45 protein-coding genes, 2 tRNA genes, 3 pseudogenes and 1 other annotated feature (2 of these 51 only partly in view) are annotated in these 57671 nt (G+C 43.0%); of the genes and pseudogenes, 16 read left to right on the plus strand and 34 right to left on the minus strand.

Annotation, left to right across the window (positions count from 1 at the left end):
• Together FOR85_RS01125 and FOR85_RS01130 are read right to left on the minus strand one after the other, a co-directional pair.
• Positions 1 to 1510, minus strand: partial view of a potassium/proton antiporter gene (locus FOR85_RS01125; RefSeq protein WP_144296337.1) — the 5' portion only. Its footprint begins 281 nt before the window's first position; only the first 1510 of its 1791 coding nucleotides appear in the window; it begins with the start codon at positions 1508 to 1510; the stop codon falls past the left edge of the window.
• A gap of 477 nt (positions 1511 to 1987) precedes the next feature.
• A complete protein-coding gene (locus tag FOR85_RS01130; RefSeq protein WP_144296338.1) occupies positions 1988 to 3652 on the minus strand; it encodes an alpha-keto acid decarboxylase family protein in 1665 nt (554 codons plus the stop codon).
• A 260-nt stretch (positions 3653 to 3912) separates the two neighbouring features.
• On the opposite strand from FOR85_RS01130, the gene FOR85_RS01135 reads away from it, so the two are divergent.
• Positions 3913 to 3987 (plus strand) — tRNA-Gly (locus FOR85_RS01135).
• Between the two features lie 428 nt (positions 3988 to 4415).
• Here FOR85_RS01135 and FOR85_RS01140 read toward each other — a convergent pair.
• The gene (locus FOR85_RS01140; RefSeq protein WP_045454365.1) at positions 4416 to 4643 is read right to left on the minus strand and encodes a helix-turn-helix transcriptional regulator; all 228 of its coding nucleotides are present in this window, start codon (positions 4641 to 4643) and stop codon (positions 4416 to 4418) included.
• Between the two features lie 196 nt (positions 4644 to 4839).
• On the opposite strand from FOR85_RS01140, the gene FOR85_RS01145 reads away from it, so the two are divergent.
• The 3 genes from FOR85_RS01145 to FOR85_RS01155 are packed head-to-tail and all read left to right on the plus strand — an operon-like array spanning position 4840 to position 6606.
• The gene (locus tag FOR85_RS01145; RefSeq protein ID WP_045454368.1) at positions 4840 to 5055 is read left to right on the plus strand and encodes a hypothetical protein; all 216 of its coding nucleotides are present in this window, start codon (positions 4840 to 4842) and stop codon (positions 5053 to 5055) included.
• Between the two features lie 16 nt (positions 5056 to 5071).
• Complete coding sequence (locus tag FOR85_RS01150; RefSeq protein WP_144296339.1) at positions 5072 to 6316, plus strand: site-specific integrase; 1245 nt, start codon at positions 5072 to 5074, stop codon at positions 6314 to 6316.
• Positions 6313 to 6606, plus strand: a complete 294-nt coding sequence (locus FOR85_RS01155; protein ID WP_144296340.1) for a hypothetical protein — start codon at positions 6313 to 6315, stop codon at positions 6604 to 6606. Before FOR85_RS01150 ends, FOR85_RS01155 begins: the two co-directional genes overlap by 4 nt.
• A 370-nt stretch (positions 6607 to 6976) precedes the next feature.
• On the opposite strand, the gene FOR85_RS01165 is transcribed toward FOR85_RS01155, so the two are convergent.
• From FOR85_RS01165 to FOR85_RS01175, 3 genes and pseudogenes are all read right to left on the minus strand, one after another.
• Positions 6977 to 7858, minus strand: coding sequence for an IS982 family transposase (locus FOR85_RS01165; RefSeq protein WP_144296341.1), 882 nt, complete (start codon positions 7856 to 7858; stop codon positions 6977 to 6979).
• A gap of 240 nt (positions 7859 to 8098) precedes the next feature.
• A pseudogene (locus FOR85_RS01170) lies at positions 8099 to 8847 on the minus strand (IS5 family transposase).
• 177 nt (positions 8848 to 9024) lie between these two features.
• Positions 9025 to 9336 carry a transposase gene (locus FOR85_RS01175; protein WP_190295460.1) on the minus strand — a complete coding sequence of 104 codons (312 nt, stop codon included), beginning with the start codon at positions 9334 to 9336 and terminating at the stop codon, positions 9025 to 9027.
• Positions 9337 to 9590: 254 nt separating this feature from the next.
• Here FOR85_RS01175 and FOR85_RS01180 point away from each other — a divergent pair, with 254 nt between their 5' ends.
• The gene (locus FOR85_RS01180; RefSeq protein WP_144296343.1) at positions 9591 to 10583 is read left to right on the plus strand and encodes an IS110 family transposase; all 993 of its coding nucleotides are present in this window, start codon (positions 9591 to 9593) and stop codon (positions 10581 to 10583) included.
• Positions 10584 to 10825: 242 nt separating this feature from the next.
• Here FOR85_RS01180 and FOR85_RS01185 read toward each other — a convergent pair whose 3' ends face one another.
• From FOR85_RS01185 to FOR85_RS01205, 5 genes and pseudogenes are all read right to left on the minus strand, one after another.
• Positions 10826 to 11860 (minus strand): hypothetical protein, encoded by a 1035-nt coding sequence (locus FOR85_RS01185; RefSeq protein ID WP_144296344.1) that lies wholly within the window; start codon positions 11858 to 11860, stop codon positions 10826 to 10828.
• Positions 11861 to 11923: 63 nt separating this feature from the next.
• A pseudogene (locus tag FOR85_RS01190) lies at positions 11924 to 13029 on the minus strand (IS3 family transposase); the annotation flags it as partial.
• Positions 12752 to 12868, minus strand: a sequence feature (AL1L pseudoknot). It overlaps the preceding pseudogene by 117 nt.
• Before the next feature lie 39 nt (positions 13030 to 13068).
• A protein-coding gene (locus FOR85_RS01200) for an IS3 family transposase (RefSeq protein ID WP_190295461.1) occupies positions 13069 to 14156 on the minus strand; the annotation gives its coding sequence in 2 pieces (ribosomal slippage) (positions 13069 to 13904 and positions 13904 to 14156; 1089 coding nt in all).
• Between the two features lie 61 nt (positions 14157 to 14217).
• A pseudogene (locus tag FOR85_RS12590) lies at positions 14218 to 14346 on the minus strand (IS3 family transposase); the annotation flags it as partial.
• Between the two features lie 125 nt (positions 14347 to 14471).
• The gene (locus FOR85_RS01205; protein ID WP_144296347.1) at positions 14472 to 15083 is read right to left on the minus strand and encodes a hypothetical protein; all 612 of its coding nucleotides are present in this window, start codon (positions 15081 to 15083) and stop codon (positions 14472 to 14474) included.
• Between the two features lie 229 nt (positions 15084 to 15312).
• Here FOR85_RS01205 and FOR85_RS01210 point away from each other — a divergent pair.
• The 4 genes from FOR85_RS01210 (at position 15313) to FOR85_RS01225 (ending at position 22164) form a co-directional block, all read left to right on the plus strand.
• Positions 15313 to 16478, plus strand: a protein-coding gene (locus FOR85_RS01210) for an IS3 family transposase (protein WP_144296348.1) whose coding sequence is annotated in 2 segments (ribosomal slippage) — positions 15313 to 15571 and positions 15571 to 16478 — 1167 coding nt in all. Because the reading frame shifts where the segments join, the coding sequence is not laid out codon by codon here.
• Positions 16479 to 16567: 89 nt separating this feature from the next.
• Entirely contained in the window at positions 16568 to 18667 is a 2100-nt protein-coding gene (locus tag FOR85_RS01215; protein WP_144296349.1) for a RecQ family ATP-dependent DNA helicase, read from the plus strand.
• A complete protein-coding gene (locus FOR85_RS01220; RefSeq protein ID WP_144296350.1) occupies positions 18664 to 20016 on the plus strand; it encodes a DNA-processing protein DprA in 1353 nt (450 codons plus the stop codon). Before FOR85_RS01215 ends, FOR85_RS01220 begins: the two co-directional genes overlap by 4 nt.
• Before the next feature lie 561 nt (positions 20017 to 20577).
• The gene (locus FOR85_RS01225; protein WP_144296351.1) at positions 20578 to 22164 is read left to right on the plus strand and encodes an SIR2 family protein; all 1587 of its coding nucleotides are present in this window, start codon (positions 20578 to 20580) and stop codon (positions 22162 to 22164) included.
• A gap of 275 nt (positions 22165 to 22439) precedes the next feature.
• On the opposite strand, the gene FOR85_RS01230 is transcribed toward FOR85_RS01225, so the two are convergent.
• The gene (locus tag FOR85_RS01230; RefSeq protein WP_102077541.1) at positions 22440 to 22742 is read right to left on the minus strand and encodes a monooxygenase; all 303 of its coding nucleotides are present in this window, start codon (positions 22740 to 22742) and stop codon (positions 22440 to 22442) included.
• 142 nt (positions 22743 to 22884) lie between these two features.
• Here FOR85_RS01230 and FOR85_RS01235 point away from each other — a divergent pair, with 142 nt between their 5' ends.
• A complete protein-coding gene (locus FOR85_RS01235) occupies positions 22885 to 23820 on the plus strand; it encodes a DUF1853 family protein (protein ID WP_144296352.1) in 936 nt (311 codons plus the stop codon).
• A 53-nt stretch (positions 23821 to 23873) separates the two neighbouring features.
• On the opposite strand, the gene FOR85_RS01240 is transcribed toward FOR85_RS01235, so the two are convergent.
• From FOR85_RS01240 to FOR85_RS01275, 8 genes are all read right to left on the minus strand, one after another.
• On the minus strand, positions 23874 to 24404 hold the full coding sequence (locus FOR85_RS01240) for a DUF2726 domain-containing protein (RefSeq protein WP_144296353.1): 531 nt from the start codon (positions 24402 to 24404) through the stop codon (positions 23874 to 23876).
• Positions 24405 to 24728: 324 nt separating this feature from the next.
• A complete protein-coding gene (locus FOR85_RS01245) occupies positions 24729 to 25916 on the minus strand; it encodes an SPOR domain-containing protein (RefSeq protein WP_144296354.1) in 1188 nt (395 codons plus the stop codon).
• Positions 25917 to 26321: 405 nt separating this feature from the next.
• The gene (gene folC / locus FOR85_RS01250) at positions 26322 to 27689 is read right to left on the minus strand and encodes a bifunctional tetrahydrofolate synthase/dihydrofolate synthase (RefSeq protein ID WP_144296355.1); all 1368 of its coding nucleotides are present in this window, start codon (positions 27687 to 27689) and stop codon (positions 26322 to 26324) included.
• A gap of 384 nt (positions 27690 to 28073) precedes the next feature.
• The gene (accD, locus tag FOR85_RS01255; RefSeq protein WP_190295463.1) at positions 28074 to 29036 is read right to left on the minus strand and encodes an acetyl-CoA carboxylase, carboxyltransferase subunit beta; all 963 of its coding nucleotides are present in this window, start codon (positions 29034 to 29036) and stop codon (positions 28074 to 28076) included.
• A gap of 287 nt (positions 29037 to 29323) precedes the next feature.
• A complete protein-coding gene (gene trpA / locus FOR85_RS01260; RefSeq protein WP_144296356.1) occupies positions 29324 to 30148 on the minus strand; it encodes a tryptophan synthase subunit alpha in 825 nt (274 codons plus the stop codon).
• A gap of 18 nt (positions 30149 to 30166) precedes the next feature.
• A complete protein-coding gene (locus tag FOR85_RS01265) occupies positions 30167 to 30661 on the minus strand; it encodes an HNH endonuclease (RefSeq protein ID WP_144296357.1) in 495 nt (164 codons plus the stop codon).
• 129 nt (positions 30662 to 30790) lie between these two features.
• Positions 30791 to 32065 (minus strand): tryptophan synthase subunit beta, encoded by a 1275-nt coding sequence (trpB, locus tag FOR85_RS01270; protein WP_223808451.1) that lies wholly within the window; start codon positions 32063 to 32065, stop codon positions 30791 to 30793.
• A gap of 99 nt (positions 32066 to 32164) precedes the next feature.
• Complete coding sequence (locus FOR85_RS01275) at positions 32165 to 32848, minus strand: phosphoribosylanthranilate isomerase (protein WP_190295464.1); 684 nt, start codon at positions 32846 to 32848, stop codon at positions 32165 to 32167.
• Positions 32849 to 33073: 225 nt separating this feature from the next.
• On the opposite strand from FOR85_RS01275, the gene FOR85_RS01280 reads away from it, so the two are divergent.
• Positions 33074 to 34738 (plus strand): deoxyribodipyrimidine photo-lyase, encoded by a 1665-nt coding sequence (locus tag FOR85_RS01280; protein WP_144296359.1) that lies wholly within the window; start codon positions 33074 to 33076, stop codon positions 34736 to 34738.
• Between the two features lie 18 nt (positions 34739 to 34756).
• Here FOR85_RS01280 and FOR85_RS01285 read toward each other — a convergent pair whose 3' ends face one another.
• Positions 34757 to 35005, minus strand: a complete 249-nt coding sequence (locus FOR85_RS01285) for a hypothetical protein (protein WP_144296360.1) — start codon at positions 35003 to 35005, stop codon at positions 34757 to 34759.
• Between the two features lie 163 nt (positions 35006 to 35168).
• Complete coding sequence (locus FOR85_RS01290; RefSeq protein ID WP_144296361.1) at positions 35169 to 35909, minus strand: DUF4230 domain-containing protein; 741 nt, start codon at positions 35907 to 35909, stop codon at positions 35169 to 35171.
• Between the two features lie 661 nt (positions 35910 to 36570).
• On the opposite strand from FOR85_RS01290, the gene FOR85_RS01295 reads away from it, so the two are divergent.
• Positions 36571 to 38289: a proline--tRNA ligase gene (locus tag FOR85_RS01295; protein WP_144296362.1), complete on the plus strand. Its 1719-nt coding sequence runs from the start codon at positions 36571 to 36573 to the stop codon at positions 38287 to 38289.
• A 101-nt stretch (positions 38290 to 38390) separates the two neighbouring features.
• On the opposite strand, the gene queF is transcribed toward FOR85_RS01295, so the two are convergent.
• The 4 genes from queF to FOR85_RS01315 form a co-directional block, all read right to left on the minus strand.
• On the minus strand, positions 38391 to 39290 hold the full coding sequence (gene queF, locus FOR85_RS01300; protein WP_144296363.1) for an NADPH-dependent 7-cyano-7-deazaguanine reductase QueF: 900 nt from the start codon (positions 39288 to 39290) through the stop codon (positions 38391 to 38393).
• A gap of 206 nt (positions 39291 to 39496) precedes the next feature.
• Positions 39497 to 40270, minus strand: coding sequence for an ABC transporter permease (locus FOR85_RS01305; protein WP_068408525.1), 774 nt, complete (start codon positions 40268 to 40270; stop codon positions 39497 to 39499).
• Between the two features lie 132 nt (positions 40271 to 40402).
• A complete protein-coding gene (locus tag FOR85_RS01310; protein WP_068408527.1) occupies positions 40403 to 41350 on the minus strand; it encodes an ABC transporter ATP-binding protein in 948 nt (315 codons plus the stop codon).
• 387 nt (positions 41351 to 41737) lie between these two features.
• On the minus strand, positions 41738 to 42403 hold the full coding sequence (locus FOR85_RS01315; protein ID WP_223808452.1) for a cytochrome c5 family protein: 666 nt from the start codon (positions 42401 to 42403) through the stop codon (positions 41738 to 41740).
• Positions 42404 to 42789: 386 nt separating this feature from the next.
• On the opposite strand from FOR85_RS01315, the gene FOR85_RS01320 reads away from it, so the two are divergent.
• Positions 42790 to 42866, plus strand: a tRNA-Arg gene (locus FOR85_RS01320).
• A gap of 162 nt (positions 42867 to 43028) precedes the next feature.
• On the opposite strand, the gene FOR85_RS01325 is transcribed toward FOR85_RS01320, so the two are convergent.
• Positions 43029 to 43394 carry a hypothetical protein gene (locus FOR85_RS01325; protein WP_144296365.1) on the minus strand — a complete coding sequence of 122 codons (366 nt, stop codon included), beginning with the start codon at positions 43392 to 43394 and terminating at the stop codon, positions 43029 to 43031.
• A 35-nt stretch (positions 43395 to 43429) separates the two neighbouring features.
• Between FOR85_RS01325 and FOR85_RS01330 the strand changes: the two genes are divergently transcribed.
• Positions 43430 to 44230: an NAD-dependent deacylase gene (locus FOR85_RS01330; protein ID WP_144296366.1), complete on the plus strand. Its 801-nt coding sequence runs from the start codon at positions 43430 to 43432 to the stop codon at positions 44228 to 44230.
• A gap of 93 nt (positions 44231 to 44323) precedes the next feature.
• On the opposite strand, the gene FOR85_RS01335 is transcribed toward FOR85_RS01330, so the two are convergent.
• The 4 genes from FOR85_RS01335 to FOR85_RS01350 form a co-directional block, all read right to left on the minus strand.
• A complete protein-coding gene (locus FOR85_RS01335; RefSeq protein ID WP_144296367.1) occupies positions 44324 to 45322 on the minus strand; it encodes an adenosine deaminase in 999 nt (332 codons plus the stop codon).
• 127 nt (positions 45323 to 45449) lie between these two features.
• The gene (locus FOR85_RS01340; protein WP_144296368.1) at positions 45450 to 45974 is read right to left on the minus strand and encodes a TPM domain-containing protein; all 525 of its coding nucleotides are present in this window, start codon (positions 45972 to 45974) and stop codon (positions 45450 to 45452) included.
• Positions 45975 to 46060: 86 nt separating this feature from the next.
• Positions 46061 to 47239, minus strand: a complete 1179-nt coding sequence (locus FOR85_RS01345; RefSeq protein WP_144296369.1) for a YgcG family protein — start codon at positions 47237 to 47239, stop codon at positions 46061 to 46063.
• Positions 47240 to 47448: 209 nt separating this feature from the next.
• On the minus strand, positions 47449 to 48081 hold the full coding sequence (locus FOR85_RS01350; RefSeq protein WP_144296370.1) for a LemA family protein: 633 nt from the start codon (positions 48079 to 48081) through the stop codon (positions 47449 to 47451).
• A 973-nt stretch (positions 48082 to 49054) separates the two neighbouring features.
• On the opposite strand from FOR85_RS01350, the gene FOR85_RS01355 reads away from it, so the two are divergent.
• Positions 49055 to 50605 (plus strand): sodium:alanine symporter family protein, encoded by a 1551-nt coding sequence (locus tag FOR85_RS01355; RefSeq protein WP_144296371.1) that lies wholly within the window; start codon positions 49055 to 49057, stop codon positions 50603 to 50605.
• A gap of 217 nt (positions 50606 to 50822) precedes the next feature.
• Here FOR85_RS01355 and FOR85_RS01360 read toward each other — a convergent pair whose 3' ends face one another.
• Both FOR85_RS01360 and FOR85_RS01365 read right to left on the minus strand, forming a co-directional pair.
• Positions 50823 to 51446 carry a fasciclin domain-containing protein gene (locus tag FOR85_RS01360; protein WP_144296372.1) on the minus strand — a complete coding sequence of 208 codons (624 nt, stop codon included), beginning with the start codon at positions 51444 to 51446 and terminating at the stop codon, positions 50823 to 50825.
• Between the two features lie 396 nt (positions 51447 to 51842).
• Positions 51843 to 52397 carry a fasciclin domain-containing protein gene (locus FOR85_RS01365; protein WP_144296373.1) on the minus strand — a complete coding sequence of 185 codons (555 nt, stop codon included), beginning with the start codon at positions 52395 to 52397 and terminating at the stop codon, positions 51843 to 51845.
• 953 nt (positions 52398 to 53350) lie between these two features.
• On the opposite strand from FOR85_RS01365, the gene metH reads away from it, so the two are divergent.
• Positions 53351 to 56992, plus strand: a complete 3642-nt coding sequence (gene metH / locus FOR85_RS01370) for a methionine synthase (RefSeq protein WP_373681932.1) — start codon at positions 53351 to 53353, stop codon at positions 56990 to 56992.
• Between the two features lie 379 nt (positions 56993 to 57371).
• Here metH and FOR85_RS01375 read toward each other — a convergent pair whose 3' ends face one another.
• On the minus strand, positions 57372 to 57671 hold the final stretch of the coding sequence (locus FOR85_RS01375) for a hypothetical protein (RefSeq protein WP_144296375.1). The gene runs 495 nt beyond the window's last position; only the last 300 of its 795 coding nucleotides appear in the window; its start codon lies off the right edge, out of view — the gene reads right to left on this strand; its stop codon occupies positions 57372 to 57374.

Here is a 57671-nt window from a genome sequence, read left to right on the forward strand (position 1 = left end):
GGAGCCAATCGCCATAAAAATCATCGATAGCTTTGCGGTCTAAGGTGGTGTCATTAAAAATCCGCGCAATTTGGCTGGCATGATTGCCGCGCATCGCATACCACACGCTATCACCAAATTTTAGCTTAGTGTCTTCGTCGACAATGACAATCTGCTGACCGCGTACCAAGGCAAACACACTAATTTCATCAGGGTTAACGTGGTTAGAAATGCTTTTTGGATGACGTCCAATCGCAAACGCCCCAGACTTTACTTGAAACTGATATAAAGTAATACTTGCCTTGTCCGATACCCAAACCTCATGCTTCTCTTCGGGGTCTTTGTTATTGGGAATGCGTACTTTAAATAAATCCGCCATAAAGGGAATGGTTGTGCCTTGCAAAATCAAGGATAAAACCACCACGCCAAAGGCAATATCAAACAGCATAAAGGCGCCGTCAATACCCGCCATTACGGGCAAAATAGCAAGGGTAATCGGTACGGCACCGCGCAAGCCAACCCAAGAAATAAAACCGATTTCTCGGTCTTTAAACTTAAAGGGTTTTACGCTGCTGTAAACGGCGATAGGACGAGCAATTAAAATCATAAAGGCGGCAATCGCAACCGAGTAATACCAAACATTAATGACGTTTGATGGCGTCACCAACAGACCCAGGACCACAAATAAGACTGCTTGCGATAGCCACGCAAAGCTGTCCATCACGCGCATGACATGCTCGGTTGAGCGCACTTTATGGTTGCCTATCAGCACGCCAGCCAGATAAACTGCCAAAAACCCACTACCACCGATTAAATTGGTCGCCGCAAATACTGCCAAGCCCGCCGACAATATCAAAATGGCATACATGCCTTCTGCCAAATGTATCTTCGGTAATAGCCTTGCCAATAAATAACCAAATAATAAACCCATACCGAGGCCGAAGCTCAGCTGCTGTAATAGCAAGCCTATAAAGCCCAGTACCGTTTGTCCCTCAGGGTCGACATTTAGCGCAATCAATCCGGTGACCAATAAAATGGCTAGTGGATCGTTGGCACCAGATTCGAGCTCCAACGTCGCTTGTACACGGTCGTTAAGCTTCACACCGCCATTTCGCAGCAATGAAAATACCGCTGCCGCATCGGTCGAACCGACAATAGCTGCCATCAATAGCCCAAAACGCCAATCGACATCGAGTAGCCACGTGACAAAGACGCCCAGTATCATGACCGTTGCCAGCACTCCCCACGTGGCAAGAGTAATAGCAGGTCTTAGCCCCACTCGAAAAGATTTAAAGGAGGTGCGCAGTCCACCATCTAACAAAATACAAGCCAGCGCCGCCTGCCCGACAAAGTTAGCAAGACCATATTGAGAGAACTCAATACCCAAGATACCTTCTTCACCGGCGAGCATGCCCACGACTAAAAACAACAATAATAGCGGCACGCCCAAACGCGCCGACAAGGTACTTGCCATGATACTGGCAAAAATTAAAACTGCTCCTACGAAATACAGGATATTTAAGGTATCCATCTTTTTTAAGCCCTATTTTTAATCATTATTATGTAAGTGTGTCCTTTAGCTTTTCTAGCGTACTTGTTGCAAAAGCTTCAAATTGAAATGCTCTAAATTAAACAGTCTTATTGTAGTTTTCTTAACTGTCTAACTTTAAAAACCCAATCTATAAAAGCCTACTCTATTGTATAACATAGAATCCTAACGGTAGTTTGTGTTAAGCGTCGTACGCATGCAATTCCTATAGAAAATATTCACTATTGGCTCTTTATTTGTTCAATCATAAAGGCTTTTAGCGTCGCTATAAACCTTAGTCTAAGAATATTAGAAAGCAAATTAATAACCTGCCTTTTCATCATCAAAAAAGCCCTACTTAGCATAATGCCAAATAGGACTTTTCTGTTTTATAAGTGCTCAGTGTTTTTATAAATGCTTAATCATTATTAATGGTAAATGATAAATACTCATGCAAATTATAAAATTATATTACTTAGGCTATTTTGGTTTAAGGGCGGCACTGATATCAGCCAATAATGGCGGGATATCGTGCTTATCTGTCATCACTTCTAACATCACCAGTTTATCTTTGGTGGCCGCTGCTTTCTGGAGCGCTGCTTTTAGTTCGCCAGCGGTTTCTGCTTTAAGGATTAAGCTGTTTTCTTCTGTCGCGCCAAAGGCTTTTGGCATCATTTGCCAGTCGCACTTAGGAATGTCATTATAGCGCTGATTTTCACCATGAATCGCTCGCTCAACGGTATAGCCATCGTTATTAATCAGGACAATAACCGGATTGATGCGCTCTTTAATCATTACCGCGATTTCTTGAATGGTTAATAAAGCCGAGCCATCACCAATCAATAAGATACTACGCTTATGCGGTGAGGCAATAGCGCCACCCAAACTCGCTGGCAAGGTATAGCCGATTGAGCCCCACATTGGTTGCCCATAAGACGTCACCCCTTCTGGCAGCCGCACATCACTGATACCAAAATACGCCGTGCCTTGGTCAGAAAACACGAGGTTTTTATCATCAAGCGCATCGGCGATGATATGCCACAAGTCATCTTGGCAAATCGGCTCGTCATCCTTGCCGTTTTGCTCATGCGGCTGCATCTCTTTGCAAAACTGCTTCGGTACGATATTGACGCCTGAGGTCATGACTTCATGCAGGGTTTGCAGCGCATCTTTGAGCGCAATCGGTGCAAAGTTTTGACCGCTGATAGATGCCCGCTCATAATGCAAATCAACCACAACTTTTTCATCAATATTTTGGCTAAAACCTGCGGTGGTTGTGTCAGTATATTGCACGCCGATTTTAATTAAGCATTCGCAATTTTCTACCGCATCTTTAACCACAGGACGTGATGCCACGCCTGCATAAGTACCTGCCCAACGCTCACTGTTTTCATCAAGCAAGGTTTTGCCCCATGATAACGTCGTATAAGGAATGTCGGTATCAGCAATTAAAGCCTTTAGCTGATTTTGTAATCCCAAACGATGCACCATCAAATCTGCCATCAGTGTGGTGGTTTTATTAGGTAAAAACTCTATGAGTGCTTGCTTAAAGTCTGCCAATGCCGCTTGGCTGGTGATATCTTCTTGGCTATCATCAAGCTTGGTCGTTGGCGGATAAATCGGCATCTTCGCCACATCTGGTGATAACAACAAATAACCGGGACGATGCTTTTTCAGAATAACTCGAATCACACGATCAATCTCAGAGGCAGCGTTATCAGGCGTGATTTGCGCTCGCGCGACGGTGACAGGTTCCACCATTTTAATAAAATGATTAAACACCCCATCACCTAAAGTATGGTGAATCCGGCGTTTCGAATCTTGCAGGGCGGTACTTGGCGCACCGACCACGTGCAGCACGGGTGCGTACTCGGCAAAAGAGCCAGCGGTAGCATTAATCGTCGACAGCTCACCCACGCCAAAAGTCGTCACCATAGCAGCAAAACCGCGCTCACGTGCGTAGCCATCAGCAGCATAGCCAGCATTTAGCTCATTGGTATTGCCGACCCAGCGCAATTTATCAGACGCAATAATATTATCTAAAAACGTTAAATTAAAATCACCGGGCACGCCAAAGATTTCAGTCGCACCCGCTTCAGCGATACGATCGAACAAATAATCCGCGATGGTATATTGTTGACTCATTTTTTATCCTTAATGCTTAAGATTATAAGTATTGATAACTATCAATAAAGATGGGGTTTCTTATAAAATGCACACCAGCTTATTTCTTCCATACAAAGCTTTTGGAATACATATTATAATAAAATGTTATAACATGAAATTATGAATGGATGACATGCCTGTTTTGCTAACTTTTACTTTTTTTCGTGTTAGGTGTTGACAGGTAAATAAAACTGCGTATAATACGCCTTCATCAACTGACGATAGTTAATTGATAATTAGCGGGAATAGCTCAGTGGTAGAGCATAACCTTGCCAAGGTTGGGGTCGAGAGTTCGAATCTCTTTTCCCGCTCCAAATACTTAAAAAGCCTCACTTAACAGTGAGGCTTTTTTTTGTCCATTTTTCGGGGGTTGTAGTGTTTTTCAGTATGAGTGACTCAGTCTAATTGCTAAGTTTAACTAACATATTAAAAGCTCAAAAATCAGCACCGTGACCAAAACGTGACCATTTCGTGTCCACGCTATAAACACTGATTTTGTAATCGACCCCAACTTATTACTCTTACCTTTATAAAAAACGATGCTAAGAAATATTTTATTAGCATCGTTTTTGCTTTTCCACTGCTTTTATAAATTGAGCTCATAGCGTGACCAAAACGTGACCAAATCATGGAAAAGTAAATATAAAAAATAACCCCAACCTTAATTCTATGCTTTGAAGTGCCTTGTATATATGGCTTTGCCACTTATTTCTCTGCATATATATTTTCTGTTTGATAGTTTTCAAGATTCTTCATCATCATCTTTAACATTTGGCTTGTAAATAAATAAGTCACCCACCTGCACATCTAAAAACTCACATAACTGGTCAATAGTATTGAAATCAATTCTTGAGGACTCTTCATTATATAGTTTATGAAGCGTTGATTTGCTCATGCCTGTTGCTCTTACAACATCTGCTACGCGCAGTTTTTTCTCTGCCAGAATTACAGGGAGTTTAGACACAATCATAAATATTACCTCTTTTCGGGTAAAAATGCTTTACATTGAGGTAAAAAGATAATATAGTACACAAATCGGTTATTAATTACCTTTAAGCGGGTAAATAATTACTGATTACTTCAAGGTGCATTCTTACAGATTGATAAAATAATTTTTATTCTATCACTTAATGCGATGACTTAATAACTGAAAAGAGGTAAATATCATGAGCAATACTTATTTAACAACTGATGAGCTAGCCGAACGTATCAAGTACGACCCACGTACTATCCGCAATCAAATGAAAGACACTGTTTTGATTGAGAATATTCATTACATACGCCCTTTTGGTGGTCGTAAGATTTTATATGTCTGGGAGCGTATCGAAGAGGATATGTGTAAGCCAGTTATGAGCGCCATCAACGGTATGGCACTTCAGTAATAAAAGGAGAATTACTATGGCTACTATGCGAGGACGGTTTGGCAAGCTGGTCGTAGACTTCCGCTACTTAGGTAAGCGCTGTCGAGAGAAAACCAGTTTAGAAGACAATCCAGCTAATCGTAAAAAATTAGCGCAAGTCTTGAAAAAAATGGAAGCTGAAATAACCCTAGGTATCTTTGATTACGCTACTTACTTCCCAAAGAGTGAACGAGCGCAGGAAATGAATGCACTGGCTGATAGAGCGGAAGCTTGTATCAGTCGTAACCCTACCTTTAAGCAGTTTTCAGAGATTTGGTATGAGGAGAAAAAGATTGAATGGCGGCCGAGTTATCGGCAAAAGACGCAGATTATTTTAAATAAGTACTTGTTGCCTGAGTTTGGTGGTAAAGCAGTGCATGCCATAAAAAAACCAGACTTGCTGACCTTCCGTAGCTCTCTCGCCAAAGTTCGTTACGGTAAAGATGGTCAGTCAAGTCTGTCAGTAGCACGGATCAACCAGATCATGATACTTCTTCGTATGATACTAGAAGAAGCATCAGATCGCCATGAGTTTGAGATGCCTTATAAAAATATTAAGAATCTCAAGCAAGCTCGTCCGGATGTAAATCCGTTTACATTGAGTGAGGTATGGCTGATTTTAAAACATGTCCGTGCGGATTATAAGCCCTACTACACCATTCGCTTTTTTACCGGGATGCGTACCAGTGAGATTGATGGGCTTAAGTGGGACTGCATTAACTTTGATCGGCGTGAGATCAGTATTCGCGCAGCATTAGTAAACGGTGAGATGGGTCCGACTAAGACGTTGGGTTCACAACGTGATATTGCGATGTCGCAGTTGGTCTATGACGCCCTACTAGAGCAGAAGGCACGCACCTTTGGTAAGTCAGAGTTTGTTTTTTGCAATTCACAGGGCAATCCGATGGAGTACCGTAATGTGAACCGGCGGGTATGGAAACCCACGCTTGCCCTACTCGGTCTTAAACATCGGCGTGCTTATCAAACTCGACACACGGCAGCGACGCTTTGGCTGGCTGCTGGTGAAAATCCTGAGTGGATAGCCCGGCAGATGGGTCACAGTAGTACAGAGATGCTGTTTCGGGTGTATAGCCGCTATGTGCCTGATATCACCCGTCAGGATGGCTCAGCGATGGATAACTTGCTCTTAGCGAGTAAGGAGAAGTTAACCAGCGCATCGAATAGCTCTGAAGCTGATGTACTGATTGCTAATGCACAAACAGACAAGGAGACGTCACAATGACAATTATCAATTATGAAGAGCTGTTTGCTAAGTTTAAACCTGATGGCGCGATCAGTGAAGATGCGAATGAGATTGCTAATGCATTGATGCGTGAGTTGTACGTTCCATCTGGCCATAACCTAGCACGCTTCTTAGGAGTGAAGCGCTGCTTTGATAATGATATGGCGATGCGGGTATGGGTACAGAAGCGCTTGGATGCGAATCTTGACTATGTGATTGAAGATATACGTTGTCAGCTTCAGAGCGAGCTTTATGAGCTATTACCGCACTCCGACTATGTCGGCTACTAAGGAGGATGTGATGAGTGTAAAGCTTCAGCCGAATATGACGCAGAATGCACGAGATCTAAGAATCTGTGAAGATTACTGGTCATATAATAACGAAAGTGATTATATCGCACATGTAGAAACCGTCTGTGAAAAGTATGACATTAGCGCACAGGTACTGTTCGAAACAATCAGTGAGTGTTTTGCTTATTTAGATGATGTGCGATGCGAATACTGTGGTTATGTGTGCCCTTTACAGATACCAGCAGACATTCCGTATATGCGAGCAAAAGAGCGTTGGTGCTGTGAGGTATGTGAGCATGCTATATGGCGGGAACATAATCATAGATAACCCCAGTTCGGGATAAGCCACATTGTAACTCATTGATACTATTTACAATGTAGCTACCTGCCCTTGCTGAGGCATGTTTTTGATGGTGGGTTTATAGGGAAACCAGCAATAAGCAATCAAACCTGACAGCAAGTTTGTGATAAACCCCGTGACACTACGATGGCGTGAGTGTTCGATTTGGCACAAGTTTTTAAGCTCTCCAAACACCGTTTCAACCAAAGAGCGATGATTGAGTAGTGCCTCATCCATAGGCTCAAGTAATTGGGGTTTCATATTACGCCGAAGTTTGGTTATCAACGTGGTATCACTGTGTTTTGTGAGCCACTCGTTTAGGGCTTTACTGATATAGCCTCTATCCCCAAACACCTTGCCAAACACAGGCGTTGCCATATCCTTAACAGGCACTCTGTCATCCGTATTGCCCGCAGTGACTTTAACAGATACAAGCTCGCCCTTATGATTGATAATGGCGTGCAGCTTAAAGCCATAGAACCAGCCCATGCTGCTTTTGCCTCGGGTTGCAAGTCCTTCAAAGACTTTATGACGGTAGATACGCTTGTTATGACAAACTGCTATCTTGGTTGAATCAATATAGCTGATACCCGTACAGTCGCCCATCATGCTTTGCAAGTAGCTGCACAGTGGCATGATACTGCGCGGCACAAGCTCTATAAATCGCGAGTAGCTCGGCAGATTTGGAAACGCCCGTTTCATCATGCCAAGCATGTGATGGTAGTAAAATGCCTTAAACTGTCGATACCGTAATTGATGAAACAGTACCAAGATGGTCATCATCTCTGCTACACTTATCTGGCATGCTCTTAGCCGTTGACGGCCCGTTGCGATTAAATGAGCGTCAAACTCAGGTTTGAATTGCTGATAAAAGTCGTCAATATGGCAGTATAGTTCGGTTAGGTTGTCCATGTAAGAAGTCCTTGTTGTGAAGTTTGTCTTGGTAAACTCACTTTAGCAACTTTGGACTTCTTTTTTATCTTTTTTTTGAGCCCTTATCCCGAACTGGGGTTAGATAAGTCGTTCAAGATATTAAAGCCAGACAACTTAGGTTGTCTGGCTTTTTATTCATGCTTCTCTCTTAAATGTAGTAAAGGTCTTAATGAGCCTCAGCATATATCATTCTTAAACGAAAAGAATTAGGGCGTGTCATCAATTAAGCCAAACGACACAAGAAACTAAGTGAATGGCACTAAGGAAATGACTGGCTAACTTATCATAGCGAGTGGCAATCGCACGATACTGCTTAATCTTGGCAAAGAAGTTCTCTATTAGGTGCCTCGCTTTATAAAGCTCTTTATCGAAGTCTCTTGGCTGCAGCCGATGACACTTAGATGGTATAACTGCATTACCTTGCACTGCTTTAATCGGTTCAATAACGCGGGCATCAGCATCGTAAGCTTTATCGGCAAGCCACGTTTGGCTAATACTGACATCAAGCAATTCATCTGAGCCACACAGGTCATGAGCTGCCCCACCTGTTAGATAAAAGCCAGTAGGATTGCCTAGCGCATCTGTTCGAGTATGTATTTTAGTCGTCAGTCCACCTTTGCTGCGTCCAATGGCTTGATCCCTTTTTTTCCAGCACTGTGCTGGTGGGCTTTAACAATCGTGGCATCTAGCATGGCATATTCGTCATCGGATTGTTCAGAGAGTTGATTAAAAACCTGCTCCCATACGCCTTTTTTTGACCAGCGACTAAAACGAGTATGAATCACTCTGAAGTCGCCAAAGCGTTCAGGTAGGTCACGCCAAGGTATGCCGGTCTTGTAACGGTACAGAACCGCTTCTACGAACAAGCGGTTATCCTTTGCAGTAACACCAACGTCACTTGGTTTACCAGGTAGAATGTCTTTAATTCTCTCCCATTGGTCATCACGTAGGGCATGTCGTCTTGTCATAGTCATTGAGCTCAAATTCCTAAATACGATCTAAGTATAGCTTATTCTGAAATATCTATGCTAATTGATGACACGCCCTAGATTTAGTACTGTTGTAATAGCTGCTTCTAACAACCCCAAACAGTTCACATAGTTTGTGTTTGCTAATATGCTTATGATGCTCTGCAAGCTTGATTATTAGCGATAGACGCTGAGATTGTCTTGGGCTAGCAGAGCAGATGCCTTTTTTAATATATCTCGCTCCATCTTAAGCTGCTTGATCTGTTTTTCAAGCTCTTGTATACGCCGTAATTCAGGCGTTAGGGCTTTGCCTTCTGATGGCATGACACCTTGCTGTTCTTTACGGTATTTATATACCCAATTCTCTAAGGTGGTTTTGCCGATACCTAATGAGTTGGCTACTTCTGGTATCTTCCTGCCTTGATCTTCAACCAGTTTAATGGCTTCTAGCTTAAATTCTTGGCTGTAGCGTCCGCGTTTGTTGGTCATACTAGTTTCCTTCTTTGGGTTAGTATAGCCTTGTATCTTGAATAACCGCTTAATACTGCCAACGAAAGTTGATAAAATAAAGTAATTATTCATGAGCATTGAGAGTATGAGTATAACCTTAGTGCCTAGACACTGTGTAAGAGATTATGCCCAATGCTCATCCCATCATCTTCATATTCTGAATGGTATCCAAGTGCCTCGCCATCTACCAAGGTGTCATGAGTGACACTGCATAGACAAGGGAAGACAATAAGATGACACACTATATCGGCATAGACGTCAGTAAAAACAAGCTAGATATCGCCTGGCTCAAAGCCACTGATAATCTCAAATTTAAAACCAAAGTCTTTAAAAATGATTACGGTGACTACGCTGCTCTTATCAACTGGCTCATTGCTAACATCACTGACGACTTAAGTAATATTCACATCACGGTCGAGGCCACAGGAGTCTATCACGAGAACATCGCCTACTACCTATTTGATAAAGGTCTTAACGTCAGTATTATCAATCCTGCTTATATCAAAAGCTATGCTGCTAGTTTAGGAAGTCGCAACAAGACGGATAAAAAAGACAGTATGTTATTAGCCCGCTACACCTATAGTGCTAAGCCTAAATTATGGACACCGCCGCCAGCAGAGGCGCGTCACCTCAAGTCATTATTGTCGCGCTTAGACGCACTACAAGAAGACTTACAACGTGAGCTGAATCGATTGGAAAAAGCGCAGGCCACAGACACCGCTCCTATCGTTAAAGCTTCTATTGAGCATATGATAGCCTCTTTGCAAGCCGCTATTGTTAAGCTCAATGGTGATATTGATGACCATATCGATCATCATCACAATTTAAAGCAAGATCAGACTCTACTACAAACTATTAAAGGCGTCGGCCCTGTTGTCTCAAAGCAGATGGTGTCGCTGATGCATAATAAGCAGTTTAGTCAAGCGTCACAAATGGCCGCCTTTTTAGGCTTAGTTCCCAAACATAGTGAATCAGGGCTATTTAAAGGCAAGTCTCGCTTAGCAAAGAATGGCTCAAGTGATATCAGAGCCAAACTGTATATGCCAGCGCTAGTCGCCATTAAGCATAATCCTGATATTAAGGCGCAGTATGAGCGACTGCTTGCTAATGGTAAGTGCAAAATGCAGGCTGTCTGTGCAGCGATGCGCAAGCTTGTGCATATCTGTTTCGGTGTGATTAAACATCAGCAGTCTTACCAAGCAAAAGTTGAGCTAATTAGTGCTTGATTTGGCTTTTTTAAGATGGTATCTCTTATCTACTGTCCTATTTCATTATGCCCTGTTATCCAATAGAATTTACACAGAATCTGGGATGGAGCCCAAACTATTGCTATCATTAACCTACAGCTAAAGATTCAAGTCCTCACTAGGGAGCCGAACCAATAAAAGCACCTGATTGGTTCACCATAGGTATACGTTGCTTAAACAGTATTTATTTATCTTCTAAAAATACTTAAAATGTATATCACCTAATTCCAACTATTATCTGGGTGAGGCAAAGTGTCAACTCGACCTTCCCAATATTTTGCTTGCTCTGCATATTTTAAATCAATGGTCTTTAGCCCCTTATACAATTCTTTCAATTCATTTGTAGCAATATAACTTCCTTGCTCGGCAAGATGTGTGAGTTCCTCAAGTTTTGGGTCAAATAGTTGGTGAATCACTTCTAAAGTGTGGTTATCAAGGGTCTCATCCATTCGATTGATGTAACTTTTTACTAATATAGCCTTCGTGTCTAAGTGCTCTGCTTTGGATAGCAAATAAGCAGCCACGGCTTCAACGCTACTCTCAGTCTCATGCTGTAAATTAATAGGATTGTTATCACTGATATGTCTTTGTTTTTCTATGATTGCTCTCGCAACCATAGAATTAAGTAATGGTGATACATCGTTAGGGCTAAAGGATTGATGGTAGTCAACCACATAGCTCATATACTGCACGGCTTTAGCATCGTCTTTAGGTACGAATTCGCCTAAATAACTATGAACCGCCATATAGATGTATACGTTTATGAACTTGTCTGGATCGTGCTTTTTCTGTTTTACCGGTTCTACGTTTTTAATTATTTGGTCAAGTTCTTCATTATCTAAACCTCTATATTTAGAGAAGCCTTCTGGTACATCACGAATAATTATCTCCGCTATCTTGTCTAAGTCGTGTTCAAGTTGCTGGTACAGCGCAACAGCCTCTTTGTCACTACTGAATGGCTTACTGGCTTTGCATGGTTGAAAGTCTTCCACTTGAAGATCTAAGTCATTAGAATGAACTTCAATACCATTTGGCGTTTGTGTGACATTATTCAGATCAATGGAGGTGTCAGACTGTTCAACGTGCTTGTAGATGTCACAACTTGATGAGCTGTCAGTAACGCTTGATACGTTAAAAGACTGGTTAGGTGTGCTTTGAGCGATTGCCATTGATGAGAGCGTAGCAAGCACAGCAACTGACAATATAGATAAAATTGGGTTTAGACACTTATTAATATTTACTTTTTTGTTGTACATAGTGCACTTTCCAGTATATTTGATTGAACCGCCCCGACTATATCGGAGGCTGATTTACTTGAGTCAGGCAGCAATGCCTGACAGGGTTAAATTATCATAATATCGTTTTTCAAACTCAAAAGGTGACACATAACCAATCGTGCTATGCAGTCGTATTTTATTAAACCAGTCCACCCATTCAAGGGTTGCCAGTTCAACATCATTGATACCAGTCCAGTTCTCCTTTAAATAGTCAATTACCTCAGATTTATAGAGTCCATTGACCGTTTCAGCCAGTGCATTATCGTATGAATCACCAGTCGTGCCGACAGAAGCGATGATACCAGAGTCACACATTTTGTCAGTATAGCGAATGGATAAGTACTGAACCCCGCGATCACTGTGATGAATCACATCTTTGGGGTTGTTCCTGTCTGCAATGGCTTGATTAAGCGCAGCCATAACCATATCGGTATTCATGCGATTAGATACTTTCCAGCCAACGATAGCGCGAGCAAACACATCAATAATAAAAGCGGTATACACCCAGCCGCTTGTCGTCTTGATATAGGTAAAATCTGCAACCCATAGTTGGTTAGGACGATGAGCATTAAAGTTACGATTAACCAAATCATCAGCACGCTTTTGGTCGTCACGGCTGTTGGTGGTAATCTTACCCTTACCGCGCCAGATGCCTTGCATACCATACTGCTTCATTAATCGCTCTACGGTACACCGAGCAATACATAATCCTTCTGCTTTCATCTGCTGCCAGACTTTACGCGCACCGTAACGGCATTTGCTATCCTGCCAAATACGTTTAATCTCACCGATGTAATAGTCGTCATGCTGACTGCGCAGTGAACGCTTGTGTGGGTTGTCGCTTAAGTCTTGAGCACGATAATAAGTTGACGGGGCAATCGGTAGGACTCTACAGATCAGCTCGACCCCATAAAGGTGTTTATTGTCGTCGATGAAGTGAATCATGATTTTAGTCAGCGGCCCTTCTCCGCCTGGGCTTCAAGACCAGCAGCCTTACGTATAATCTCATTGGCTTGCTTAAGCTCTTTATTCTCGCGTTCAAGCTCTTTAATACGTTGCTCTTGGCTTTGAGCTTGCACTGAAGCAGGAATGGTTTGATCGATGTGCTTTTTATGCCAAGACCGCAGAGTTTCAGGCGTGCAGCCAATCGGTAACCCTCCCAAACTTAAGACACCTAATAAATAGAATTAAGCTGCCTGATTGAGTTTCTGTATCGGTGTAAAACCGCCATTGCCCATGTTTGGGCGCTTATGATTATAATGGTATAACCAGTTTTCTGCTTGTGCGCGTACCTGCTCTAGATTATCAAACAGCTCCTGATTTAACCAATCATATCTCATGGTTCTGTTAAAGCGCTCTACATACGCATTTTGCTGTGGATTGCCAGGTTCAATATAGCTTAAGATGATACCTTGCTGCTCAGCCCAGTCTTTGAGCGCATTGCTGATGTATTCAGGGCCGTTATCGCATCTTATCTGCACAGGTTTGCCTCGGTACTCAATAAGCTGATTAAGACTGCGTATGACCCTCCCGGCCGGTAGCGAGAAGTCGACTTCAACGGTGAGTGCCTCACGGTTGTAATCATCAATGACATTGAACAGTCTAAAGCCACGGCCATCAGTTAAGCCGTCGTGCATAAAGTCCATGCGCAAGCTTTGGTTAATCCTATCAGGTACTGCTAATGGTATTGGTTTAGCACGTTTAATGCGACGCTTAGGTTTGATTCTAAGGTTGAGTTCAAGCTCGCAGTAGATGCGATATACCCGCTTATGGTTGTACGGCAGTCCTAGCACATTACGCAAGGTTAAAAAGCACAAGCCAAAGCCCCAGTTCTTGTTCTCATCAGTCAGTTTGATAAGTAAGTCCGCTATTTGCTGGTTCTCATCTGTTACCACCGACTTGTGATAATAACAGGTGACGCTGATGTTAAAGATACGGCAAGCCCTGCGGATACTGATGCCATGCTCTTTAATATAGTGACAAGCCATCTCTGTGCGCCTGAGGGGCGCTACCACTTTTTTGACATGGCATCCTGTAGGATGTCGGACTTAAGACATTCATCAGCGTACATCTTCTTTAAGCGGGCATTTTCAACTTCAAGCTCTTTAAGACGGCTGATAAGTGTGGCGTCCATACCACCATATTTAGATCGCCAGTTGTAGAAGGTACTTTGGCTGATGTTATGCTCACGGCAGAGCTCGGTAATAGGGACGCCTTGTTCGGCTTGTTTTAGGATGTTGACGATTTGGTTGTCGCTAAAGCGTGTCTTTTTCATAGGATTCTCCTGCTGGTGTATTTTAGCAGTTAATCTCTATTTGTAAGTGTTCTTATTTATTGGGGGGATTACCAATCTTAGGGGCAATGGCTTGAATAGCTGACCAGGTGGAGGGGTAATCGCCTGCCGCTTCAATCAGCATGCGAACGGCGCGTTCTTTAATCTCAGGAGTATAGGTTTGTCTTTTCATTGTCGTATTCTCTCAGAATATTAGGTCTCCGACAATCCCGGGGCGGTTCACAGATACTATAGCGTCCTGCTCTCTTTATTGAAGAAAATCATTTGCACAATAACAAATGAAATGTCTTTTTTGAACTACCAAAACTTCCAACTATTTTTCTTGGGCTCAGTGCTTTTAGGTAATTTATAATCCTCAGCAAAATCTGGATATTCACTTTTGACTCGAATAAGAAGGTTAACAAGAAAATCATTATAATAGTTATCTGACTTCGACGAAGAAGGTAAAACTCCTAAAGGAGTTTTCAATAGAAAATGATCAGCCTTAATAGTGTTTAAATTATTTTTCTCTCTTGACTTTTCTACAATTAAAACCTCAAAAGGATAGTAAAAGAACTCATACTTCCCAAAATCATAATACTTTTGGAACCTTTTATCTTCTTCAAAGAACTTTGCTTCATTTATATGTCTATTACAAGCATCAATAAAAAGCTCCTCTAGCGTATGACACCCTTCAAGACTCCAATCTTCAATAATTTTTTTGTATACATCGTCAGTAGGCTCAAATTCAATTACGCAAGGAATATTCCATCCCTGTTGTCTATTAAGAAAATTCAAAACAAAATATTGGGCATCTGAAGGTCTTTCTTGATTTTCAACACCACTAACAACATCAAACTTAATATTGATAATCTCAAACAGGTCTTTAGTTAACTGGTATGACTCTCGCTCCCAGTCAAGAATAAACAAATGAGCAATTAGAAATACGATACTATCTAAAGATAGCCCTGTATTGACAAAATCTCTCTCACCCCTAATAAACTCTTCGACATTCTGCTTGTAGAAAAATATTTCAAGGCGTAATCCCCAGTAGTACCTTAAGGTGAAGCTATTAATTTCATCTTGATTACTAGTGAGCTATGCTGAAGAAACCGTACAACTAAACTTGGTAAACTAAGCACAATTATAGGAGTTTACCATGACCAAGAAATTAAGAACCTACAGTAACGAATTTAAAGCTGAAGCTGTCAAGAAGATAGCAGATAATAATGGCAATATCTCAGCTACTGCAAAGCAGTTAGGTATTGCCATGCAAACGCTATCAAACTGGCATAACAAAGCCAATCAAGGCAAGCTTGTTGGTACAGAACAATATGATCCACAGCTTATGGCCATTATAGAAGAGAACAAGCGTCTCAAACGACAGCTTAAAGTTGCCGAAGAGGAGCGAGAGATACTAAAAAAGGCCACAGCGTACTTTGCAAAGCACAGCTAGTCAGGTACGCCTTCATTGAAAATAATCAGCAGCTTTTTAGCATCACCACTATGTGCCGTGTATTGAGCGTTAAGCCATCGAGCTACTACGATTGGCTAGGTCGTGATCTTAGTGAACAGCAAATACACCGCAACCAGTCTGAGCTACTGGTTAGAGCCGCTCACAGTGAAACTAAAGAGCGTTATGGCGCAGATCGACTGCATGCTCATCTAAGCGAGCAAGGCCATAACATTAGCCTGTATATGGTCAGAAGTATTAAAGAAGAACATGGTATCAAATGCCGTCGCCACAAACGCTTTAAAGTTACCACCGACTCCAATCACAACAAGCTGGTTTATCCAAACGTACTGGATCAGCAGTTTGATGCCAAGCGTCCTAATGAATCTTGGGTCAGTGACATTACTTATATCTGGACACATGAGGGCTGGCTGTACTTAGCAGGGGTTAAAGACCTCTATACTAAAGAGCTTGTCGGCTACGCTATCAATAAGCGCATGACCGCAGATCTAGTTTGCAGTGCATTGAACATGGCCATCAAGAATAAACGGCCAAGCAAAGGGCTAATCGTGCACTCTGACAGAGGCAGTCAGTACTGCAGCCATGCCTATCACAAGATCATCAAGCAACAACAGTTCACAGGCTCTATGAGCGGCAAGGGAAATTGTTATGACAATGCGCCCATAGAGAGCTTCTGGGGCACACTAAAGAATGAATTAGTGTATCACCAAGACTATAAAACAAGGTTTGCAGCCATCAGCGATATCATTGGCTATATTGAGCTGTACTACAACCAAACAAGAATTCAAAAGGGCTTGGGCTATAAATCGCCAAGACAGGTGTGGTTTGATTATTATCGTCAGGCTGCGTAATTAAAATCTCCCAAGTTTGACTGTACGGATTTGACGGCAGGGGTCAAACTTATGAGCGGCGAGCTAAACGTGTAAATCAAGGAGTGATAATGAACCGAGTCCAAGCCCAACAACTATTGCAAACTGCCTTGGCAAATCCGGCAGCTGAATTCCGTGATGGACAATGGGAAGCCATTGATGCGTTGGTCAATCTTCGACAGAAACTTCTAGTGGTGCAGCGAACCGGTTGGGGTAAAAGCTCGGTCTACTTTATTAGTACTAAAATCTTACGTGACCGAGGTATGGGGCCAACGATTATTATCTCGCCCTTACTTGCCCTGATGCGCAACCAGATCGAATCGGCCCAGCGTTTGGGCATCGTAGCGGAGACCATGAATTCTACGAATACTGATGAATGGCAGTCGGTGACTCAACGCATTCTTAATAATGAAATAGACTGTTTGTTGATTTCTCCTGAGCGCTTAGCTAACGACAGCTTTATCGAAAAGGTGTTACAGCCGATTGCCGACCGCATCGCTCTGATGGTGATTGATGAAGCGCACTGTATTTCTGATTGGGGTCATGACTTTCGCCCAGATTATCGCCGTATTACAAATATCTTGCGCCAGTTACCCCCCAACACGCCAGTACTGGGTACTACAGCAACAGCTAACAACCGTGTAATCGAAGACATACAAACCCAGTTGGGTGACATCAATATTCATCGTGGTCCACTAACTCGTGAAAGTCTCGCTCTACAAACCACCCTATTGCCCGATCAGGCTTCACGATTAGCCTGGTTAGCACAGGTGATACCTACGTTACCCGGTACAGGTATCGTTTATACCTTAACAGTAAGGGATGCTGAGCAAGTGGCCGAGTGGCTAGTTGCTAATGATATAGATGCCAAGGCATACCACGGCAGTGTTACACATGATAGCTTTGAAGACAGTAATACCTATCGCCAGCATCTAGAAGATCTCCTTCTCAATAACCAGTTAAAGGTGTTAGTAGCCACCACGGCGCTGGGTATGGGTTACGACAAGCCTGATTTAAGCTTTGTGATTCATTATCAGGCGCCAGGTTCTATCGTTGCCTATTACCAACAGGTGGGCCGTGCTGGTCGCGGTATTGATCAGGCTGTGGGTATATTGATGTCAGGTATGGAAGATCATAATATTCATGAGTTCTTCCGAGAATCGGCTTTTCCTTCAGAAGTGCAAGTGAATGAGATTTTACAGGTATTGGAAAACAGCGATAGCTTGTCGATTCGCAGTATGGAAGAGCAAACTAATCTGCGTTATGGCCAGATTGAAAAAGTACTGAAGCTGCTGAGTGTGGAAAGTCCGGCGCCTGTAATTAAAGATGGCAGCCGTTGGGTTAGGACACCTGTGCCCTATAAAATGGACCATGCCCGAACTACTCACTTAACAGAACAACGTGTACAAGAATGGCAAGAAGTGCAGAAATATCTGGATAACACTAATTGTAAGATGACATTTTTACGCCGTGCGCTAGACGATCTAGATCCTACGCCGTGCGGTAAATGTTCGTCTTGCTTAGGTAAACCTGTTATCAATATTTCGGTTGATCCTATTTTGGCACATCGTGCAGGTACTTTCCTTAAGCACGCAGAAATGGTGATTACCCCAAAAGCACAAGTTGCAGCCAATGCGTTTTTGGATTATAACTTTCGCGGCAATCTACCTCAGAAACTTCGCGCACAAGAAGGCCGTGTTTTGTCCCGTTGGGGAGATGCAGGTTGGGGGAAGATGGTTGCCGACAATAAGCATGCAGGTCGATTTAGTGATGAATTAGTTAAAGCCATAGCAGAAATGATTCAACAACGTTGGCAACCCAATCCAATGCCTCAGTGGGTGTGTTGTGTGCCGTCACGCTATCATTCTGAGTTGGTACCGGATTTTGCACAACGTTTGGCTGATCGATTAGGTTTACCATTTGTAGATGCCGTGAGTAAAATTAAAGATAATCAACCTCAAAAAGGCCAGCAAAATCGCTTCCATCAATGTCGCAATCTGGATGGTGTATTTGCAGTAACTCAGCTATATGAGGGACAACCGGTTTTATTAGTAGATGATATTGTAGACTCTGGTTGGACACTCACAGTAATTGCGGCACTTTTACAGCAAGCAGGTAGCGGTTTGGTGTACCCTATTGCGCTTGCCTCATCTTCGGTGAAAGATTCATGAATACATCTAACTTATTATCTCCTACAGCCCAAGCAACCCTGCTACTAACGAGCTATTTTTCAAAATCCAGTAACGAAAGTGCTAAGCCACTAAGTAATGCAGAATGGGGTCGCTTTGCCTTGTGGTTAAAAGAAAAGTCTATTACACCAGCTGACCTATTGGTTGGCGATCCTCAATCCTTGCTGCAAGGCTGGCATGATACGCGTATCAGTGCGGAGCGTATCATTGAATTGTTGAAGCGTGGTCATAGCCTTGCACTGGCTATGGAGAAATGGCAACGTGCAGGCCTTTGGGTAGTAACACGTTCCGACACGGAATATCCGAAGCGATTAAAACAGCGATTGAAAACAGACTGCCCTCCTGTATTGTTTGGCTGCGGAAATAAAGACTTATTAAATTCAGGTGGCTTAGCAGTGATCGGCTCGCGCAATGCTAGTGATTCAGACCTCGCCTTTACAGACCAGATAGGTGCTAAAGCAGCATCAGAAAATATCGCTATTATCTCTGGTGGTGCACGTGGCGTCGATGAGACAGTGATGATTGGGGCTATGCAACAAGGGGGTATGGTCGTAGGCGTAATGGCTGATCGCCTGTTAAGAGCTGCAACCAGTAGTAAGTGGCGACAGGGTCTGATGGATGGCCATGTTGTATTGATATCGCCTTTCTACCCTGAAGCTGGGTTCAATGTCGGTAACGCCATGGCTCGTAACAAATACATTTACTGCCTAGCGGATAGTTCTCTGGTAATTCATTCTGGCAAAAAAGGTGGCACACTCAGCGGCGCACAAGAAAACCTGAAAAAAGCTTGGGTACCATTATGGATTAAACAAACCACAGACAAGGATGCAGCTAATGTCGATTTGGTTGCCAAAGGTGGCAGTTGGTTAAAAGCGGATATTCAAGCTTTCACAATTACAGATTTAGTAAGCAGTAAAGAAAACCTTGTGAATCAGGTAAGCGAACCTATAGGTGATCTATTTTCCACATATGCACAGCCTGAGTTATTTGCCGAAACAGACTTCAAACCTGCGCCAAAATCAGAGCCGGAGAAAGACGTTAACGAAGTAGAATCTGATAGAGCAGTTACCGAGCTACAAACAGAGATTGGATCTGGTTCAGAAGAGGCTGCCGAAAGTAACACTGCACAATTGGAAACTATCGATTTTTATCACCTATTTAGTTCTGAGCTTCAACGCTTGGCGGAGAATCCACTGACTGTCGACGAGCTGATTGAAAGTACTAAACTTCATAAGTCTCAGTTAACTGAATGGCTTAAACGCGCTGTTGATGATGAAGTTGTGAAGAAACTCAATCGCCCAGTACGCTATCAAGTCAAAAATAGTGAATAGAAAGATTGTAATGGCCTAATAAAATAGGTCAGCGTATAAGAGTATATATATTTGCTAAATAGCTAGATGAGTACTAGATTTGAATCGAGTTAAAGATTCAGTCCCGAATGTGAGATCAGTTAACCTACAACAATCCACACTATAACTTATTAGGTAATGTATTCCTCAACATTATAGTGTTTAAAATATCATTAATACCTCTACTTACCATGAATTAATCTTACTTTAACAAGTCAAAAAAGCTCTATATGCTGTTATTTATATAGTGTAGAAGACTGAGGTATAAAGTTTATTTTTCTCGGGTGACATTGTTAATATCGGGGTTGACTATAATGAGCTATTAGTTAGGGTTAGTACTGGGACTCTCCCAAATACGGTATTAAAAATTAATAAATATAACGCCAATCTCAACTTATCGTAGGCTTTTGATTTTTATAGAATTTAAAATTTTAATTGTTTTAACTGAAATTTTAAAAACTAAGTAAACCAATACCTTAGAAAAATAAGTTGAGAGTGGGGTAAATATAGTAATGTAATTCATTACATATTAGGGTTAGATTAATGAACTTTAAAAACCAGTTAGAATCATATTTTAATCAATTTGAAGCTTCACCAATACTTTTTGTAGGTTCTGGTCTATCTCGACGTTATCTAAATATTAACTGTTGGGAGGGTTTGATGCAGCAGTTTGCTGAAGGCATTGGTGAAAGCCATATTAAACTAAAGACTCAAGCTGATGGTGATTTAACTAAATATGCTCAGTTACTATCTAGTATATATTCTGAAACTTGGTGGGACACTGAAGAAGCCAAAGAACTTATACCAGGGAACAATGACCTCTTTATCAATGCCCAGTCACCTTTAAAAATATCAATCGCAAACTTTATTCGAGAGGCTTCTAATAATGTAACAACTGATGAAACATTACTCCAAGAAATAGAATTGCTTGCTAAAGCTAATATAGATGCCGTAGTTACTACTAACTGGGACATATTTCTAGAAAAAAAGCTTCCTAAATTTACTCCTTTTATAGGACAAGATGGGCTAATTACAGGACGTAGTCATGGAATTGCAGAAATATACAAAATTCATGGTTGCTGTACGAAACCTAACTCTCTTATTCTAACTGAAAGCGATTATGCTAAATATAGATTAAAAAACCCCTACCTTTCTTCAAAGTTACTTACAATGTTTATTGAAAGACCTGTAATCTTTTTAGGTTACTCTCTAACTGATGAACATATTTCTGAAATACTTGAAGATATAGTTGGATGTTTTCCTGATTCGGGTTTTGAGTTTTTACGGAACAAATTGCTATTTGTTGAATGGAAGCCAGAAGTCACTAAAGCTGCCATTAGTGATTCAGTTATACATAAGAGAATACCTGTAAAATATGTTCAAACGCCCAACTATACCGAATTATTCGAGGTACTTTGTGAAACTAAAAAACGTATTCCTGCACATTTATTCAGAACTATCAAAGATGAGCTTTATGAGTTAGTGCTAACCGATGACCCTAAAGGTAAGTTATATGTTCGAGATTCTGAAGAATTGGAAAATGAATCAGATTCTATTGAATTTGTTGTAGGCTACGGAGCTATCTCGATGGTTAAAAGGTCAGAATCTATCATGGCGTCTAGAGGGTTAGTAGGTTTGGAAAGACTTGACTTAATAAGGGATGTTATCTTTGAGAATGGCAAATACGATGACAAGCAAATAGCACATGAGGTTTTACCTAAACTCTGTAAAGGAAATGCCAGAGTACCTATCTTCCGTTACCTCAACACTAGCGACCTTATTCATACCGATGGTTCTTTGGCTCTAGACGTAACATTAAGCGATAGTGTACAAGCAAAATATGACCAACAACCAAGTGACTTTCGTTCAACAGGGAATGATGTTAAACGATCTAAAAATGTACTCGAAATTAAAATTGGTATTAATGAATTATATCATAAACATGATTTTGGTTTATTTTTGAGAATGCTTCCATACATGGATTTCGGTCTTATAAAAAGAGATGAAGATGATTTACTAAAAATCCTAAAAAAGCATATTGACGTTGCTTTAATTACATCAGGTTTATCAAGTAATTTCTGTAAAGTCGTTTGTATATATGACTTTGTAAAGAATAGCAACCGTTATTGATACTTGTCGATAAATCAAAATCTATTCTTAATCTTTATACATTTAAACCTCTATTTTCATTTTAAAGGATCTAATTAATATATAAGTGACTTTTGCAAAGTGCGGTATATTTTACGGTATATTTTTATTTAATAAAACATTAATCTATATATAGCAGTGCTTACAGCTCACTATTTACCTCCTGCCGTTCCGACCAAACATAGTAGTTAAACAAAAAAGCCAACCATTGATATCAATGGTTGGCTTTTTTTATGCTCATTATTCTTCATAAAGTATTACAAAGACGCTTTAGTAATCGCACTTAGCGCTTCATTGATAACAAAGATTTTGGATTTGATATCTTTAAAACCAAATGAAGTCAGTCTTTGGGTATGCTTTTCTAAATATCTGTTGGCATCGTCCAAATTATCAAACACATAAATCCCGCCCGCTTCTTGCGTTGCTTCGTTTTCTGTCCATAGCTTATAGACCAAACCGTTTTCGGTTGCGATATCTTCAGCCAGCTCTTTCATGGCATCAAAAAACGCACTACCAAAAGGACCGCTATAAGGAAAGTCGATTTGCAAAAGGTACTTCATAATTTAGTCCTCTGTATTACTGAAAGGTTGGCAATCATATATTCTGCCAGATGACTACAACCTTAACATATTACGATTCGCTATAGACTTTTAGTAAGCAAGTCGCTAGGGTAAATACTTTATATTTACTCTGGTTTGTCCTATGTCTGAGCTTACGCCGCGCCTTGATAGCTATGCACCTTGGGAAGCTTATCGGCGACCTTTTGTGCGTGATTTAGCGTATGTACTCGCCTGCCCTAACGTCTTGACGACGTGGTTGGATTTCGCACCGCATCAAACTACCCACAAAGTTGCAATACATAGCGCAGACTTTTGGCAACAGCAGTTTGAAGCTTATAAGCCGCGTTTAAAAGATTTGGATACCACCAATGACTATCAGGCATTAACCCGCTATTTATTAAAACGTCCTAGCCCCAATCGCTTGGGTTTTCACTTTGAGGGTTTACTGTCATTTTGGCTAGAAGATGGCTTTGCACGCAAATTACATCGGTACGAGACGCTTGCCAATAACGTGCAGTTATACAATGGCAAGCAGACAACAGGCGAGCTGGATTTGATTTTGTATAATCATGAATACAATCTGGTTGAGCATTGGGAGTTGGCGATTAAGTTTTTTATGGGTGCCGCACCTTTTGCGCCGATTAATTGGGTTGGGATCAACTCCAACGACAATCTAAAGCGCAAAATGACCCATATGCAAACCAAGCAGTTTTGTAGCATTTGGGTGGATACTGAGAAGCATGGACAAGTTAAGATTGATAAACGTTATGGCGTCATAAAAGGGCGATTCTTTTTGCCAATGAACATCGCTAATTTCGTCTATCCTCACTGGCTAACCCCTAGCTTTCCCATACATGAATGGTGCGATACCACTGATAGCGCTAGTCTTGCGAGGTTTGATATCAGCGTATTGCGCGCCGCCCATTATATCGAATGGTTTAGCAAGCGCGACTTCTATGATGGTCGTCAGTTGCCACTTATCAATTCTGAAAACGGAATCTTAAAAACAGGGCTCTACTTTGAAGGTGATAGACCGATTGTCATTTATCCTCGGCTGCGTGATGGTGTAGATGATTGATTTCTCATAGCTTTTATTTGGGTTTAATACCTCTTAATACTTATCTATGCCTTTCAATAACTCTCAATCACCTGCATCAGTTCATATCTGAGCATATCGGCACTCGGCATGCGTTCGGCATGAAAGCGCACGATAGCAATACCGGCACTGGCAAGCGCTTTATCCTTTTTATCATCCGCCTTTTGCCGCGCTTTACTATTATGCGTCCAATCATCAAGCTCGATGGCCAGCAAGGTAGTCTGCGCATCGATATCCACGATGACATAGTCGACGCTTTGGCGACAAATGCGATTGAACCAAAAGCTACGCTCCGAGGTTTCGTCACTGTTTGCTTCAATGATACGAGACAGCTGAACTTGAACAAAGATATGATATTCAGGCAGCGCATTTTTTAACTTTTTAAAGAAGATAACTTCCGTATCAGTCATAATAGGCATGGGCGCAAATGGCCAAATAGCCAGCTCATCACCGCGCACAGGTGGTGGCTCAGGCTCAGTGGCCTGCTTATCAGAAAACAGTTTTGGCAGGGTGATCAGCCCGACAAATCCAACTGCCAATATTAAAAATATAACGCCAAATGACATGGTTTTACCTTATACATAATGAAAGCCGTCAGCTACGTAGAGGATGTCATTAAATAAAATGACGAAACATAGCTAACCGCGACAAGGCAGCCTTTATAGGCTGACAGGTTATACAGTACAGAAAAGAACAGGAAGAAACAGAAAATAGCGGCGCACATCGTAACCAAGCTTGCCCCAATCAGCAAACAATAAAACAAAAAACACGACAATAGATGTCGTGTTAAAAAATTTAGTGAGAATGATAAAAGTGAAAACGGGCGTAGTTAAAATTGTGCGGTTTATTTAGCGCTAATGGCTATCAGATTGCAGCAATTTAAATTTATTTTAGCGCCAGTATAAAACCCAAGCACTTGTCGTATTAACTTTCGGGTCGCTATTAATCTTATCTTTTAGCGCCAAAGCGGCCACTTTACCGCGCTCAGGGCCAACGATGACGCGCACACCACGACTGGTAGGACTGGTTTTAACTTGATAGCCTGCTGATTGGAATTTTTTTGCCAACTCATCTGCTTTCGCTTGGTCATTCGCCAGTGCCACTTGTACACCAAAACTGCCTTTAGCATCGGTTTCTTTCACCTCTTTACGCGCCTCACTAAGTTTCTGCTGCGCTTCACGCTTGGCATCGGCCGATTTCTTGGCTAACGCTTCTTCTTTTTGACGCTTTTCTTCACGCGCTTTTTCAGCCGCTGCTGCTTCACGTGCTAGGCGATCTACCTGCTGACGCGATGGGATGGTGATATTCTGACCCAGTTGTAGCGAGGTCGACGGTGAAAGGTTATTCGCTTGTGCCAAGACTTCTACGGGCATATTGTGTTGCCGTGCCAGTTTAATCAGCCCATCACCCTTTTTGACCTGATAATCCGTAGGCGATTTTGGCACCTCATTTTTAGCGATTTCTGCAGCTTTTTGTTTTTTCTCAGCTTCAGCCTGTTTTTTAGCCTCTGCCTGCTTTTTTGCTTCCGCTTCCTTTTTACTCTCTGCTAGCTTTTTAGCTGCTGCTTGTTCTTTCAGCTTGGCTTCTTGTTGCGCTTGAGCCACTTTTTGCTGCTCACGGGCGCTATTATCACTCTCAGTTGCCGTGGCAGTATTATCGCTATCTGTACTAGATTTGGTCGCGGTCGCCGTGTCTTGTTCAGCGTCTTTACTCTCCTCGGCTTCTTTATCTTTAGCAGGTGCGGTGCTTGCCAAATATTGCTGACTTTCGGCGCGCGCTTTGGCCAATGCTTGCGCTTCAGCCGCCTCTTGCTCACTTAAAAATTGCTGTGCACGTCTTTCTTGCTCTGCTACGCGGGCGGCGCGCTCTTTTTGTTTTTGTGCCAAGATGCGCTTTTCAGTCTCGATATCAGTCGTCAAGGGTTGTGGAGATTCTTGCGTCGGGCTTTGTTTTTCTATCATCGCTGAAGCAGGTTTTGTTTTATTGCTATCGCCAATTTGTTGCACCATGGCGTACAGCATCACGCTACCGCCAATAATCATCCCAATGCCCAATAAGGCTTGTCTCGAAAAGTTCATCCGTTTACGTCTCTTAGTTGGTAATAAGGTTGATTGAGCGGCGCAACTATCGTCCCAAGCTATGTTTATATAGCTTTAATAAACAATTTTGAAACTTAATATCGCCGCCAGTTACGTCCAGCCATTTTTAAATGCTAAGTCAAGCTGTACATAGCCATTTTAATTTGTACACCCCACTCTCAACTTGTTTTTCTAAGGTATTGGTTTACTTAGTTTTTAAAATTTCAGTTAAAACAATTAGAATTTTAAATTCTATAAAAACCAAAAGCCTACGATAAGTTGAGATTGGCGTATTTGTACATAACATTGTATTGCAGTATGTTAAAGCAGTTTGATTATAAAGCATATTTTTTATACTGTCTGCTATCATGCTTCTCCCAAGACTAACATTAAATCATTATGATTTTAATTTAAATTATCAGCAGCAAGCGCCGCTAGCGCCTCGCCAATTGTATGGAACGAGCCACATACCACGATTAAGTCTTGCGCTTGACTACCCTTTATAACGGCAGCGGTGGCTTCTGATAAGCGTCTAAACTCATGTATTTGCGCACTATCAACATAACTCGTTAAGATGCCTTGTAGCTTCTCAGTGCTGGCTGCACGTGGATAATCAATCTCAGCGATAAACCAATCGCTAATCGGCAAGCCCGCTTCAGTCAAACGCTGCACGACTTTCTTGATATCCTTATCGCCCAACATAGAAAACAGCATTTTAATGCTGACAGGTTTACTACTTAAGTGTGCGCAACTATTTTGCGTTGCTAGATGCTGCTGCCAAAGTGGTAATAATTGCGCCAATAAAAACTCAACGCCTTGCTCGTTATGCGCCACATCAAACAGCCAATGACGGTTATGGGTCTCACGATAATCAAAACGACCGGCAAGCTTGACCGTTTGCAATGCCTGTTCAATAGCACTTTTATCGATATTTAATGGGCTTGCCAGCACCGCTGATAAAGCATTGGAAGTATTAGTCAAGGATAGCGCGGGGCGCGGTAGTTGCATAGTGACAGCAGCATTACTATATTGCCAAACGTCGGTATCTACTTCACGATAATTAAAGTCTTGTCCAGCTTGATAACAAGTTGCCTGATGCGTGGCAATCGCTTGCTGTACACTCGCTGGCATCGTCTTATCGCCATAAACTAGGGTAATACCATCGCGTAGGATTCCTGCTTTTTCACGGCCGATGTCTTCGACATTATCGCCTAGCCAATCGACATGATCGATAGCGATATTGGTAATCACCGCCATATCAGGATCAATGATATTAACCACATCTAAGCGACCGCCGAGCCCCACTTCTAACACCCAAACATCACAATCTGCTTCGGCAAAGATTAATAGTGCGGCCAATGTTGTCATTTCAAAAAATGACAAGGTTAAAGCGCACTGTAACCTTGCCGCCTCTACCTTGCTAAAGGCATCAATCAAGGTCTCATCACTGACCATCTCGCCATTGATGCGCACGCGCTCGTTAAACACACTCAGATGCGGTGATTGGTACAGCGCGGTTTTATAACCTGCCGCTTGGCATATCTGCGCGATGACCGCGGTCGTTGAGCCTTTACCGTTGGTGCCCGCTACGGTAAACACATAAGCATCGTCTTTGGCTGACTGCACCACGCCTAACGCTTCAGCAACCGGCAATACGCGTGACAAGCCCATATCTATCGCCGAGACATGAATTTGCTGCATATAATCAAGCCATTCGGTCAAACTCGAGTGCTCATTAGGAATGTTAGAATTAGAAACGGTAGAGTCAGACATGGGCGGAACCTATATGGAATTTTTCGGGAAAATAGAGAATGAGAAAATGCTTAATTAGGAAATAGAGACAGTATATAACTACCTAGCCAAAAAGCAAAAATAGCATTTACCGTTATTAACGATAAATGCTATTCGTAATTCTTACTTAGTCGATTTAATTTAAAAAGTATACAGTTTAAAAAGAATACAGTGCTGCTGGGATAAATTTTGCAAAGCCTCTGGAGTGCGAAGCGCACAGCAAGCGAGGAAAATTTATACCAGCAGAACGCTATTTCTAACGTTCTTATTTTATACTGAAATAATTTTACTTAGTCGGCAAAGCTAAGCCTGCTATTAAGTATTGATAAGCTCAATTGCCTGTTTTTTTTACCAGCTCAGCACATGTTAAGCATCAACATTCGGTACGCGGCATAGTTTTGCCAGCAGACGGTAAATGGTATCAATGAGCTGATGACGGTGCACCACTTCATCGACCACCCCGTGCTCTAATAAGAACTCGGCACGCTGGAACGGCTCTTCTAGCGTCTCACGCACCGTTTGTTCAATCACGCGCTTACCAGCAAAACCAATCATGGCCTTCGGTTCTGCCAAATGAATATCGCCAAGCATAGCAAGCGATGCCGTCACCCCGCCATAAACAGGATTGGTCAATACCACGATATATGGCACACCAGCTAAGCGCAAACGCTCAATCGCCGCTGCCGTACGAGCCATTTGCATCAAGGATAGCAGACCCTCTTGCATACGCGCGCCGCCAGAGGCCGCAAAGCAGATTAAGGGTACTTTATCTTTAAGTGCTTTTTCAGCCGCTTCTACAAAACGGTCACCAACCACCGAGCCCATAGAGCCACCCATAAAACGGAAGTCAAAGGCACACGTCACGATATCAAGATTGCGCAATTTACCATACATCACAATCATTGCTTCAGACTCACCGGTTTTGTCTTGTGCTTCGCTCATGCGCTGCGGATACGGCTTACTATCCACAAAGCTCAATGGGTCTTTGGCAGTGAATTGCTGTCCTAGCTCACCCTCTACTTGGTCGAGTAGCCAGTTTAAGCGCTCACGCGCACTCATCGGTAAATGATGGTCACAATGCGGGCAGACATAGCAATTGAAAATCAGCGCCGTATTGGTAATCATTGAATGACAGCTACTACACTTAGTTGACGGTTCAGTTTCGACAGCCGTCAAAGGTGCAGTCAATTGCTGTTTAATGCCCGGTATCGGGCGCTCAAACCATGATTGCCCAGCGGAACTGCCCTTTTTTTCAGTCGTGCCTGTTTCAGTATTATTTGCAGTGGTCATATCAGGTTTTGTTATCGTATCAGTCATAGTATTCGCCATTATCAAAGGCTTATCGACAAGTCGGCCAGCTTGGTTTAATTGGCTTAGTCTCTTGTCCCTAAGAAGTCCGTTTATAAGAATCAATTTAAAAGTCACATATCGTTATAACATCAGCAGTTATAAAGAGCGCTTATACGCAACTGTAACAATTTATATGGGATGTTAGTTTACACACGTAAACTAACTTTAGCAAAGTCATTTACCTGTGTCTTTATAAACATTGTTATAAAAATTGCGCTGACCTTCTAAGCCTTTCAAATTTAGATACCAATAAACTCGATATAATATTAGGCGGTTAAACTATCAAGTGCGCCGCGTAACTCGTCCATTTTTGCCATAATTTTTTGCTGAGCAGCTGCGACCGCAGTCGCATCTTTAGCATCGATATCAGCAAAGTTTTGCACCAGCGCACTACCGACGATAATACCATCGGCGTGCTGACCGATCGCTTTGGCAGAGGCCGCATCACGAATACCAAAGCCGACACATACTGGCAAATCGGTTTCTGCTTTAATCGCTTGCACTTGGGTAGCCACATCATCGGTATCGAGCGTCGCCGAACCGGTCACGCCTTTTAACGACACATAGTAAATATAACCACCGCAATGGGTCAGAACTTGCTCACGGCGCTCAGGCAAGGTCGTTGGCGATAATAAGAAAATCTCATTCATCGCATGCTCAGTCAAATGCTGCGTGAAGCTGCCCGCCTCGGCTGGTGGCAAATCAACCATCAATAAACCATCAACGCCTGACTGCTCGCATAGCGCCACAAAGTTGTCATAGCCGATGATTTCAACAGGATTAAGATAGCCCATCAAGATGATTGGCGTTTGCGTGTCGGTTTGGCGAAACTCTGCCACCATCTTGAGCGCATCACGCGTACTGGTACCTGCAGCTAATGCACGCTCACCCGCTAGCGATACGGTTGGGCCATCTGCCATTGGATCAGAGAACGGCAGACCGACTTCGATCATATCTGCACCGTGCTTCACTAAATCGTGCAATAGACCTACGGTCGTTGCAGGATTAGGATCGCCTGCCATCACATAAGGAATCAGGGCTTTTTTGTTTTGTGATTTTAAAGTTTCAAAAGTGCTTTCAATTCGGGTCATAGTGATTCTCTTATAATTTTAAAATGAGTTTGTTGTCATTGAATCGCGTAAAGCTCGCATCTGTTTAATAGACTTATCAAAACTCGCTTGAGCGGTTTCTATGATGGCATCGATTTGAGACAATATGTCAGCATCTAACTGACTAATAAGCGATTTCTGATGCCAAGTCTCAATATGTACTAAGCGTTTTACATAAACCGAATCTGGTAAGTTTTGGCATTTATTAATTAAGAATTCTCGCCAAGGCATTTCTCTTTTTTCATCACCATTGCAAATATTGCATGCCAGCACAAAGTTATAGATTTCATTAGTACCGCCATCTTTTACAGCCTGCAAGTGGTCAAGATGACCTTTGCGACTATTCGGATCAATTACTATATCGCAATAGGCGCATTTATTATCAAAATAATTCCAAACTTGCTGCTTCTGAGATTTGTTAGGGTGAGTATCTATAATCTGTAGTAGGCTACGTTTAATCTGGTTTTTCGCCATAGAGGGTGTGACTTTTGCCATCTTACTAATTCTCTGATTTTTCAAAATTAAATAATATAAATATATATTGTGAACCCTCTATTAAACTTAATAGAGGGCACTATCAAACTAAATGAAAAATATTAATGATTTTTAAGCTAGAAAACGAATCTATAACTCAATCCCTTCTGCCTTCATTACTGAATGCAAATCCTTATCACCGCGACCTGACATATTAACGATAATGCTTTGCTCAGGCGTCATGGTTTTAGCCAGCTTCAGTGCATAGGCGACCGCATGAGCAGATTCAAGCGCAGGGATAATTCCTTCTTTACGCGTCACTTCATGAAAGCCCTCCAATGACTCTTTATCGGTACAGCCAACATATTCGACGCGTTTCATGTCTTTTAAGAAGCTGTGCTCAGGGCCAACGCCCGGATAATCAAGTCCCGCTGAGATAGAATGCGTCTCTTGGATTTGGCCTTCATCATCTGCCATCAGGTAAGTACGATTGCCATGCAGCACACCAATACGGCCAGCGGCCAATGGCGCTGAATAGCGACCCGTTTCTATGCCGTCACCTGTCGCTTCGACACCATACATTTTAACTTCAGTATCGTTTAGGAAATCAAAGAATAGACCAATCGCGTTTGAGCCACCACCAACACAGGCAACCAACGCATCAGGCAATTTACCCGTTTTTTCTAAATGTTGAATACGCGCTTCTTTACCGATAATCGCTTGGAAATCACGTACCAGTAGCGGATAAGGGTGCGGCCCTGCAACCGTGCCAATGATATAATAAGTCGTATCAACGTTGGTCACCCAGTCGCGCATGGCCTCGTTCATGGCGTCTTTCAGCGTCCGCGAACCTGAAGTCACTGGCACCACTGTCGCACCAAGCAAACGCATACGATAGACGTTCATCTTTTGGCGCTCGACATCATCGGCACCCATATAAACGATACACTCTAACCCTAGGCGCGCAGCAATCGTCGCTGTTGCGACGCCATGTTGTCCCGCCCCAGTTTCGGCGATGATACGCTTTTTACCGCACATTTTGGCAAGTAGCGCCTGCCCGATGGTGTTATTTACCTTATGCGCGCCCGTATGATTTAAGTCTTCGCGTTTAAAATAAATCTGCGCGCCACCAATCTCATTACTCAAGCGCTTGGCATGATAAAGCGGGGTTGGGCGACCGACATAATTGACCAAATCGTTATGATACTCTTCCCAAAATGCCGGATCGGCTTTTACTTTGGTGTATAAGGTTTCAAGCTCTTCGAGTGCTGCCATCAGGGTTTCAGAAACAAAACGACCGCCGTGAACGCCGAAATGTCCGCGCGCATCAGGATATTGGTTAAAGTCTTGGACGTTTTCTGGATTGGTAAAGGTATTGATAGCTTTAGCAGTAGCAGATACATCTTTGTTTGCGACATGACTCATAATAATTCCTACTATAATAAGTGGTATTTTTTAGAATAAATAAAGGGAAAGATTTTAGGTAATGAGCTATTTAATAAATATAAATCCACCGTTAAAAAGCTAATTACTGTTATTCGAAGGTTCGCTCGGCGTCTCGTTTTGCCATCGGTCGCGTTTAACTGCTTTCATAAAGGCACGCATTTTGGCAGCGTCTTTTTTACCTTTGCCCGACTCAATACCGCCACTGACATCGACGGCATAAATCGGCAGCTCTAAAGTAGCAGCGACATTGTCGGCATCAAGCCCGCCCGCTAAAATAATAGGCAGCGAGCTGTCTTGCGGTAGCAAACTCCAGTCAAAACGTGCACCTGTGCCGCCATACTTATGAGGATGGTAAGCATCGAGCAAAATACTGTTCGCGCCAGCAACAGCAAACTCATCAATTTGAGCGCTTACGCCAGCAGTGGTGTGCTGCTCGGTATTAATACGTAAGGCTTTTATCCAGCGTTTATTGACCGCGCTTGCCAGCTGCTGACACTGTTCGGGCGTTTCATCACCGTGAAATTGAATGATATCAAAAGGGACATGGTTTGCCAGTTCAATAAGTTCTGCTCGCGGCATATTGACCACCAAGGCCACGACACTGATAAAAGCGGGCAAAGAAGCACTTAGCAATTGCGCCTGCTCAATAGTAACAGCGCGCGGACTTGGTGGATAAAACACCAAGCCGACGGCATCGACACCCAACTGAGCAGCCATTTTAATATCACTAGGCTGGGTAAAACCACAAAACTTCACCTGCATAATGTGACCTTAGATATAACATAAAATAGACATGACACTAAATATAACGTTGATAGATTGGCTCGAATACATAGATGACGATAAATATTGTTTGCCAACGCTAAAAAGCAAATATGATGATTTGTTAATTGAATGGCAAATCCATTGCATCCAAAAACTTATCCTAGCATACTTTTATTCACAGTTTTGTTTATGATTGCGATTGATTAATATAGGAAAGGTAGAATGTCTAAAACGGTGGCGGCAACGTCTCAGCACATTGCTAGCAATAATACGACGAGTGCAAACCCCGCACATTATTTAATGTGGTTTCGTCGTGACCTGCGAGTTCATGACAATACGGCATTGGCAGCGCTTTGTGAACGTGCAAATGAGGATAATGCGCGAGTCAGCGCTATTTTTTTTATGACGCCTGAACAATGGCATGCACATGATATGTCACTCACCCAGCTCGATCATATCGCCCGCACCTTGCCACTCTTAGCAACCTCTTTGCAAAAACACTTGAATATCAACTTAACCATACAGCTCTGTGCCAGCTTTTCTGACTGTGTTGAGACGCTAAGCACGTTGTGTGAGGTAAATGATATCGATGTTGTCATGGCAAATCATGAGTACGAAGGTAATGAGATTGACCGCGACCAAGAACTAACCAAACAACTTGCCAAATCAGATATCGAATTTATCCGCTGGCACGACCAATGTATCTTGCCACCAAAAACGATTACCACCAATGACGATAGCATGTATCAGGTCTTCACCCCATTTTATAATAAATGGCGGCATACCTTGGACGTTAGCAGCTTACAAATGCACCAAGCCATGGCGGTAAACTATCAGTCAAAAATCAGCCAGACAAAAAGCAGCCAGTCAAAAACCACCCTAAAAACTGCAAAAGACAGCGCTCATACTGTTAAAGACATAGAAAAACTCAGTAAAAAAGCAGTCGAAGATTATCAAAAACGGTTAGAGAGTGCCGTAGAGTATCAGCACATTGATTTTGGTGCTCAGCTTGAGCACGCTAGGATGGCTTATCCAGCGGGCGAAGTGGCTGCGTGTCAACGTTTAGAGGATTTCATCGCGGATGATATCGATAACTATGACATCAGCCGCGATGTACCAAATTTGCAAGCGACTAGCCAGCTATCAGCCTATCTCACTATTGGCGCAATAAGCCCAAGACTTTGCTATCTGCAAGCCACAAAATCATTAGAGAGATTACAGGGTAATGATAGCGACAACTTTAGCAGCTCTGATAACAACGATATTAATCGCTGGATAAGTGAGCTGGCGTGGCGTGACTTTTATCGTCATGTTTTAGATGATAAGCCCGAGCTTATTCGCCATAAAGCTTATAAAGAAGAGACCGATAGCAAGATTCACTGGTCATATAATCAGGATGATTTTAAGGCATGGTGCACAGGCATGACAGGCGTGCCATTGGTCGATGCGGCCATGCGCTGTCTCAATGCGACCGGATTTATGCACAATCGCTTACGGATGGTGACGGCGATGTTTTTGACCAAAGATTTATTAATAGATTGGCGCTTGGGTGAGCGCTACTTTATGAAGCAGTTGATAGACGGCGATTTTGCGTCCAATAATGGCGGCTGGCAATGGAGCGCGTCGACAGGCACAGATTCCGCACCTTACTTCCGTATTATGAACCCTTTCAGCCAAGCTAAGAGCCATGATGCTGATGGATTATTTATTAAGACTTGGCTGCCAGAATTAAAAGACGTGCCAAGCAGTATTTTGCATAGTGAAGATAAAATGCGTAAAGCGCTCACAAAGGGCGGTCAGTTTGCTGACATTGCTTATCCTGTGCCGATGGTTGAGCATAAGGCAGCACGACAACTGGCGATTGCTGAGTTTGAAAAACAACGCTGACATTTTTAGTAAAAAGCGCTAGTTTTCTACTTGAGCTACCTCTTGTGGCGCACTACCAGTTTGTACCAAACTGCTTTGTGCTGCACTATCTATATCGATAGCTGGCTTTACTATTCGTGTCTGAATGGTATAAATAGCATACGCAAGACAAGTAAAGCTTATGATGAGCAGCACCCACGTCGCAAAAGGTAGCGATTCTTTTGCTTTAGGCTGCTTGATTAATTCGCGTTTCTCATGAACGGAGGGCTGATTATTGGAAGTTGTCATATACGCCACCTCTTATATCATATAAACTTATTTCAACGACAGCATTTATAAGGCTGTCCTTAATGATAAATAAGTCCTGCTATATAATATAGTAACCCTATTGCCAATAAATTCAAGCAACATCTGTTAAGTGGTGTGGCGCTTCGTTAACCCATTTTAAGTATTAAGCCGTTGGCATTTGACACGCCCCTGCGCCCTGCGTGGTTACCGTTACGACGGCACCAGTCAATGAAAATAACTGCTGCAATTGGGTTTGCGCATTTTCTAATGCCAGATTCATCACATCACCGCGGCAAGCACGCTCAAGGACTTCTTTTTTCGCCATACTTTGCGCTTGTTGCAAGATTTTTGGATCGACCTGCATCATACCAAAAGCGCCCGTTTGCCAATCATAGATTTCGATATCATCTAGATAAACAGAAAATATTTCTGACGGCGGCAAGGTGATATTGATTTGCGGCAACATTGAGACAGGCGTATTAGCATCCGCTTCCTGAAGCCGTTCAACATCAATCTCTGGCTGCACCACCTGTACCATCTCTGGCGTTAATGCACTCAAATCAATCCCTGCTTCTACGCGCCCGCGTGCAATAAACAAACCCTTTTGCTCATCTTGCCACAGCTTCATCCAACTGCCTGGCTTTTGGCTAGTAATAACGGTATCGACACTAAATGCCACCGTCTCCAAACGATTTAATTTTTGAATTTGCATCACCACCCCTTCACGGGTAATGGTTTCTATCGGTTCTTCCTTAGTGAGGTTTTGCAGGCTATAAATCGCAAAAGCGAGCGCGGCAAGACCGATAAGCAATACCAGCCACGATAGCATCGAGATGGGTTTTTTCGCTTGCGGGCGCTTGGCATTATTCTTATCTACTGAAGAGTGGTTATCAGGGTTGACCATGTAAACTACCTCAAGGTTTTATATTAATTCTTATCAGCATAAAATTGCTAAATACTAAGCCTTTAATGCTATTTGTTTATAAGCATTTCAAGCAGTTACTACCATTCTCCTACATAATTGATGAGTTCGATGCCACTTTAAAAAATAGCTTTTGCTTCACTAATTATCTCTCTATTCTTTTATGTGCAAAATCTATAAATCGTGCTGCTTTATCAGCTAACTAAAATTTTATCTTTGAGTCTCAAAAACTGGCAGATTTTGAGTTAAAAAATCAGCTTGTTTTTAGCATTATTATTGAGTTTAGCCACTGTTTAAGCTGAAACAACAAAAAGTCATTGCGTCTTAGGCGAACTTTACCTAACATAGTCAGATTGTATAAGCAAAATGTTGGCATGCACCCATTTTTCTGGCTTTTTTACCAAAAATATGACGCTGTCGATATGGATGTATTCATACAAAAATAAAAGTTTCACCCTTTTTGTAAGGCGTTTTATAAACGCACTTTCTAATAATGTACTACTTGTTGCAGTACTTTTTAGCTAGGCAGGTCCTAGACTATTACCAAGTGATAAAAGGTAAGCTTGCGTCGGCCATCAAAGCACACGCTAAATATCCTCCTATTTCTTATTTATTTTATCGTTGATAAGGTTCCGCTTTATTTATGAAAGCCAGTCAATTTTTGTTTGCCACGCTAAAAGAAACACCCAGCGACGCTGATATCGCCTCAAGCCAACTCATGGTAAGAGCAGGTCTTATTCGTAAAATCGCTTCTGGATTGTATATCTGGCTGCCGATGGGTTTGCGCGTGTTGCAAAAAGTCGAACGCATCGTTCGCGAAGAGATGCAAAACGTCGGCGCTCAAGAAGTGCTGATGCCAATGACCCAGCCTGCCGAGCTTTGGCAAACGACCGGGCGTTTTAATGACTATGGTCCTGAGCTGTTACGCTTTAAAGACCGTCATGACCGCGATTTTGTCTTGGGGCCGACGCACGAAGAAGTCATCACCAACCTTGCTCAAGGTGAGCTACGCAGTTATAAGCAGTTGCCGATTACCTTTTTCCAAATCCAAGGTAAATTTCGTGACGAGATTCGTCCGCGTTTTGGCGTGATGCGTGCGCGTGAATTTACCATGAAAGACGCTTACTCGTTCCACGCTGACCAAGCGTCTTTGGCAAAGACGTACCATGAGATGTACGACGCTTATACGCGCATCTTTACCCGTTTGGGTTTAGATTTCCGTGCCGTGCAAGCGGATACCGGTTCTATTGGCGGTTTTGCATCGCATGAGTTTCATGTGTTGGCAGACAGCGGTGAAGATGATATCGCTTTCTCTGACGTTTCTGATTATGCAGCCAACGTTGAGCTTGCCGAATCGGTCAGCACCGCTGAGCGTCAGCCACCAAAAATGGCGCGCGAAGACGTTTTAACGGAAGACATGACCAGCTGTAAAATGGTTGCTGAGCATCTAGGCGTACCGTTAGAGACGACGGTGAAAACCTTAATCGTCCACGGTCATACCGAAGATGATGAACCGCAATTAATCGCGATTGTCTTACGCGGTGACCATCAGCTAAATACCATTAAAGCGGAGAAAATCGAAGAAGCCAATGTACCGCTAACGATGGCTTCTGATGAAGAGCTTAAAGCCGCTGGTTTGCATAAAGGCTATATCGGCGTTGATTTGGATATGCCCGTATTCGTCGATCGCTCGGCAGCTTCTTTGTCGGATTTTGTCTCGGGCGCAAACGCAGTCAATAAACATACCATCGGTATGAACTGGGTGCGTGATGCCAGCATTACCCGCGTCGTTGATGTGCGCAATGTACAAGAAGGCGATCCTTCTCCTGACGGTAAAGGCAGCCTAAAAATCAAACGCGGCATCGAAGTCGGTCATATCTTCCAGTTGGGTGATAAATACTCGCAAGCGATGAATGCGACTGTCTCTGGCGAAGATGGCAAGCCTGTGACCATGATGATGGGTTGTTATGGTATTGGCGTTAGTCGTATCATCGCAGCTGCTATCGAGCAGAACAACGATGAAAACGGTATCATGTGGCCACAAACGCCAAGCGTTGACGATTCAATTGCGCCGTTTGAAGTCGCTATCATACCGATGAAGTCAAAAGAAGACACCGTCATGCAGACGGCGACCGCGCTGTATGAAGAGCTAAAAGCTCAAGGGGTTAACGTCCTACTTGATGACCGTAATGAGCGCCCGGGCGTGAAGTTTGCTGACCTTGAATTGATTGGTATTCCGCATCGTATCGTGGTTTCAGACCGTAACTTGGCTGAAGGCAAGTACGAATACGTCAATCGCCGTGAAGCAGAAAAGCAAATGCTCAGCCGTGAAGAAGTCATGGCAAAAGTAAGCGGCAAATAGTTTTTAATAAAACTTGCTCAATAAAAAGCGCCTATCTGATTCAGATAGGCGCTTTTTTATCAGCTGAATGCTGCAAAATCAATTTAGATAAAACCATTACCTTACTGGCGAATCAAGCGACTTGGCTGCGGTAATAACTTTATATCACTGACGCGGCAAGGATTGATATCGATACCGCCGCGACGTGTATACCACGCGCGCACCATCAGCTCACTTGGCTGATAGTACTGACTCAAATCAGCAAATATTTGCTCGACACACTGCTCATGAAAGCCATTATGCTGACGGAAACTTAAAACATAACGCAGCATGCTCGCTGCATCGACTGCTTTATCACTGGTAATTGAAACCGCTAACGTCCCCCAATCGGGCTGATTGGTCACCGGACAATTACTGCGCAGCAAATTAGAATAAAAAGTATAAGGCTGCGCAACTTCCGCCGTATTGTTGCTTGCTAAATTATTATCATCTGCCTTGCTCTCTAGCAATGACGCGTCAGGATGTTCCGTTAGCGTGACTTTCTCGCTGCTATTGGCAAGTGCCTCATCAATACAAACGCCTTCAGGTTGAGCAATCAATAAGCCTGAGACATCATTATTTAAACCATCAGCCAAGTCATCATTTAGGCCAAATAACTCAACAGTTACTTTTGCCTGAACGCATGACGATAAATCTTTAGCAATCAGCGCTTGTACTTCATCCCAACTACCAAACTCAGTAAAGTTAATACTATTTAAATATAGTTTTAATGACTTTGATTCGACGATAAACGGCGAGCTTGCCGGGATACCAAAACGCGCAATAGCCACTTGCGAGATACCTTGTGCATTTAACCAAGACAGCTCAAAGGCGTGCCACCAATCGACGCCCACTGCTAGCTTATCATCTTGCCAGCCAATCACATCGCGCCCTAGATTGCGCGCTATTGGATAGAGGGTCTCAGGACTATACTCAGTTGGATAATCAGTAGTTTGTTCGCCTAAAATACCGTGAATACTCATGGCTACTTCCTAATAGTAAAACTGATGATATTTAAAATGCTAGAGATAGTAGCGTTCATTTAAAATCGATACAGTGCGACTGGGATGAATTTTCCGCAGCCTCTGTGCTAGCAGCAAGCAAGGAAAATGTATCCCAGTCGCACGCCATCATGAAGACAGCGATTTTATTTTAAACTGACGATATTATAAATAGAACTCGCCCTAACTTATAAACGAATACGCGAACCATCACTTAATAGTCGATAAGAGATGATATAAAAAATGACGCAAAAAGCAAAGATAGCCGCCATCGAATACCACACATTGACATCAGAATAGCCAAGGATACCGTAGCGGAAAGAATTCACCATATAGACAATTGGGTTTAACAGTGAAATATTTTGCCAAAATGGTGATAAATTTTCCATCGAATAAAACACCCCGCCAAGATAGGTCAGCGGCGTCAACACAAAGCTTGGAATAATAGAAATATCATCAAATGAGCGCGCAAATACGGCGTTGATAAAGCCACCAAGCGAGAATAAAACCGAGGTGCCAATCACCGTAAATAAGGTAATAAATAAGTGCTCAATACCCAGCTTGGTAAAAAATAACGCCACAATAAAGACGATGACCCCAACCGCCAGTCCGCGGAAAATACCGCCACTGATATAACCGGTCAAAATAGCGTGCTTAGAGATTGGCGATACCAGCAGCTCCTCAATGCTCGAGTGAAACTTAGCACTAAAAAAGCTCGAGACCACGTTTGAGTAACTGTTGGTGATAATCGCCATCATAATCAAACCGGGCACGATAAACTGCATGTATGGCACACCGCCCATCTCGCCCACGCGCGAACCGATCATTTTACCAAAGATGACAAAATACAGGCTCATCGTAATGACTGGCGGCAATAATGTTTGCGGCCAGATGCGTAATATGCGGCGAATCTCTTTAATCAGCAGGGTGCGAAAAGCAATCCAGCGTTGTGCGAAGTTCATGCGTTATCTCTCCTAAGCAGTCTACAGGCTAATATCAAAACGCTATCACGGCCCGCAGTGTTGCCTATATGGTTGCTATATTTATAGTGGTCTATTTATATGGGTAAATCGAGAAATTATGAATAAAACAGCCTACGAGCTTAAAGGTTCATGCAAGCTTTTATCGACCAAGCGCATAAACAACTCTTCTAAACGGTTGGCTTTATTACGCATACTGGCGACCAAAACGCCTTGCTTAGACAACTGCTCAAAGACACCGTTTAGCGACTCCCCTTCTGTCAGGGTCACTTCAAGCGTTAAATCATCAGGCTGTAGCGTGTCAGTAACCCCTGTTAAAGCAATTTGCTTGGTCAATGGCGTTGCTAAATCAAAGACAAAAGTTTCGACCGATAACTGCGCAAGTAAATCCTTCATTTCCGTATTAATACGAATCTCACCGTGATCTAAGATAGCGATACGCTTACAAAGCTGCTCTGCTTCTTCCAAATAATGGGTGGTCAAAATAATCGTGGTATTTTCTTCAACGTTAATCTGCTGCATAAATTCCCACATCGAGCGGCGCAGCTCGATATCGACCCCAGCCGTTGGTTCGTCGAGTATCAATAGCTTTGGTTTATGAATCAAGGCGCGCGCAATCATCAATCGGCGCTTCATACCGCCCGATAGCTCGCGCGCTTTATTATCGCGCTTATCCCATAAGCCCAATGCTTTGAGCAGTTTTTCTGCTCGCGGCTTAGACTCTTTTGCTGCAATACCAAAATAGCCGGCTTGAGTAATCAAAATATCTTCAACTTTTTCAAACTGATTAAAGTTAAATTCTTGCGGTACCACGCCCAAAAACTGTTTGGCTTTTGAAGGTTCAGCCAATAAGTCAGTACCAAAGATATGCACACTACCCGCCGTTGGCTTAAACAGGGAGCTAATGATACCAATCATCGTTGATTTGCCCGCACCATTTGGCCCAAGGAGCGCAAAAAATCCACCTTGTGGCACTGTCAAGCTGACATCTTTTAATGCCGAAAACCCGTTGCCATAGGTTTTAGATAGGTTCTGAATAGATAGCGCTGGCACCTCAGACATGAATACCTCTTTAATAATGATGTATCTATAAAGGAATATAGAAGACGATTCGGGAAAAGTTAGTTTCTCTTATATTTGCTCTCGTCTCTTACGACGAGTCTAGTGTCTAGATGTGAGGCTCACGGTCACGGATTTCAACATTAGGATGATATAACCACGATATTAATAATATCAATCGACGCCCACAAAAAAACGCCTACCTCATTAAATGAAATAGACGCTTTATAAGCTTCTAGATATGACTGCTGTTATTCGCAATACTGTAGCGTTTTTAGAATATTTTGACTATATTAAGCAGAATAATCATAAAAAAGCAAAGTAGGAGACAATAACTACTTTACCGTCTCCTACTTTTTTCTATTGCTTTTTTACATATAGCACAGGTAATTAGCTTGCTTCATCAACCATATAATCCACTGCGCTTTGTACTTCTTCATCAGGGATATCAGCGCCACCTTTAGCAGGCATAGCGTTAAAGCCGTTGATAGCATGGGTATACAAGGTATCTTTACCTTTGGCGATACGAGGACCCCAAGCGCCAGCATCACCTAGCATAGGCGAGCCAAGTAAGCCTGAGGTGTGACACGTTTGGCAGACAGCGTTATAAACGGCTTTACCATCACGCGGACCATCACCTGCTGCGGGCCCTGCAGAACGTGCTGTGACGTCGCATACTTCGTCGTCCTCAAAGCAGACTTTAGCCACCGGCTGAATACGAGCAATCAAGTTAGGATACAAAGCGATGAGCTTTTGTACTTGTGGCGTATCTTGCGGGATAGGCTCTTCTTCAGCGGCAGGTGCGGCAGCGGCTGTTGCTTCTTCAGCAGGTGCATCTGCATCGGTCGCGTCTGCTTGTGCAGCTTCATCGGTAGCTGCAGCGCCATCGGTAGTATCAGCAGCAGCTTTGGTATCGTCACCCAATTTTTCAGGCAAGTTATCGACAACCTCTTGCCCTTCTGCGACATCAGATACGGTTACAGGCGTGTCTACAACACTTTCGGCTTGGCTCACAGCGATACTAGCGATTCCTAGAATGGCAGCTGCCGATAACATAACTACTTTTCTCATTCGTCACGTTCTCTTATTGCGTATACAAGGGCCGACACGACTTGGACATTCTGTTTGTCCTCCTTTGATAACCAAGCAGTTATCAATAGCAAACAGGCATCCCGCATACGGGCGCGCTTGTAATCGGTGATTATAAATATGAATTCTCCCTGACATTATAAGGGAAAAGACAGGTAGATTGCCATGCCTGTTTGCCGACTATGGTGTTTTTTCTTAAAAAACGCCAATAGCGGCCTTCATTCATTGGCTTTATGACTTTTATTTGTTAGACTAAGCGGTCTTAATTTTTAGACCACTTATCGTTCTAATAACGGCTAATTACCCTTAGTTATACACGTCATCAGTTTATTGGATTTTAGTCGATCAATTATGCGCTCGTAGCTCAGTTGGATAGAGTATCGGTTTCCGAAGCCGAGGGTCGTGGGTTCGATTCCCGCCGAGCGCACCAATCATTATAATCAGTCGTTTTTTACCCTTTTCTAGTCCTACCTATTACCTCATAACACTTTAACGGCAACGCTTTGCGCTGTTAACTTCGGCCTATCATTGTGCGCTAACAACGTTAAAATGTTGTATATAAAGTTGTTAAATCTATTTAATTTATAAAAACCTACTCTGCATCTTGCAAATTCGCCATTAGCTGAGCACGGCTGGGGATACGGTGATAATTAATCACAGGTACGTCTCCCAAACGGCGCTGACCCGCGGCAAGCTTTTTATCAATGGTAATCATAGCCACTTTTTTATCTTGCTTGCTAATCAGTAAATGATTGGCTTTACGGTTGACACGGTAGTCAGGAAAATACTGCTTAACCAATTCTGCAGTTTTTTGTAGCGCATCATTGAGTGGTGTTTTTGCGCGCCCCGACTTTAGGTTGTGCTTATCGGCAGTTTTAGGCGCGCGCGATTTTGCCAATACCCATAGTCCGATGACAACCGCGAGCAATATGACAAGCCACCAAATACCATCTATCATAGAAGTCTATATCCAATCTTAAAAAGGGATGGCTCATGTTAACAGAATTATCACCTGCGTTAATAGCCGAAGTCGAGCGCGCTGCCAAATTGCTGGGCTCAAAACAGTGCATCTGTATTTTAACGGGCGCTGGGATTTCAGCAGAAAGTGGCATTCCAACGTTTCGAGATAAGCAAACAGGCCTTTGGGAAAACTATGTGGCTGAGGACTTGGCAACGCCTGAGGCTTTTGCTCGCGACCCAAAACTGGTGTGGTCATGGTATCAGTGGCGCAGGCAATTGGTCGCTGAGAAAAAACCAAACCCTGCTCATGAAGCTTTAGCACAGTGGCAATATCATAGCCAATCTACCGATCAGCAATTGACGCTTATTACCCAAAATGTCGACGATTTGCATGAACAGGCTGGTAGTAGTGTCACCCATTTACATGGCAATCTTTGGCAAAATCGCTGCAGTCAATGCGATGCGCCCTACCAAGAGCAATCTAGAGGCTCATATAATAGTGCTGATACCATAGATTATAGTGACGCTCTGATTACTTGCTCGCACTGTGAAGGCTATATACGTCCCGATATCGTCTGGTTTGGCGAGGCGTTACCTGTACAAGCATGGCAGACAGCGGAGGACGCGGCGGCCAATTGTGAAGTGTTTATGAGTATTGGCACCTCGAGTCTCGTTTATCCTGCGGCAGGTCTCGCACAATTGGCAAAAGATAACGGCGCTAAAATCATCGAGATAAACCCACATCCAACGCCAAATACCATTGTTGATATTACTCTAGCAGAAAAGGCTGGGATTATTATGCCGTTATTAATCCAGAAAATTACGGCCATGTAACTGTCGCCTAAAAAGCACTTTGTAAAAAAGGAAAAGGCTTAACGATTTATATAACCGTTAAGCCTTAATCAATGAAGATATCTTTAATCGCCCCTACCGGAGAGCAAAATCCACTTGCGCTAGGTATTGCTCTTTTAATTCATTATCTATAAATGAAGATCTAAAAGAGTTTTTTACCAAAGTAATAATATCATTTTCTGTCAGCGGTAGATGGTTGCATATATTGATAAAGTTTTGATTCATATACCCTTTAAAATAAGCCGGATCATCAGAGTTGACGCTGACATTTAAGCCATAGTCTAGCAGCTCTTTAATATTGTGCTGTTTGTAACTCTCAAATACCTTGAGCTCAATATTAGAATTGGGGCAAACTGTCAGCGGCATTTGCTCGTCTTTTAGGCGTTGCATCAGCGCCGCGCTTTTTATCGATTGTACGCCATGATCAATGCGATTGATTTCCAATAAATCTAACGCTTCATAAATATAAGAAAAATCTGCTTCCTCGCCAGCATGAGCGACCAGCTTAAAGCCCGCTTCTTTGGCCTTTTTAAACACTTCTTTAAACTTGGCGGGAGGGTTGCCCAATTCTGAAGAATCCAGACCGACGCCGATAATATCGTCTTTAAACGCCATTGCTTGCTCTAAAGTCTCAAACGCCTCTTCTTGAGATAAGTGGCGTAAAAAGCACATGATAATACAAGAGGTGATGCCGTATTTTTCTTTGGCATCGGCAAGTGCTTCTTTAATACCAGTAATGACTGTCGCAAACTCAACCCCTCTTGCAGTATGAGTTTGCGGATCAAAAAATATCTCCGTATGGACGACATTATCTTCGACACACTTTAAAATATATTCCCACGTTAAATCATAGAAATCGTCTTTGGTAATCAGAACGTTGGCGCCCGCATAATAGATATCTAAAAAAGTTTGTAGATTGGTAAAATTATAGGCACGGCGGACGTCTTCGATATCCTTATAAGGGATAGCGATATTATTCTTTTTCGCCAGTCTAAACATCAACTCCGGTTCTAATGAGCCTTCGATATGTAAATGCAGCTCTGCTTTCGGCAATTTTTTTATCAGCTCAATCATGGTATTGGCATGGTCCTGTATCTAAACTTACTTGTTATTTCTTTAAGCGTTATTTTAAAAATACTGTTAGTTTGTAAAATTGTTAATAAAGAAACTGCTATTTTAAAAGCCTTTACTTTGAAAATTGCTATTTTAAAAACACCACAGTATCGGACAGCTCATTGCCAGCAGGGTCATGTTCAAGATGATAATACTGACGCAACAACTGACCTACCTCATCCAATAACTCCATCAGGCTTTCTTCAGTTTTTTGATTGGCGATACCTGAGACCGCTTTTTCGCACATGGCGCTCCAAACAGTTGGACTGACATGTGTGCTGATACCGCGGTCAGCGACGATTTCTAGCTTGTGCTCGCAAATATTGACATAAATCAAAACGCCGGTATTTTCTTCGGTATCCCACACGCGATATTCGCTAAATAAATCAATTGCTCGATCGCGGCAGTCAAGATGATAAGCATCTTGGATAGGTAAATGATTTTCGATAATCAAAAACACCTCGCCGCGATGTCCGCGCTCAGCCAGCGCCACCTGCTCTGTCAGCCGAGCTTTGGCCGCGGGCGTGAGCCACTTGCTATGCAACACAGGGACAAACAGTACTTGACGCCACCAACGCGCAAAACTTGCCTGCGACGAATTGCTTTTTACCATTATATTATATCCTCAAGTACGCCATTGCTGGCAATTTTCTAATGTCTGAGCCTAATTTACCCTTCTTACTCTTATAGAAATCGCCTCTACCAAGAGCCGCCTGCCCCGCCGCCGCCAAAGCCGCCGCCACCGCCGCCGAAGCCGCCACCACCAAAACCTCCGCCGCCGAAACCTCCACTACCACCGCCCATACCGGGCAGGAATACTATACCGCCGCCACCGCCGCGTCCTCCACGACCACCGCCTGAGCCACGCGAAATTAAAAACAGCCATATAAATATCGCCATAATTAACGTCATAAAGAAACCGCCGCCCAAGGCAAGCGAGCCTACAAAGAAACCGCCAGCGGTCAGGATAGAACCAAAGATGCGCCCAAAGATACTGGTAATAAAGCTACCAAATATCATTGCCATAACAAATAAAAACACTGGCGATGGGTTATCACCAATGTCATTTTGATTTTGACTGCGTTCGGCCGCTTGCGCATCGGCACGCGCCAATACTTCAGGATCAGCGGTCAGGCGCGTTTGCAGCGCGCCAATGCCCGCTAATATCCCAGCGCCATAGTCATTTTGCTTAAATAGCGGTGTGATGTCTTCGCGAATAATACGGTTGACCGCCGAATCTGGCAACACCCCTTCTAGTCCGTAACCCGTTAAAATATAGATATTGCGGTCATTAACGGCAACAACCATTAGCAGGCCATCGTCAATATCTTTATTACCCAGCTGCCACTTTTCCGCAACCTGTAGCGCATAATCAAAGATTGGCATGCCATTGGTGGTCGGTACAATGACCACCGCAGCTTGCGCCAAACCTTGCTGATAAATGCCTCTTAGCTGCGCCTCTAAACGCTGCTTTTCTTGCGGGTTTAAGATATTGGCTTGGTCGATAACTGGCGAGTTTAAGATGAGCTTATCGGCATCGACACCCTGAGCGCTTGATTGTACAGGCGGACGATTAGAAGTTGTTGAGGTGGTCGTATTACTATCGGAATTAGCAGCATTAGGATTGATAGCATCATTGCCAAGAATAGCTTCATTAATTGCTTCGTTACCTAAGACGGCATCGTTGATGGCTTCATTAGTTTCGGCAGCTTTTGCAATCGCTACCAATTCCTCGACACTACGGTTTTGCATATCTGAGGTGCTATCGCTAGCAACCGCCGTATTATTATTAGCATCGGGTGCTGCATGCAGCAGCGAGCCACTCCCAATGCTTAGAGTAAATAATAATGCGGATAAGAGTGCTGTTGAATGCTTCATCTAATCTATACCACCTCAAGTAACATCTGTACTAATAAATGACGACAAAACCAACTGCTATAAACGACAACAAAAAAAACGACTGACGATTAAGGCGTTACATCATTTTTGAGCCAATAAACGGACTATTAAATAATTGCACTGTCACATAAACAGTAGCATTTATACGCCATCATGGTAGATAGAACGCCTAAACTGAAAACTTTGCTTTACTGCGCCGTCTGCGCATTATCGTCGCCGAAGTTGACACTTGGTGCAGTCGATATTTCTTTTTCATTGGCAACGCTAAAGTTTGGTTTGGCGTCCATGCCAAATACTTTGGCCGTAATATTGGTTGGGAACTGACGCACGGTAGTGTTATAGCCCTGAACTTCTTGAATATAACGATTACGCGCCACCGTAATACGGTTTTCTGTACCTTCCAGCTGCGCCTGCAAATCTTGGAACAAAGCATCAGATTTTAGCTCAGGATAGCGCTCAGAAACCGCCATCAAACGCGATAGCGCGCCGGTCATCTGGTCTTGGGCAGCCGCATAGCGCTCCATCGCTTCAGGGTCATTAAGCAGCTCTGGCGTGACCGTAATACCACCCGCTTGTGAGCGCGCCGCCGCGACTTGAGTAAATACTTCTTGCTCTTGCTTGGCGTATTGCTGCACGACTTTGACCAGGTTTGGCACCAAGTCCGAACGACGCTGATATTGGTTGACCACTTCTGACCAAGCCGCGGTGACCTGCTCATCTTGCGCCTGCAAATTGTTATAGCCACAACCGCTCAAACCGACAGTAGAGGTCGCTAATACTGCTGATAGCAACATAGGTTTTAAAAAAGATTTACGCGTCATCGTTGACTCTCCTAATGATAAATAACAAACAAAACGTTTTTTAATCGCTTTTTTTAATGTTAAGCACTTATATGCACTTATAGTTTATTGCCTACTGGATTTTATAACCGACAGTTTCGCAGCTAACTGTTTCATGGCGTGAATATCGCAGCAGCAATATATTGTGCTAATAATGGCGCTATACCGTCACTTTTACAATTCATCGTTACCAAAACACAACCTCAAAGCAGCGTTTATCGTAGGGCTGTGGCGCATTTTAGGCATTTAGCACTACTGTTAACGCGACTGTCTTTTAAGCCCCCATTAACGGTTAATTAAAAAGTATTGGCCAATACAAGATAAATAGAAGATTTTTTGACCTTATATAAGCAATCGAGCAAAGAAAACCATTTATAAATGAACGCCCTTATAAAGAAAATTCTAGTAATTGACTAAAAAATATGGCAAATTGCAGTTACGTAGCCGTACGGTTTGAATACATTTGGTAGTGGACTTATAAGAATTTTGGTACTAGCTGCGTGTCAATGTCGCATCAAAAAGGATTGATAAACGACTAAAGACTGCTCTATTACCTTACTCTACCATGTAAGTGTAGTTAGCTGATATGACTCATAAAAAGTTAAGTGCCATCCTCTCGCTTACTGAGATGATGGTTATTTATATTATAACCGCCTGTTTTATCCACTGGTTTATTTTAAGCGCTTTACATAAAAGCAGCCTTAATAAACTATCAACGCTGATAAGCGGTTGCATACGCTCATTATTGTTCATAAACCAGACGGATAACAGCAGACAACTACAGTCCACCCTTAGTGGCTAAGCGCGTATGAAACTTAATCTGTAAGGAGAATTTCCACCGCAGTTAAGTGCATGCAGATTATTTGAGTGGTTGGTTTTAATAAGGATATTAAAGCTGGTCTACTCTTAGCATCATCATATATAGCCACTTTGAGACAGTACTAGGAATATACATATGGAAGGTTTAGTCGATTTAGTAAACGGAATTATCTGGAGCCCAGCATTGGTTTATCTCTGCTTGGGCGCAGGTTTATTTTATTCCATCATGACGCGCTTCGTACAAGTACGTTTATTCGGGGAAATGATTACCTTACTTTTTACCGGTAAATCAAGTGCACAGGGTATTTCATCATTTCAGGCACTCGCCGTATCCCTAGCGGGGCGTGTGGGTATGGGTAACATCGCTGGGGTCGCTGCCGCTATTGGTTTCGGTGGTCCTGGTGCAGTATTTTGGATGTGGGTTGTGGCTTTCTTAGGCGCATCTACTGCTTATGTCGAAGCAACCCTTGCACAGATTTATAAAGAAAAAGACGTCATCACTGGCGAATACCGCGGCGGTCCAGCTTACTATTTTGAGCGCGCCCTTGGTCAACGCTGGTATGGCATTCTTTTTGCCGTCGCGTCTATCTTAGCTTGCGGTATGTTCTTACCGGGCGTACAAGCAAACGGCGTTATCAATGCCTTTGCACAGGTCATGGGTGAAGGTACCATCATGAACCTTGGGGGCTTAGAAGTTGGCTCTATGCGTCTTGTGGCATTGGGTATCATTCTAGTGGTGCTAGCGATTATTATCTTTGGTGGTATCAAACGTATCGCAACCTTTACCGAGTATGCCGTTCCTTTTATGGCACTAGGTTATATTGGTCTAGCCCTCTTTATTATGTTTACTAACTATGAGATGATTCCAGAAGTATTTGGCTTAATCATTGGTGATGCCTTTACTGCGCAAGCGGGTTTTGGTGCAGCCATCGGTTGGGGTGTAAAACGTGGTATTTACTCTAACGAAGCGGGTCAAGGTACAGGTCCTCATGCTGCTGGTGCTGCCGAAGTTGAGCATCCATCACAGCAAGGTTTGGTACAAGCATTCTCAGTCTATGTTGATACCCTACTGGTTTGTTCTGCGACTGCCTTTATGATTTTGACCATGGGTACTTATAACATCCAAGGTACGCTACCTGAAGGACAATACATCGTACAAAACGTTGCGGCGGGCGTTGAGATTAACTCACCTGCCTTTACTCAGATGGCAATGGAGTCCGTATACGGTCAGTTTGGTAATACCTTTATCGCTATTGCCGTATTCTTCTTTGCCTTTACCACTATTTTGGCTTACTACTATATCGCTGAAGTAAACGTTGCCTACTTAACGCGCTTTATCAGCCGCGGTGCCAACAGAACTGGATTATTCTTAGTTAAAGTACTAATCATGGTGATGGTTGCTTATGGTGGTCTTAACTCAGCAGGCTATATCTGGGCAATCGGTGATATCGGTGTTGGTCTGATGGCATGGCTAAATATCGTTGGTATTTTGGTTATCTTCTTTGTCGCGCGTCCAACGCTGACTATGCTTAGAGATTATGAAGCACAGCGTAAAGCAGGCGTGAAGCACTATACCTTTGATCCAGCAAAATTCGGTATCAAAAATGCGCCGTATTGGGAAGAGCGTCATCTAAAGCAGCAACAAAGAATGGCAGCTCAAGACCCACTACATAAAGAACGTCTATAGCTTACTGAGCTATAATGTTATCTAAGCAGTATTGATGACACTACAAGCATCGATAAAACAAAAAGCCTGAGGCAATGGTCTCAGGCTTTTTTATGGACGTAAGGTTGTCATAAAAACTGTGATATATTTTGCGCTAAGTCATTAAATACAAAGAAGCCCAGCTCGGTGGCTGGGCTTCTTAGATGCTTTTATTGTTGTTTATAGCGATAAAATCAGCTTATTTAGGCAATAAAACCGTATCGATCACATGGACTACACCGTTGGTTGCCATCATATCGGTACCAACGATATTAGCGGTGTTACCACTGGCATCGGTAATCACGTTAGCATCACTGATAGAGATGGTTTGACCGTTTGCCGTGTCGATAGCGGTACCATAAGGGATGTCAGCAGCTTTAACCACCATCGGTACGACATGATACGTCAATACGCTAGTTAGCAACTCTTTATTACCGAGCAATTCCTCTTTAGTGACGTTCAGTTTGGTCAACAAAGCAGCAAAAGCATCATCGGTTGGGGCGAATACCGTGTACTGACCTTCTGCCATCATCATGTCATCAAGCTCAGCCGCTTGCAGCGCTTCGGTTAGGATGGTTAGATTCTCATTACCAGCAGCCATCTCACCGATACTTTGCGTCGCTGCTGCATCTATAGGCATCGCATCATCAGTAGACTCAGCCACTGCTTCAGCTGGCATATCTGTAGTAGTTTCTGGTTCAACGGCTACGTCAGTAGTTGCGGCTGGCTCAACTGGCTCAGTAACGGCTTCTTTATCGTTACAGGCCGCCAGTGACATGGCAGCGGTAACGACGGCGATAGATAATAAGTTCTTTTTTAACATAGGTCGTTCCTTTGAAATAACGGGTTTGTAGATGGTATTTTTTGATTTTAGAACGGTTTTAGTTTTGGAACTTTTAAATTTAGATACTGATATAAACACGGATAAATAAAAGTTTCTAGATGAAAATGCCGATAAATGAGTGATAAGTTAAGTAATATCACTCAATATCTACTATCTTAGCTGATTATTTTTTGCTTACTGCTGACTTAGTTAGCAGCACTGTATCGATCACGTATAGCGTCCCATTGCTAGGCTAAAAAAGAATATTAATTTATAACCTAGCAATAGTTATATAGCATTTGAATCTGCCTACTACCTAAGTAAATAATTTGTCGCTCTTTTACTGCTTATTTAGGTAATAAGTTGTTTAAGCGACAGGATTATTTAGTCAGTAGGTTATTTAGGCAGCAACACTCTATCAATCACATGTATCACGCCATTACTCGCCGCGATATCTGTTTTTAAAATCTTGGTGGTACGACCATTTTCATCCATTAATCGGCCTTGTGGCGTAATCACCAGCGTGTCATTATTGAGCATGGTGTAATTACCCGGTCTGACGTGTTTTTGATAAACAGGCGTATTACCTTTAAGCACATGATAGGTCAAGATTTTAGTCAACAACGGCTTGTTGGAAAACAGCTCAGCTTTGGTCATGCCGGTTTCTTGTAACGCTTGCACAAAAGCGGCATTGGTCGGAGCCAGTATCGTGTAGCTAGCACTGGTATCGGTCAGCGCGCCTGCCAAACCTGCTGCTTGCAAGGCTTCTACTAGTAGTGAGAAATCAGGATTACTTTGAGCAATCTGTACCACGTTCATATTGGCAGTTGGTTGGCTGTGCATGGGCGCTGTTGTGGCAGGGCTTTTGGTTGGCATCATATTATTACAAGCGCTAAGGCCTGCAATTGAAAGGGTTAAGATGCCAAGAGTGGCGATTTTGATCAGTTTCATAACATTGTCCTTAATGATTGAATGACTGCATGGTTTAATAAATGAATAGTTTACTGATTACAATTTATTGATTTTTATTACGGTCTTACGGTCAGATTGTCTTTCCTTAAAATCCTTGCCTATTCCGTTTTTAATTCTTAATTGCTAACCACTCTCAAATAAAAACCATTAACAGTTACTAATAAGCATTGCTTATGAAACGTCAATCCTTCTGAAATTAAATTAACATATCACAAAGCATTATAAACTTGCGTTTAGGCTAATTTTTGTAGTTTACGTGTAAACTAAAACAGTTTAATAAAACCTCGTATAAATAGCTGTTTTATAAATACAAATCAAAGCTTTAGGTAATCGTCTACTGAAATGATATTCATTTGTTCCAAGCGGCGTTATGCAATAGAATTTGTTATAACTGTATTTTTAATTTGGTACTTTTAATAATGTGCTAACTTTTAATACTATGCTCATTTCGTGCAACGATAATTGGTCATAGTAATCCATTTTTGTTATTTTCAAATACGATGCCGTCAGTGATAGTGCCAAAATGGAATAAGCGGAATAAGCACAATTCCGCGAGTAATAGCCGTTTCGTGCTAGAATAATCCAGATTTGCTTATCAATTTTTAAGCCACCTTTTTATCAATACTATTGTTTTATATAGTCTATTTTATAAGTAGCTAACTTAGTAAGTTCGCCCTAAAAACCTTGAACGACTTTATCTTCTTTCTTTTCTTATCTTAACTCTAATAAGCAGCGCTCCTATGACTCAAACCACCACCCCACCGACCTGTTCTCATAATCATACTGGTGTCATCAATACCAATACAGCCAATGCCGCCAATGTATCAAGCACGGCTAGTGACTTTATTTTGACACCGCCTGAGGTGTTTCCTTATAAAGAGCAGCAGTTAACCGCGCGCGCTCGTATTACTGAGCAGCTGGCGGCGCGGATTATGATGTTAGATGGCGCGATGGGCACCCATATTCAGACCTTTAAGTTAGAGGAAGCAGATTATCGCGGCGAGCGTTTTGCCGATATTGAGCAAGATGTACGCGGTAATAACGATTTGTTGGTGCTCACGCAGCCGCAGATGATTAAAGAGATTCATAGCGCGCACCTAAAAGCAGGTGCCGATATCATTGAAACCAATAGCTTTAACGGTACGCGCCTATCGATGGCCGACTACGACATGCAGCACCTCGTGCCTGAGCTCAATAAAACCGCTGCGAGAATTGCCCGCGAAGCTGCTGATGAATACACCGCTAAGACCCCAGAAAAGCCGCGCTTTGTGGCAGGCGTTATTGGGCCGACGTCGCGCACCTGTTCATTATCCCCTGACGTCAATGACCCCGCCTTTCGGAATATCACCTTTGATGAGTTGGTGCTTAATTACCGTGAGGCGACGCTGGCCTTGATAGAAGGCGGCGTCGATATTCTATTAATCGAGACCATTTTTGATACGCTAAATGCTAAGGCAGCAATCTTTGCCGTCACAGGCGTGTTTGATGATATTGGTTTTGAATTACCGATTATGATTTCTGGGACAATTACCGATGCGTCTGGTCGGACGCTTTCAGGCCAAACGGCTGAGGCATTTTATAACTCGATTCGCCATGCCAAGCCCTTATCTGTTGGCTTTAACTGTGCGCTTGGTGCTGATGCGCTGCGTCCACATATTCAAACGCTGTCAAATATCGCCGATACTTATGTCTCCGCCCATCCAAATGCGGGTTTGCCCAATGAATTTGGTGAGTATGACGAAACACCGGAGCAAACGGCTGCCCTGCTCGAAGGCTTTGCCAAAGCTGGCATTCTAAATATCGTCGGCGGCTGCTGCGGTACTACGCCTGAACATATTCGCCTAATTGCGGAGATGGTCGCCAATTACCCACCGCGCGTGTTACCTGAAATCCCTCCTGCTTGCCGCTTATCGGGACTTGAGCCATTTACCATTACCCCTGAAAGCTTATTCGTTAACGTCGGTGAGCGTACCAACGTGACGGGCTCAAAGAAATTCCTACGCTTGATTAAAACTGAAGCTTATACCGAAGCGCTCGATGTTGCCCGCGACCAAGTCGAGGGCGGCGCGCAAATCGTCGATATCAATATGGACGAGGGCATGCTCGACTCCAAACAGGCGATGATCCATTTCGTCAATTTGGTCTCTGGTGAGCCGGATATCAGCCGCGTGCCCTTGATGATTGACTCCTCTAAATGGGACATTATCGAAGAAGGGCTTAAACGCATTCAAGGTAAATCCGTCGTCAACTCTATCTCATTAAAAGAAGGCTATGATGAGTTCGTCGAACGCGCCAAGCTTTGTATGCGCTATGGCGCAGCGGTCATCGTCATGGCGTTTGATGAGGATGGTCAGGCCGATACCTATGAGCGCAAAATCGAGATTTGTCAGCGCAGTTATGATGTCTTGGTCAATGAAGTCGGCTTCCCTAGCGAGGATATCATCTTTGACCCTAATATCTTTGCGGTTGCGACCGGTATTACCGAGCATAATAATTACGGTGCTGACTTTATCAATGCCACCAAATGGATAACCGATAACCTGCCAAATGCGATGGTATCGGGCGGTGTATCGAACGTGTCGTTTAGCTTCCGTGGCAACCCGATACGTGAAGCCATCAATTCAGTCTTTCTATACCATGCAATTCAAAACGGCTTAACCATGGGTATCGTCAATCCAGCTATGCTGGAGGTTTATGATGATATTCCGAAGGAAGCTCGCGACGCCATCGAAGATGTGATGCTTAACCGCAATCAAGGCGAGAGTGGTCAAGAGGCGACCGAACGTTTGATGACCATCGCTGAGAGTTATCAAGACGGCGGTAAGAAAAAAGACAGCACCGTCGATATGTCATGGCGCGAAGGCACGGTCGAAGAGCGCATTGCCCATGCGCTAGTGAAAGGTATCACCACCTTTATCGATGCCGATACCAAAGAGGCGTGGGAGAAATATCCTAAGCCACTAGAAGTCATCGAAGGACCCTTGATGGACGGCATGAATATCGTCGGCGACTTATTTGGCGCCGGTAAAATGTTCTTACCGCAAGTGGTAAAATCTGCCCGCGTGATGAAACAATCGGTCGCATGGCTAAACCCATACATCGAAGCGGAAAAAGTCGAGGGTGAAAAGAAAGGTAAAATCCTTATGGCGACGGTCAAAGGTGACGTCCATGATATCGGTAAAAACATCGTCGGCGTGGTGCTTGGCTGTAACGGCTATGAAATCCTTGATTTGGGCGTGATGGTACCGTGTGAAAAAATCCTCGATACCGCCATCAAAGAGGAAGTCGATATCATCGGGCTATCAGGCCTCATCACGCCAAGCCTTGATGAAATGGTATATGTTGCCAAGCAAATGCAAGAGCGCGGCATGACTTTGCCCTTGATGATTGGTGGCGCGACGACCTCTAAGGCGCATACGGCTGTCAAAGTTGAGCCACAATATCAAAATGATGCCGTCATCTACGTATCAGACGCCTCACGCTCAGTGGGAATCGTGACCAAACTGCTATCAAAAGAGCACCGTCAAGATCTTATCGATGAGACGCGCGACGAATATATAAAGGTACGCGAACGCTTAGCCAAACGTCAGCCAAAAGCAGCAAAAATCTCTTATGCCGATGCTATCGAGCTTGGTTTTCAGTACGACTGGGATAACTATGTGCCGCCTGTGCCAAACAAACTCGGTCAAGTCATCCTTGAAGATTATCCCATCACTAACCTGCTGCCTTATATCGACTGGACGCCGTTCTTTATCTCGTGGGGATTGGCTGGTAAATATCCAAAAATCTTACAAGATGAGGTCGTTGGCGAAGCAGCGCGCGATTTGTTTGATAATGCCAATGACTTGATGCAAAAGATGATTGATGAAAAATTAATCGTTGCCAAAGGCGTCTTTAAACTCATGCCCGCTCGCCGCACTGGCGCGGATACCGTTACTGTCTATGATAAAGCACCGACTGAGGGCGGCACAGCAGAATATCAATTTGAGCATTTGCGTCAGCAGTCAGATAAAGCCAGCGGCAAGCCAAACTTTAGCTTAGCAGACTTTATCTCGCCATCAGATGCGCACACAGACTATCTTGGCGGCTTTACCGTCTCTATCGTGGGCACAGAAGCGCTCGCTGAACAGTATAAAGCGGCTGGCGACGACTATAATGCTATCATGGTACAAGCACTATCTGACCGCTTAGCCGAAGCCTTTGCCGAGCATTTGCATGAGCGCATCCGTAAAGACTACTGGGGCTATCAGGCTGATGAGACCCTCACTAATGATGAGCTGATCAAAGAAAAATACGTTGGCATCCGCCCAGCGCCTGGCTATCCGGCTTGCCCTGAGCATACCGAAAAAGGCAAATTGTTTGAGTGGATTGGTACGGGCGCGGCTATCGGTACTAAGCTCACCGAAAGCTATGCGATGTGGCCTGCGTCATCAGTCAGTGGTTTCTACTACTCGCATCCTAACAGTGAGTACTTCAACGTCGGTAAAATCAGCACCGATCAGTTAGAGAGCTATGCTGAGCGTAAAGGTTGGGATATCAAGACTGCTGAGAAGTGGTTGAATCCGAATTTGTAGGGATGTTGTTGAATTTTTTTAGCGTGTTTTTGAGGCGGGATTGGTTTTTATAGCCGTTCCCGCTTTTTGCTTCTATCTGCCAGTCTAGGCAAGGCGGTAGCACAGTTTGAGTCGTTCCTGTTGCCTTGAGACCACCTCAAAACCTAGCTACCGCAACTCGCCTAGCCCGTCAGGATATTCGCGATAATCGGGGCTAAAAAACCATGCTATGTCAGAGTTGCTTTATATAGTCAATCAATATTAAAAGTGGTACAAGGCAGACGAGTGCAAGTACTACAGTAGTAGGCTAAACGAGTCTAACGCTGTAACACTTTAACAGTGGTTCGACTATATTCTTATGATTAACTTAAACTTGTTAACTCAGAGACGTTTACACCCTCTAATCTAAACTATCTAAAAGTATCTTTAGTACGTGATAGGCATGTTCATAGACTTTTCTATGATCTTTATTTGGTACAATCTCACCATGGAAAAGGGCATTCCTAAGTCCATATATCACTTCTAACAGACACTTAAATATTTTTTCTTCATCTCTGATAAATTTATATGCCCCTATCTTAAAACAGTCATTTTCATTATCAGTTAACAAATTTTCAGGTTTAAATGGGTTTGCTGAATCAAATAAGTTAATGACTTTATTTTTTTGGTTACCTGAAAGTTGTAAATACTGACTGTTTAG

Origin of the sequence: Psychrobacter sp. YGAH215 (genome assembly GCF_007280595.1) — a bacterium.
Lineage (GTDB): Bacteria > Pseudomonadota > Gammaproteobacteria > Pseudomonadales > Moraxellaceae > Psychrobacter > Psychrobacter faecalis.

What these genes read in the sequence shown, in the direction of transcription:
- FOR85_RS01130 (WP_144296338.1), bottom strand. Translation starts at nt 3,652, where the DNA reads ATGAGTCAACAATATACCATCGCGGATTATTTGTTCGATCGTATCGCT.
- FOR85_RS01140 (WP_045454365.1), bottom strand. Translation starts at nt 4,643, where the DNA reads ATGATTGTGTCTAAACTCCCTGTAATTCTGGCAGAGAAAAAACTGCGC.
- FOR85_RS01145 (WP_045454368.1), top strand. Translation starts at nt 4,840, where the DNA reads ATGAGCAATACTTATTTAACAACTGATGAGCTAGCCGAACGTATCAAG.
- FOR85_RS01150 (WP_144296339.1), top strand. Translation starts at nt 5,072, where the DNA reads ATGGCTACTATGCGAGGACGGTTTGGCAAGCTGGTCGTAGACTTCCGC.
- FOR85_RS01155 (WP_144296340.1), top strand. Translation starts at nt 6,313, where the DNA reads ATGACAATTATCAATTATGAAGAGCTGTTTGCTAAGTTTAAACCTGAT.
- FOR85_RS01165 (WP_144296341.1), bottom strand. Translation starts at nt 7,858, where the DNA reads ATGGACAACCTAACCGAACTATACTGCCATATTGACGACTTTTATCAG.
- FOR85_RS01175 (WP_190295460.1), bottom strand. Translation starts at nt 9,336, where the DNA reads ATGACCAACAAACGCGGACGCTACAGCCAAGAATTTAAGCTAGAAGCC.
- FOR85_RS01180 (WP_144296343.1), top strand. Translation starts at nt 9,591, where the DNA reads ATGACACACTATATCGGCATAGACGTCAGTAAAAACAAGCTAGATATC.
- FOR85_RS01185 (WP_144296344.1), bottom strand. Translation starts at nt 11,860, where the DNA reads ATGTACAACAAAAAAGTAAATATTAATAAGTGTCTAAACCCAATTTTA.
- FOR85_RS01215 (WP_144296349.1), top strand. Translation starts at nt 16,568, where the DNA reads ATGAACCGAGTCCAAGCCCAACAACTATTGCAAACTGCCTTGGCAAAT.
- FOR85_RS01220 (WP_144296350.1), top strand. Translation starts at nt 18,664, where the DNA reads ATGAATACATCTAACTTATTATCTCCTACAGCCCAAGCAACCCTGCTA.
- FOR85_RS01225 (WP_144296351.1), top strand. Translation starts at nt 20,578, where the DNA reads ATGAACTTTAAAAACCAGTTAGAATCATATTTTAATCAATTTGAAGCT.
- FOR85_RS01230 (WP_102077541.1), bottom strand. Translation starts at nt 22,742, where the DNA reads ATGAAGTACCTTTTGCAAATCGACTTTCCTTATAGCGGTCCTTTTGGT.
- FOR85_RS01235 (WP_144296352.1), top strand. Translation starts at nt 22,885, where the DNA reads ATGTCTGAGCTTACGCCGCGCCTTGATAGCTATGCACCTTGGGAAGCT.
- FOR85_RS01240 (WP_144296353.1), bottom strand. Translation starts at nt 24,404, where the DNA reads ATGTCATTTGGCGTTATATTTTTAATATTGGCAGTTGGATTTGTCGGG.
- FOR85_RS01245 (WP_144296354.1), bottom strand. Translation starts at nt 25,916, where the DNA reads ATGAACTTTTCGAGACAAGCCTTATTGGGCATTGGGATGATTATTGGC.
- folC (WP_144296355.1), bottom strand. Translation starts at nt 27,689, where the DNA reads ATGTCTGACTCTACCGTTTCTAATTCTAACATTCCTAATGAGCACTCG.
- accD (WP_190295463.1), bottom strand. Translation starts at nt 29,036, where the DNA reads ATGGCGAATACTATGACTGATACGATAACAAAACCTGATATGACCACT.
- trpA (WP_144296356.1), bottom strand. Translation starts at nt 30,148, where the DNA reads ATGACCCGAATTGAAAGCACTTTTGAAACTTTAAAATCACAAAACAAA.
- FOR85_RS01265 (WP_144296357.1), bottom strand. Translation starts at nt 30,661, where the DNA reads ATGGCAAAAGTCACACCCTCTATGGCGAAAAACCAGATTAAACGTAGC.
- trpB (WP_223808451.1), bottom strand. Translation starts at nt 32,065, where the DNA reads ATGAGTCATGTCGCAAACAAAGATGTATCTGCTACTGCTAAAGCTATC.
- FOR85_RS01275 (WP_190295464.1), bottom strand. Translation starts at nt 32,848, where the DNA reads ATGCAGGTGAAGTTTTGTGGTTTTACCCAGCCTAGTGATATTAAAATG.
- FOR85_RS01280 (WP_144296359.1), top strand. Translation starts at nt 33,074, where the DNA reads ATGTCTAAAACGGTGGCGGCAACGTCTCAGCACATTGCTAGCAATAAT.
- FOR85_RS01285 (WP_144296360.1), bottom strand. Translation starts at nt 35,005, where the DNA reads ATGACAACTTCCAATAATCAGCCCTCCGTTCATGAGAAACGCGAATTA.
- FOR85_RS01290 (WP_144296361.1), bottom strand. Translation starts at nt 35,909, where the DNA reads ATGGTCAACCCTGATAACCACTCTTCAGTAGATAAGAATAATGCCAAG.
- FOR85_RS01295 (WP_144296362.1), top strand. Translation starts at nt 36,571, where the DNA reads ATGAAAGCCAGTCAATTTTTGTTTGCCACGCTAAAAGAAACACCCAGC.
- queF (WP_144296363.1), bottom strand. Translation starts at nt 39,290, where the DNA reads ATGAGTATTCACGGTATTTTAGGCGAACAAACTACTGATTATCCAACT.
- FOR85_RS01305 (WP_068408525.1), bottom strand. Translation starts at nt 40,270, where the DNA reads ATGAACTTCGCACAACGCTGGATTGCTTTTCGCACCCTGCTGATTAAA.
- FOR85_RS01310 (WP_068408527.1), bottom strand. Translation starts at nt 41,350, where the DNA reads ATGTCTGAGGTGCCAGCGCTATCTATTCAGAACCTATCTAAAACCTAT.
- FOR85_RS01315 (WP_223808452.1), bottom strand. Translation starts at nt 42,403, where the DNA reads ATGTTATCGGCAGCTGCCATTCTAGGAATCGCTAGTATCGCTGTGAGC.
- FOR85_RS01325 (WP_144296365.1), bottom strand. Translation starts at nt 43,394, where the DNA reads ATGATAGATGGTATTTGGTGGCTTGTCATATTGCTCGCGGTTGTCATC.
- FOR85_RS01330 (WP_144296366.1), top strand. Translation starts at nt 43,430, where the DNA reads ATGTTAACAGAATTATCACCTGCGTTAATAGCCGAAGTCGAGCGCGCT.
- FOR85_RS01335 (WP_144296367.1), bottom strand. Translation starts at nt 45,322, where the DNA reads ATGATTGAGCTGATAAAAAAATTGCCGAAAGCAGAGCTGCATTTACAT.
- FOR85_RS01340 (WP_144296368.1), bottom strand. Translation starts at nt 45,974, where the DNA reads ATGGTAAAAAGCAATTCGTCGCAGGCAAGTTTTGCGCGTTGGTGGCGT.
- FOR85_RS01345 (WP_144296369.1), bottom strand. Translation starts at nt 47,239, where the DNA reads ATGAAGCATTCAACAGCACTCTTATCCGCATTATTATTTACTCTAAGC.
- FOR85_RS01350 (WP_144296370.1), bottom strand. Translation starts at nt 48,081, where the DNA reads ATGACGCGTAAATCTTTTTTAAAACCTATGTTGCTATCAGCAGTATTA.
- FOR85_RS01355 (WP_144296371.1), top strand. Translation starts at nt 49,055, where the DNA reads ATGGAAGGTTTAGTCGATTTAGTAAACGGAATTATCTGGAGCCCAGCA.
- FOR85_RS01360 (WP_144296372.1), bottom strand. Translation starts at nt 51,446, where the DNA reads ATGTTAAAAAAGAACTTATTATCTATCGCCGTCGTTACCGCTGCCATG.
- FOR85_RS01365 (WP_144296373.1), bottom strand. Translation starts at nt 52,397, where the DNA reads ATGAAACTGATCAAAATCGCCACTCTTGGCATCTTAACCCTTTCAATT.
- metH (WP_373681932.1), top strand. Translation starts at nt 53,351, where the DNA reads ATGATGTTAGATGGCGCGATGGGCACCCATATTCAGACCTTTAAGTTA.